At 64.5% G+C, this 57,671-nt stretch carries 44 protein-coding genes (1 of these 44 running past the window's edge); 10 read left to right on the top strand and 34 right to left on the bottom strand.

Going from position 1 to position 57,671, the window contains the following annotated elements:
- From KA354_10740 to KA354_10730, 3 genes are all read right to left on the bottom strand, one after another.
- Positions 1-1,792: the 5' portion of a polysaccharide biosynthesis protein gene (locus KA354_10740; GenBank protein ID MBP7935112.1), read on the bottom strand. Its footprint begins 314 nt before the window's first position; only the first 1,792 of its 2,106 coding nucleotides appear in the window; the start codon lies at positions 1,790-1,792; its stop codon lies beyond the left edge, outside the window.
- A gap of 167 nt (positions 1,793-1,959) precedes the next feature.
- The gene (locus KA354_10735; GenBank protein MBP7935111.1) at positions 1,960-3,366 is read right to left on the bottom strand and encodes a hypothetical protein; all 1,407 of its coding nucleotides are present in this window, start codon (positions 3,364-3,366) and stop codon (positions 1,960-1,962) included.
- Between the two features lie 97 nt (positions 3,367-3,463).
- Positions 3,464-4,561 carry a chemotaxis response regulator protein-glutamate methylesterase gene (locus KA354_10730; protein ID MBP7935110.1) on the bottom strand — a complete coding sequence of 366 codons (1,098 nt, stop codon included), beginning with the start codon at positions 4,559-4,561 and terminating at the stop codon, positions 3,464-3,466.
- Between the two features lie 139 nt (positions 4,562-4,700).
- Between KA354_10730 and KA354_10725 the strand changes: the two genes are divergently transcribed.
- Complete coding sequence (locus KA354_10725; protein MBP7935109.1) at positions 4,701-7,169, top strand: hypothetical protein; 2,469 nt, start codon at positions 4,701-4,703, stop codon at positions 7,167-7,169.
- Positions 7,170-7,275: 106 nt separating this feature from the next.
- Positions 7,276-7,665: a response regulator gene (locus KA354_10720; protein MBP7935108.1), complete on the top strand. Its 390-nt coding sequence runs from the start codon at positions 7,276-7,278 to the stop codon at positions 7,663-7,665.
- Positions 7,666-7,757: 92 nt separating this feature from the next.
- Here KA354_10720 and KA354_10715 read toward each other — a convergent pair whose 3' ends face one another.
- The gene (locus tag KA354_10715; protein ID MBP7935107.1) at positions 7,758-9,302 is read right to left on the bottom strand and encodes a DUF2961 domain-containing protein; all 1,545 of its coding nucleotides are present in this window, start codon (positions 9,300-9,302) and stop codon (positions 7,758-7,760) included.
- A gap of 183 nt (positions 9,303-9,485) precedes the next feature.
- On the bottom strand, positions 9,486-10,658 hold the full coding sequence (gene lpxB / locus KA354_10710) for a lipid-A-disaccharide synthase (protein ID MBP7935106.1): 1,173 nt from the start codon (positions 10,656-10,658) through the stop codon (positions 9,486-9,488).
- A gap of 316 nt (positions 10,659-10,974) precedes the next feature.
- On the opposite strand from lpxB, the gene rpsB reads away from it, so the two are divergent.
- From rpsB to KA354_10680, 6 genes are all read left to right on the top strand, one after another.
- Positions 10,975-11,802, top strand: coding sequence for a 30S ribosomal protein S2 (rpsB, locus tag KA354_10705; protein ID MBP7935105.1), 828 nt, complete (start codon positions 10,975-10,977; stop codon positions 11,800-11,802).
- 80 nt (positions 11,803-11,882) lie between these two features.
- Complete coding sequence (gene tsf, locus KA354_10700; protein ID MBP7935104.1) at positions 11,883-12,713, top strand: translation elongation factor Ts; 831 nt, start codon at positions 11,883-11,885, stop codon at positions 12,711-12,713.
- A gap of 49 nt (positions 12,714-12,762) precedes the next feature.
- Complete coding sequence (locus KA354_10695; protein ID MBP7935103.1) at positions 12,763-13,491, top strand: UMP kinase; 729 nt, start codon at positions 12,763-12,765, stop codon at positions 13,489-13,491.
- A gap of 221 nt (positions 13,492-13,712) precedes the next feature.
- On the top strand, positions 13,713-16,391 hold the full coding sequence (locus KA354_10690; protein MBP7935102.1) for a hypothetical protein: 2,679 nt from the start codon (positions 13,713-13,715) through the stop codon (positions 16,389-16,391).
- An 8-nt stretch (positions 16,392-16,399) separates the two neighbouring features.
- The gene (locus tag KA354_10685) at positions 16,400-17,455 is read left to right on the top strand and encodes a uroporphyrinogen-III decarboxylase-like protein (GenBank protein MBP7935101.1); all 1,056 of its coding nucleotides are present in this window, start codon (positions 16,400-16,402) and stop codon (positions 17,453-17,455) included.
- Positions 17,452-18,741, top strand: a complete 1,290-nt coding sequence (locus KA354_10680; GenBank protein ID MBP7935100.1) for a hypothetical protein — start codon at positions 17,452-17,454, stop codon at positions 18,739-18,741. Before KA354_10685 ends, KA354_10680 begins: the two co-directional genes overlap by 4 nt.
- Before the next feature lie 36 nt (positions 18,742-18,777).
- On the opposite strand, the gene hydF is transcribed toward KA354_10680, so the two are convergent.
- The 12 genes from hydF to KA354_10620 form a co-directional block, all read right to left on the bottom strand.
- Entirely contained in the window at positions 18,778-20,016 is a 1,239-nt protein-coding gene (gene hydF / locus KA354_10675) for a [FeFe] hydrogenase H-cluster maturation GTPase HydF (protein MBP7935099.1), read from the bottom strand.
- A gap of 166 nt (positions 20,017-20,182) precedes the next feature.
- The gene (locus tag KA354_10670; protein ID MBP7935098.1) at positions 20,183-21,595 is read right to left on the bottom strand and encodes an aspartate ammonia-lyase; all 1,413 of its coding nucleotides are present in this window, start codon (positions 21,593-21,595) and stop codon (positions 20,183-20,185) included.
- An 82-nt stretch (positions 21,596-21,677) separates the two neighbouring features.
- Positions 21,678-23,102 (bottom strand): [FeFe] hydrogenase H-cluster radical SAM maturase HydG, encoded by a 1,425-nt coding sequence (hydG, locus tag KA354_10665; GenBank protein ID MBP7935097.1) that lies wholly within the window; start codon positions 23,100-23,102, stop codon positions 21,678-21,680.
- 20 nt (positions 23,103-23,122) lie between these two features.
- Positions 23,123-24,196, bottom strand: a complete 1,074-nt coding sequence (gene hydE, locus KA354_10660; protein MBP7935096.1) for a [FeFe] hydrogenase H-cluster radical SAM maturase HydE — start codon at positions 24,194-24,196, stop codon at positions 23,123-23,125.
- Positions 24,150-25,331: a response regulator gene (locus tag KA354_10655; GenBank protein ID MBP7935095.1), complete on the bottom strand. Its 1,182-nt coding sequence runs from the start codon at positions 25,329-25,331 to the stop codon at positions 24,150-24,152. The genes hydE and KA354_10655 overlap by 47 nt, the downstream gene beginning before the upstream one ends.
- 7 nt (positions 25,332-25,338) lie before the next feature.
- Positions 25,339-25,725 carry a response regulator gene (locus KA354_10650; GenBank protein ID MBP7935094.1) on the bottom strand — a complete coding sequence of 129 codons (387 nt, stop codon included), beginning with the start codon at positions 25,723-25,725 and terminating at the stop codon, positions 25,339-25,341.
- Positions 25,726-25,772: 47 nt separating this feature from the next.
- Entirely contained in the window at positions 25,773-27,761 is a 1,989-nt protein-coding gene (locus KA354_10645; protein ID MBP7935093.1) for a 4Fe-4S binding protein, read from the bottom strand.
- Between the two features lie 28 nt (positions 27,762-27,789).
- Positions 27,790-29,511 (bottom strand): [FeFe] hydrogenase, group A, encoded by a 1,722-nt coding sequence (locus KA354_10640; GenBank protein ID MBP7935092.1) that lies wholly within the window; start codon positions 29,509-29,511, stop codon positions 27,790-27,792.
- 15 nt (positions 29,512-29,526) lie between these two features.
- Entirely contained in the window at positions 29,527-31,341 is a 1,815-nt protein-coding gene (locus KA354_10635) for an NADH-quinone oxidoreductase subunit NuoF (GenBank protein ID MBP7935091.1), read from the bottom strand.
- A 178-nt stretch (positions 31,342-31,519) separates the two neighbouring features.
- Positions 31,520-31,996, bottom strand: coding sequence for an NADH-quinone oxidoreductase subunit NuoE (gene nuoE / locus KA354_10630; GenBank protein ID MBP7935090.1), 477 nt, complete (start codon positions 31,994-31,996; stop codon positions 31,520-31,522).
- Positions 31,993-32,661, bottom strand: a complete 669-nt coding sequence (locus KA354_10625; protein ID MBP7935089.1) for a redox-sensing transcriptional repressor Rex — start codon at positions 32,659-32,661, stop codon at positions 31,993-31,995. Before KA354_10625 ends, nuoE begins: the two co-directional genes overlap by 4 nt.
- Positions 32,662-32,870: 209 nt before the next feature.
- A complete protein-coding gene (locus KA354_10620) occupies positions 32,871-33,464 on the bottom strand; it encodes a sigma-70 family RNA polymerase sigma factor (protein ID MBP7935088.1) in 594 nt (197 codons plus the stop codon).
- 124 nt (positions 33,465-33,588) lie between these two features.
- Here KA354_10620 and KA354_10615 point away from each other — a divergent pair, with 124 nt between their 5' ends.
- Positions 33,589-33,816: a hypothetical protein gene (locus tag KA354_10615; protein ID MBP7935087.1), complete on the top strand. Its 228-nt coding sequence runs from the start codon at positions 33,589-33,591 to the stop codon at positions 33,814-33,816.
- A gap of 97 nt (positions 33,817-33,913) precedes the next feature.
- Here the strand turns inward: KA354_10615 and KA354_10610 are convergent, their stop codons facing one another.
- The 17 genes from KA354_10610 to KA354_10530 all read right to left on the bottom strand — a co-directional run bounded on the left by KA354_10610 (position 33,914) and on the right by KA354_10530 (position 56,850).
- Entirely contained in the window at positions 33,914-37,189 is a 3,276-nt protein-coding gene (locus KA354_10610; GenBank protein ID MBP7935086.1) for a discoidin domain-containing protein, read from the bottom strand.
- Between the two features lie 79 nt (positions 37,190-37,268).
- Positions 37,269-38,198, bottom strand: coding sequence for a DMT family transporter (locus tag KA354_10605; protein MBP7935085.1), 930 nt, complete (start codon positions 38,196-38,198; stop codon positions 37,269-37,271).
- 337 nt (positions 38,199-38,535) lie between these two features.
- Positions 38,536-39,333, bottom strand: coding sequence for a creatininase family protein (locus KA354_10600; protein ID MBP7935084.1), 798 nt, complete (start codon positions 39,331-39,333; stop codon positions 38,536-38,538).
- Positions 39,334-39,457: 124 nt separating this feature from the next.
- A complete protein-coding gene (locus KA354_10595) occupies positions 39,458-39,697 on the bottom strand; it encodes an acyl carrier protein (GenBank protein MBP7935083.1) in 240 nt (79 codons plus the stop codon).
- 23 nt (positions 39,698-39,720) lie between these two features.
- A complete protein-coding gene (locus KA354_10590; protein MBP7935082.1) occupies positions 39,721-41,880 on the bottom strand; it encodes an acetate--CoA ligase family protein in 2,160 nt (719 codons plus the stop codon).
- 80 nt (positions 41,881-41,960) lie between these two features.
- Positions 41,961-42,326, bottom strand: coding sequence for a response regulator (locus KA354_10585; protein MBP7935081.1), 366 nt, complete (start codon positions 42,324-42,326; stop codon positions 41,961-41,963).
- A 106-nt stretch (positions 42,327-42,432) separates the two neighbouring features.
- Positions 42,433-43,194 (bottom strand): hypothetical protein, encoded by a 762-nt coding sequence (locus tag KA354_10580; GenBank protein ID MBP7935080.1) that lies wholly within the window; start codon positions 43,192-43,194, stop codon positions 42,433-42,435.
- A 47-nt stretch (positions 43,195-43,241) separates the two neighbouring features.
- Positions 43,242-44,615 (bottom strand): phenylacetate--CoA ligase family protein, encoded by a 1,374-nt coding sequence (locus KA354_10575; GenBank protein ID MBP7935079.1) that lies wholly within the window; start codon positions 44,613-44,615, stop codon positions 43,242-43,244.
- Entirely contained in the window at positions 44,612-45,883 is a 1,272-nt protein-coding gene (locus KA354_10570; protein MBP7935078.1) for a glycosyltransferase, read from the bottom strand. Before KA354_10570 ends, KA354_10575 begins: the two co-directional genes overlap by 4 nt.
- A 104-nt stretch (positions 45,884-45,987) precedes the next feature.
- On the bottom strand, positions 45,988-47,865 hold the full coding sequence (gene asnB, locus KA354_10565; GenBank protein MBP7935077.1) for an asparagine synthase (glutamine-hydrolyzing): 1,878 nt from the start codon (positions 47,863-47,865) through the stop codon (positions 45,988-45,990).
- A gap of 5 nt (positions 47,866-47,870) precedes the next feature.
- Positions 47,871-49,145, bottom strand: coding sequence for a glycosyltransferase (locus tag KA354_10560; GenBank protein ID MBP7935076.1), 1,275 nt, complete (start codon positions 49,143-49,145; stop codon positions 47,871-47,873).
- A complete protein-coding gene (locus KA354_10555; GenBank protein MBP7935075.1) occupies positions 49,142-50,161 on the bottom strand; it encodes a class I SAM-dependent methyltransferase in 1,020 nt (339 codons plus the stop codon). Before KA354_10555 ends, KA354_10560 begins: the two co-directional genes overlap by 4 nt.
- 47 nt (positions 50,162-50,208) lie before the next feature.
- Positions 50,209-51,585, bottom strand: a complete 1,377-nt coding sequence (locus KA354_10550) for an O-antigen ligase family protein (GenBank protein MBP7935074.1) — start codon at positions 51,583-51,585, stop codon at positions 50,209-50,211.
- Complete coding sequence (locus tag KA354_10545) at positions 51,572-52,711, bottom strand: glycosyltransferase family 9 protein (GenBank protein MBP7935073.1); 1,140 nt, start codon at positions 52,709-52,711, stop codon at positions 51,572-51,574. Before KA354_10545 ends, KA354_10550 begins: the two co-directional genes overlap by 14 nt.
- Positions 52,708-53,946 carry a glycosyltransferase gene (locus KA354_10540; protein ID MBP7935072.1) on the bottom strand — a complete coding sequence of 413 codons (1,239 nt, stop codon included), beginning with the start codon at positions 53,944-53,946 and terminating at the stop codon, positions 52,708-52,710. The genes KA354_10545 and KA354_10540 overlap by 4 nt, the downstream gene beginning before the upstream one ends.
- Positions 53,947-53,982: 36 nt before the next feature.
- Positions 53,983-55,320: a glycosyltransferase family 4 protein gene (locus KA354_10535; protein MBP7935071.1), complete on the bottom strand. Its 1,338-nt coding sequence runs from the start codon at positions 55,318-55,320 to the stop codon at positions 53,983-53,985.
- Entirely contained in the window at positions 55,321-56,850 is a 1,530-nt protein-coding gene (locus KA354_10530; protein MBP7935070.1) for a hypothetical protein, read from the bottom strand.
- Positions 56,851-57,400: 550 nt separating this feature from the next.
- Here KA354_10530 and KA354_10525 point away from each other — a divergent pair.
- Positions 57,401-57,671 (top strand): hypothetical protein (locus KA354_10525; protein ID MBP7935069.1); only part of this gene is annotated, 271 nt, incomplete at its 3' end.

The raw sequence follows: 57,671 nt of genomic DNA, 5'->3' as shown, positions 1-57,671 counted from the left end.
CTCCTGGGCGCATACCGGTCTCAACGATTTCGATGTCGTCCTTGGGGCGAAGGCCACACAGGGTGATGAGGGTCTCGGCCAATTGGAGGATACGGACCGGTTCGCCCATATCCAGGAGGAAGATCTCACCGCCCTTGCCCATGGCTCCGGCCTGGAGCACGAGTTGAGAGGCCTCGGGGATGGTCATGAAGTAGCGGACCATGTCGCGATGGGTGATGGTCACTGGGCCGCCGCGTGCGATCTGTTCCTTGAAGATGGGGACCACGCTTCCGCTGCTGCCGAGGACGTTTCCGAACCGGACGGTGACGAATTCGGTCTTGCCGCCGGTTGCCGCGGACAGTTGCTGGACGTACATCTCCGCCACTCGTTTGGTGCAGCCCATCACGCTGGTGGGGTTGACGGCCTTGTCGGTGGAGATCATCACGAACTTGGCGATCCCGTGCTCGTTGGCGGCATCGGCCAGCACTCGCGTGCCGACGATGTTGTTCTTGATGGCCTCTCCGGGATTCCACTCCATCATAGGCACGTGCTTGTGGGCGGCGGCGTGGAAGATGGCGGTGGGGCGCTCGGTTCGCAGGATCTGCCGGATCCGATCGAAGTCGCCGATGTCGGCCACGCAAGGCACCCGGTCGATGTCCGGGAAGCTGCGGGCCAACTGGCGATTGATCTCGAAGAGTGCGTTTTCCATGCGTTCGAGGAGCAGCAATCGCCGGGGCTTGAACCGGCAGATCTGGCGGCACATTTCGGAGCCGATGGATCCGCCGGCGCCGGTGACCAGCACGACCTTGTCCCGGAGGTAGTCGCCGATGGCATCGCTATCCAGGGTGATGGGGTCTCGGCCGAGCAGGTCCTCGATATCGACGGGCTTGATCTGACTGATCTCGACTCGTCCTGCGATCAGATCGCTGACCGCGGGCACGGTGCGGAAGCGGAGATTCAGGCCCTGCCTGGTGCAGCGATTCACGAGTTCCCGGATACGTTTTTGAGGCGCGTCGGGCATGGCGAAGAGGACTTCCTGGACCTCTTGTTTCTCGGCGATGGTCGGGAGTGCTTCCGGTGGCCCGAGCACATCGACGCCGCGAATTCGTGTTCCGTGTTTGCGGGGATTGTCGTCGAGGAGTCCGATGACGTGGTAGCGGGCGGTGGTGTCGCGGACGACTTCGCGGAGGATGGAGTCCCCCACGTCGCCGGCTCCGACGATGAGCAGGCGCGTTCCCGACGCATCGGTGGGATCGTAGACTTTCTCGTAGTAGAGTCGGTAGCTGATGCGGGCCGAGGCCACCAGGACCATAGTGAAGAACCAGTCCAGCAGCAGGACCCGGTCGGGGACCCACTTGGCGGGGGGCTCGGACAGTACACCGGCGGGGATGAGCACGTAGGTGCCGAGATAGGCCATTGCCACGCAGAGGAAAGCGCTGATGTAGGAGGCGGTGGTGATTCTGAATACGTCGCTCAGGCCGACGTACCGCCATGACTCCCTATAAATCCCAAGAAAACCAAAAACCGCTATTTTAATGACAAGGGCGACGGGGAGGAATGTCAGGAACTCGCGCGAGAACCAGTAGACGAGTTCCTGACCGGTTCCGGTTCCCTTGTCTGCGGCAGGATGGTAGTAGTAGTAGCCTGATCCAAAGTCGAAAACGCTGTTTCGCTCGGGGGGGTAGGGTCCGTAGGCGGCCATGAAGGACAGGAACAAACACAGGGCGAAGACCACTGAGTGGAGGAGGAGCGACCGCCAGATAAACGGGTATGGCCGCCAGGTCAGCCTGCGTATCGCTGATGCGTCGCTCATGGATGGCACTATCGGTTCATGGGGCCGGCAAGTCAATACCCGACGGGCCTCCTGGAGATTCGCCCGGTTTGGTCGTTGGCGTCTTCCTTACGGCGCGGTCTAGGGGACCTGGTTATGGCCCCGGGCGGGCCGGCTGTTCAGGGCCGGCCGGTGGTTTTCTTACGCCATCATGGGCGAGCTGACGGGGTCGCTGCGACCGCTGCAGCGGCCTTGGACATCATCGCCGTGAAATGGATGGGCCACTCGTTCATTTCCTCGTAGAGTCGGGCGCTCTCGTCTGTCGCGCGGGCGGGGGCTTGGGCTTTCTCGGACTTCTTCCTCTCCTCTTCCTGTTGCTTGGCGCGGAACGCTGCCGCGGCCTCCTTACTGAGCGCCAAGGCTCCGGTAGCGTCGCGTTCCGCCCAGGCCATCATGGCCCTGATGGCGATATAGGCGGGCTCTTTTGAGGGGAGGGAAAGACGCACTTTGGTGCTGATGGTGGCGAACTCTGGTTGGTCTCTGAAGAGGGTGCTGCTCAATCCCGCCGGATCTCGAACAGCCTCCTGCAGGGCTTTGAGTCCGCGATACTCGCGGGCGGTGCGATCGAATGTGGCAAGCCATCTGAGGTCAGCGGTTGCCTGGTTGTATTCCTCGGTCGCGATATGGGTATAGAACAAGAGCAGCCTGACTCGGGCGCGTTGCTCGAGGTCGTTCTGGGCGACCGTTTCCGCGAGCATCAACAGGTCTCTGGCTTCCTGGTAGCGGACCTGCTTGAATCGCTCCTTGCCCCTGGCCTCGTAGCTACTCCTTCGCTCCTCGATGAGTTGGCGGTCAGCCTCCAATCGCTGGCGTTCAGCCTCGATGGGCGTGAATTGCCCGGCGCCGGGTGTGATGATCTGGGTTGGCTCGACGGGCGTCTCGCTCCCATCTGGGGCGGGGCCGCTCGTGGTCCTGGGGGTAGTGGTTTTTGCAGTTTGAACCTGGTTTTCAGAAGTGGGCATGTTCATGTTGGTTGCGGAGCTGGGCAGGAAACCGCCTGCGTAGTAGTTGGTGGTGTTCTGCCAACTGATCACCGTCGCGTCGAAGCTCCGGCTTCCCTGGACGACGTCACCGATGGACGGGCCGCGCCGGCTGCCGCCCGGGGTGAGTCTGGTGAGCAAGTTGCCCGGGTTCGCCGGTCGATAGTTGAGGCCCGGGGCGGCTGCGGGGCTTGCGAGGCTGCTTCCGGTGACGGCCAATCTGGTCAATGATGCGCGGCCTTGTTGGCCGAAGGGGGACGACAGGGCGGTGTTGGCCCGCGATCGGGCACCCATTCGCTGCCAAGAGCTCATGGCGTTTGCGTTCTGGATGGTATTGGCTGCCCCGAAGCGCCGAGTGTCCAGGCCGTTGGCCGGCGATTGGCCGGACATCATGGCGAAGCTGTTGGTCAGCGATCTGGACGGGCCGCTGAGTGAAGGCGAGTGAGCGCGGTTGTAGGAGATGCCGCCGGTGAAGCCCTGCCCCCAGGTCGTGGCGGTGCCGAGGAGGAGGGTTGCAGCGGTTGCGATGCAGGCTGCATTCCATGAAGTCCGTGGGGGCGTGATCCGTGTACTCATCCGAGCGGTCCTTTCAGCGAGACTGAAAAGGGGGCGTACCGGGCCTCCTCGCACTGTGGGGTCGCTACCCTACTGTAGACCGGGGTGGGCCTTCAGATCAAGTTATCGACAGTTGGAGAGACTGGGTTTGAGGGCTGGTTGTGGCTTTCTTGGGTCCGCGTGACATCAGTCGGGCAACCGTCAGGGGGATCTTGGGAAGCGGAACGACGCCGTCGGCCGCCCCGATCCTGACGGCTTCTTTGGGCATGCCATAGACGAGGCTGGTTTGTTCATCCTGGGCGATGGTCCAGGCTCCATTCTGCCTCATCTGGCGAAGGCCTTGGGCGCCGTCGGCGCCCATTCCGGTCATGATGATGCCGATCGCGAAGGGGCCGCAGGTGCGGGCCACGGAATCGAAGAGGGTGTCAGCGGAAGGGCGGTGCCCGCTGACTTTGGGGCCGTCGTCGAGTTCGATGACCAGGGAGGCGTTGCGGCGGTTGATGCGGAGATGTCGGTTTCCGGGGGCGACGTAGACGTGTCCGCTTTCAATACGAGCGAGGTGCGTGGCCTGCACAACGGTCATGGAAGAGGCGGCGTTGAGGTACCTGGCGAAGGAGGAGGTGAACGCGGCAGGCATGTGCTGCGTCAGCAAGATGGGGGGGAAGTCGCTGGGGAACGCGGGGAGCATTTCCATGAGTGTCTGCGGGCCGCCGCAACTGATACCGATCGCGACGACCCAGCCTCGGACCTGGCTGGGTGGCAGCGACGGGGCGTTGGTCGGGATTGTCCTGGAGGAGATCACACGTCGCCGGTACTTGTTGCGGGCCGCTGCCAGCACGCGTTCGCAGAGGCGGGTGCGGAAATCGGCGGATCCGGTCATGCGACCCGGGCGCGGCTTGGTGACGAAATCAAACGCTCCCTTGTGCAGGGCTTCCATGGTGATCCGGGCGCCGGACTGGGTCAACGAAGAAACCATGACGAATGCCACGGGTGCCCGGCTGGGCACGCGTTCCAGGACGCCCAGGCCGTTGAGTCTGGGCATCTCCACGTCCAGCGTGACCACATCGGGGCGTAGCGAGTGGATTTTCACCAAGGCGTCTCGGCCGTCGGTTGCAGCCCCGACCACCTCGATTCGCGGATCGCTTCCCAGAGTGGTGGCCAGGATCTTCCTGACCACCGCGCTGTCATCGACGATCAGGACTCGGGTCAGATTCATGGACATGGTTCTGGGACGCAGGGCGGAGCCACTGGGTTATGAATCACATCCAGAAACACGGTCTGGATACTCTCTATTTCGGCATACCCGGGGAGGTGCTTTGGCAGATGGGTGGCGGGGGTCGTGAATGGAGGGGGTCGTGGCGCTGATCGCTCGCGGCGGTTATCGGGAGTATCATGATTCAGGAGCCATGGGTTTCGTCACGTTTGAAGTTGACACTCCGGACCTGGCGGGCTGGTTGTGGGCGGCCGCAGCTGGCCTGTTATTGCTGGAGCTCGGTCGGTACGTTATCCAGGGCAGTCGTCCTACCGGTCGCCGGACCCGATGGCTGGTTTTATCGGTCGTGGTCCTGGTCGTGGTTCTGGCGGTGATGGTTTTCAGGCCTGCGTTCGATTCCTCGATGCCGGTATACGCCTGCCTGGTCACGGGGATCCTGTCGGTTCTGTGGCTGTGGCGGAGTTATCAACGGACGAACCGATCGCTGTCGTTTCCTTGGCGCTGGTTACTGCCGGGAGTCAGGGTGCTGGTTGTGTTCGTGGTTCTGATGGTCGTGATCGGGCCGGTGTTGCAGTGGACCCATGTGGTTCGCGAGCGCGCAGCCATTGGATTCGCCCTGGACAACTCCCGCTCGATGACTGTTCGTGACGCCGTTCCTGTCGGCGACGCAAGCCGGTCATCGTTCATGACCCGCCTGGAAGCCGTGAAGGCGAGCGTGGATCGAGCGGGTGCTTCGCTGGATCGGCTCGGCGAGTCCGTGGACATTCGGTGGTTCGTCTTCGATCGTGAAGCGAAGTCTGGCGGGGCGGCGGATCTGGATGGCGAAGGGGGTTCGACCGCATTGGCGGAAGCGGTTCGGCAGGTGGCTGGTGCCCTGGAACAGACCCGCCGGAAGGTGGCGGGGGTCATCGCCATTTCCGACGGGAGGGACAATGCTTCGGTACTCTCTCGGCCCGAGGAGGTGGGCATTGATCTGGCGGCTCTGGGGATTCCCTTGTACGCAGTGGGGGTGGGCAGCGATCAGCCCGTGGGACAGGTTCGGGGGCTGCAGGGACGGCGACTGGACGCTCCGTCGCAGATTGCCATCGACAACCGGCTGCCGGTCGCGGCCGAGTTTCTGGCCACAGGGCTGGCGAGCCAGCAGGTCGAGGTTTCCCTGCTGATCGACGACGTTCGAGTCGCATCGAAGAGGGTGGAGCCGACCCTGCCTCGCGAGTCGGTGCGGATCGAGTTCTCGCCGGCGATGAGCGACGGGGGGCTGCACCGGGTGACGGTGGAAGCCAAGACGGCGGCCGGGGTCACGGAGCCGGCGGAGCTCTCCCAGTTTGTCCGCGTGAGTCAGGATTCGATATCCGTTTTGTATGTGGATCGCCCGCGCTATGAGCGGGCGGCGATCGTGCGGGCTCTGGCCGCGGCCCGGGAGTTGCGGGTGACCCGCCTGGATGTCGACCAACTGGTTCGCAAGGCCAACCGCGGCGAGGGTGGCGGTCTTGGGTCCGAGTTGGGTCGTCATCGTGTGGTGCTGATCGGGGACATTGAGTCGGGATTTCTGACGCCGGCCATCCAGGCCGAGCTTCGTGATGCCGTGGTGGGGGGCCAATGCGGGCTGGTGCTTGTTGGGTGTGTACGAACGATGGGGGGAGGGTTGGCTGACGGCCCGCTGGCGGAGGTGCTTCCGGTTGGCGGATCGGCCGTTGGCGAGCTGCCCGGGCCGGTGCCTTTCGAGCTGACGGATGCCGGGCGCGTCCATCCGGTCTGCCGGCTGGATCCGGACGTTGCCACGAGCGGGGCGGCGTGGGTGCGGCTGCCGCCGTTCGCGGGATGTGCCCGGCTTGCCCGTCCGGCTCCCTCGGCCGAGGTGCTGCTCAGGAGCATGGATGACAGTCCGCTGATGGTGGTCCAGCAGTCCGGCAGAGGGCGAGTGGGCGTATTAGCCTTCGATTCAACCTGGCAGTGGTCGTTTTCCGACCCGCGGGGCCGCGAGCTGCAGCAGCGATTCTGGAGGCAGTTGGTGCTATGGCTGGCCGACCGTCGGCCGAACGTTTGGGCGAGCACCGATCGTCCGAGATACGACCTGGCGCGTCTTCGGCCGGGGGTAGACTCGGTCCAGCTGCGAGCAGGAGTCATCGATCCCGATACAGGGCAGGAACCGGCCGGAATTCGAGTGACTGGATCGCTGAAGGTGCCCGGCGGTACGGTGCTTCCGGTGCAGTTTGTGCGGGCAAAGGGTGGTTTCGAGGCCAGGCTGACGCCAGACCGCGTTGGCGAATACCACGTTGAAGTCGTCGCCCGCGCGGGTGAGCAGCTCGTGGACAAGGTTCAGGCTGCATTTGTGGTGGCCTTGGTGGATCAGGAACTCGCGGAGCCGCTGGCCGATCTCGAGACCCTGAGGCGCATGGCCGCTCGGACGGAGGTGGTCGGCGGGCAGTACGTGCCCCTGGCGGATCTTCCCCGGCTTCTGGATCGTATTCGGGCGTCTGCCGGTCAGGCGGAGTTCCGACAGAGTGAGCGCATCCGTCTGGTGGGGGATCATCCCTGGATTTGGTACTTGGCCCTCGTGTCGCTGCTCGTCGTCGAATGGACGGTTCGCAGGCGCGTGGGGCTGGTCTGAGAATAGGGCGGGTCATGCCGTTGCTTTGGTCGCCGAATGCAGTTACACTACGGGATTCGTGAGGTTTGATCCCCTGTAGACTGCGCACCCCAGGAGAGAGATCGTCATGGCTGAACCTTTTGACGGGAAGAACATACTCATCGTCGATGACGACCCGGACATTCTGGTTGCGATCGAGGCCGCGTTCAAGGACATCGGGGCCACGATTACTACGGCGACTGACGGTAACACCGCCACCACGAAGGCTCAGGATGCCGGCATTGACCTGATCATTCTGGATGCGATGCTCCCCCAGCGCAGTGGTTTTCTTGTTCTCGAGAAACTCAAGGGCAAGAAGCCTCGCGGCAGCAAGCCCTACGTCATCATGATCACGGCCAATACCGGCAAGCGTCATCAGCAGTGGGCCGAGAGCCTCGGCGCGGATGGCTACATCAACAAGCCGTTCCGCATGGATCGGCTGATCGAATCGGCCAAGAACCTGCTCGCCAAGGGCTGATGCGCGGGGCCCGTGCTTTTCTCCCGGACCCGATGGACCTGAGCAGACGAACCTGATGCGAGTTCCACGGCATTCGCCGGGTGGGATGGCTTTTACCGCGCCCCGATCCACTCGATGACCGACAGCACTGCGTTGGAGCGGGCGCTCAGGTTCTTGATGCGGATCGCCAGTCTGCCGTCCTCCGTTTGCGGCGAGGTCACTCCGGTCTCGATCCACTTGCCCTCCTGGAATCGCTCGAACGTGCCCAGATCCTGGTCGCCGATGAAGACCTGCTGGCGGCGGCCGCCCTCGAAGGTGTCCGGATCCAGGATATACAGCCGCAGCGTTCCGGCCGCGCCTTTCGGGACGGTGAGGTCGATCTTGAGCTCGGTGTTGTCCGCCCGCGTGTGATAGACGGGCAGCGGCCAGCCGGCGAAGGTGTAGCCTGTATGGGGGGTCATGCCGAATCCGGGCTCGGCGAAGAAAACCTCTTTCTTGGGGCGCCCGCACATCACGTGCAGCTTCACATGGCGGTCGCGCAGTGATTGTTCGCTGGGGAGTTGCTCTTTGTCGGGCCAGAAGGGGTCTTCTGGTGCGGGTTCGCGTTCTGCCGCGGCGGGCATGGGCGGGAATGCGGCGTGGGGCTCGGCCTGGTACCAGTAGACCGTGCTGGAGAACTGCATTGTGCTGCCGGGTTTGCTGAACTCGCGGTGGAACATGGGATCCTCTTTTTCGCCGAACCCGATGGCCACGTCGAGTGATTTCTCGAAGGAGATGCTGTCGTGGATGAAGAACCGGTAGGCCATCGCGCCCTGTTTGAACGGCCAGTAGCCGGCCAGCGGAAACACGTTTTCGTTCTCCGGGAAGCCCCAGCTGAAGCCGAACGAGTCTTCGATCCCCTGGAATTCGACTGAGGCCTCCTTCTCGCCGTCCACACGGAACTTCTCGTTCATGTCCACCGGATAGGCGGGGGACCCCGGCCGCCGCATGGTGACGTTCCAGCCGACGAACTTGCCTCTGCCCTTGGCCTCGAGTGCGACGTACTGCTCCTTGCCGATCAGCAGGCCGCGCTGCCGCCAGTGGGCATGGAAGTAGCCTTGGTCGGCCGGCACGGAGTCGAGTGACCGCCACATGACGTACGAGTAGCAGGGCATCATCGCCCAGAGCGTCTCGCCTGCCTCTTGCGGTCCCTCGTAGACCAGGGTGATCCTGGCGGACTGGCGGAATGGCATCGGGAAGTAGGCGTTCCAGCCGCGGCGCTTGTTGACCAGGGCGGTGTTGACTTGTTGGCGGAAGCCGGCCGGATCACAGAAGAAGTCCACGAACGGGCAGTTGACGCTCGGCTCCGCCTCGCCGTCCCACCACATCTTGATGAGCAGTTCGCGGCCGAGGGTGTATTCCTTGGGTTTGCCGACCGACCAGTTCGGCAGAGCGAAGTGGATCATGGTGATGACGCCGGGTCCTTTGACGTCGGCCACGACGACTTCCTTGCCGGACTTGAACTGTCGCTCCAGCGGGGTTTCGATCCAGAGCCCGTTCTCGGCCCGGACCTTGCCGTGATCCAGCTTGGAGAGGCTGGAGAAGTCGGAGCCGGGACTTCGTATAGCGGTGGTCAGTCCAGCACAACAAACGAGCATCCAGGTTGGGGTGGTTCTCATGGCCGGTACCTCCTGGTTTTGATCGCAGCGGTGGATCCGTGCGGGCAGTCTACGCCGGCAGAGGGGCTTGTTCAACGGGGCCCCCGGCTTCGGGATGATGTCCGGGGCACGAGTGCTCGATCCGGGTTCCGCCTTGCTCCTGATGGCCGCGGCTCGGGCAGGGGGTAGCGAAACGCGCAGCCGTCATTGGCGTCGTGTTGCTGCGATCATCTCCAGTGCGATCCGGGCGGTCTGCTCGGCGGCACTGGTTGTGCCCAGGGAGCGGATCACCGCGTCGAGATCCTGGCTCATGGTCGCCGCGCGGGCGGGCCTGCCGAGGATGTCGAGCGCTTCGGCGGCGATGGGCTTGGTGGACGTGTAGTAGGGCATGAACTCGGGCACGATTCGGCGGTCGGCGAGGATATTAACCAGGCACAAATGCGGCGTCTGGATCAGCCATCGCCCCGCCAGCCGGTACCCCCATTTTGAGCCGTTGTACATGACGACCATAGGGACGCGATGCCAGGCGACTTCGAGCGTGGCGGTGCCGGAGGCGCACAGGGCGAAGTCGGCGGCGGAGAGGATTTCCGCGTTGTGGTCCGTCTCCACCCGGTTGTTCAGGCGGGAGGCCGAGAGGCTCGCTTGGATCCGTTGAGCCGCCGTCGGGTTGGCTGCTGCGAAGAGGAAGACCGACTCGGGGTATTGGGCGGCGATGGTGAGGGCGATCTCGATCTGTCCGGGGAGGACCTCCTGGACCACGTGGGCGCGGGAGCCCGGCAGGCAGGCGACGATGGGACGGCCACTTTTCCGGTACTCGGCCACGGTGGCCGCATCGGGTCTCACCTGGGCGAGTTGCTCGATCAGGGGATGTCCCACGAAGGTCGCGTCCACGCCTCGGCTGCGGAAGTAGTTCTCCTCGAAGGGCAGGATGGCCGCCAACCGGTTTACCCGCCGGCGGACCCGGCGGATCCGCCAGGGGGCCCAGGCCCAGAGTTGGGGGGCGATGTAGTAGAGGACGGGGCAGCCGGTGGCCTGGATTCGTTTGGCCATGGGCAGGTGCAAGGCGGGGGAATCGACCAGAATGGCGAGATTGGCGGGCTGCTCGGCCATGAGTCTGCCCACCCGTCCGATAAGCTTGAAGGCCCGGCCGGCGAGTCGGACGGCTCCGACCAGCATGGTTGCCTGGGCGGTCCAGTCCTCGATTGCGGTGCAGCCGGCGGCCTGGGTGAGGGGGCCTGCGACTCCCGTAACCTTCGTATCGGGGGATAGTTGCAGGATTCTGGAGACGAGAGATGCGGCATGGCGATCGGCGCTGGGTTCGGCGGCCGAGATGAAGACGCGGGCCGGCTGACGGGTGTCTGAGGTCGTCAGGGTCATGGGCGGCGGCCTCCCAACTGTGGGCCGGACGAAACGGTCCACGAGCGGGCAAGACTGTATCGCGAGGTGGCGGGCGGGGCAAACCGATCGGGGGGGGCGGGCTGTTGTGCCCGACTGGCATTGACGATCGCCATCCCTTATGATGCGCGATCCTGTATCGCCTGAAGCCGCGACGGCCTTTCGGCGTCCGGCGGAAGGTGAGCCCATGCGCGTGGTGTGGGTGTGGGGGCGTGTGAAGCGCGGATCGGCCGCGCACGCGGTTGGGACTCGGGTCGCCCGCCTGCGGTTTTGAAGGGCCCGCACCTGGAGGTGTCGTTTGGCTTCGGAATTCGTTCAGAGTCTCGTCAGTTCAGGGGTCCACTTTGGACATCGTACCAGCCGCTGGAACCCCAAGATGCGGCCATACATTTTCGGCAAGCGCAACCAGATTCACATCATTGACATTCGTGAGACGGTCAAGGGTGTCCTGCGGGCCAGCAAGTTTCTGGGCAACGTGGCCGCCAATGGGCAAGACGTGCTTTTCGTCGGCACCAAGCGTCAGGCTCGCCCCGCGATTCAGGGTGTTGCCCAGAAGACCGGGATGCACTACGTCATCGAGCGCTGGCTGGGGGGTACGCTGACCAACTTCCGCACGATCCGTTCACGGCTTGCCCGCCTCGAGGAACTCGAGGCCATCGAGGCCGCGGGCATGGCCGACAAGTACAGCAAGAAGATGATCTCGATGCTCACCCGTGAGCGCCGCAAGATCCAGCGCAATCTGGAGGGCATCCGCAAGATGACCAAGCTGCCCGGCGCCCTGGTACTGATTGACGTCAAGCGTGAGCACAACGCGGCCCGCGAGGCCCGCAAGCTTCACATCCCGGTCGTTGCGGTGATTGACACCGACTCGGATCCCGACACGGTGGACATTCCGATTCCGGGCAACGATGACGCGATGCGGGCGATTGAGCTGATCCTGAACCAGTTGGGGGACTCCATCCTCGCCGGGATGAAGGCTCGGCCGGTCAAGGAGAAAGATCAGGAAGAGCGTCCTGGCCGTCGTTCGAGCCGAGCCACGGCCCGGGCCGGCAGCGAGCCGGTTCCCGGTGAAGGTCCTGCCAAGGATGACTCTGATCCCAGCGAATCGGCCATGGCGTCCGCCTGACGCCGGACCCTGCGGAATCGGCATTGACGGGTTGTTTGAGACCTAACACCTGAAGACCCAAGCAGGAGCAACGACAGACAATGGCTGAGATTACTGCGGAAATGGTGAGGCAGCTTCGCGAGCGTAGCGGGCTTCCGATGATGGACTGCAAGAAGGCTCTGGCTCAGACCCACGGTGACGCGGAAGCTGCCTACGAACTGCTCCGCAAGAGCGGGGCCGCTGCCGCCGAGAAGAAGGCCGGCCGTGAGACCGGCGAAGGCCGTGTCGGCGTGTTCATTGACAAGGCCAAGGGGGTTGCCGCTCTGGCCGTGATGCGTTGCGAGACCGCACCGGTAGCCAACAATCCCGACTTCAAGGAGTTGGCCGCCAAGGTTGCCAAGCACGTGGCCCTCACGGGCTGCACGGATGTTGACGCCCTGCTCACCCAGAAGCATGTGGATGGTGGGCCGACGATCCAGGACATGCTCCACGATCTGCTCAACCGCATTCGCGAGAACATGAAGGTTGCCCGAGTCGTTCGGCACACCGGGCGGGTCGCGGCCTACGTGCACCATGACGGCAAGCTGGGCGTTTTGCTGGTGGTGGAGGGTGAAGGCGGCGACGACGCGTTGCTCAACGACGTGTGTATGCACATTGCCGCCATGAGTCCGATGGCGACCAATCGCCAGGAAATTCCCAAGGATGTGGTTGCCAAGGAGGAGGAGATCGCCCGCGAGCAGGTGCGAGCCTCGGGTAAGCCTGAGAACATGCTCGACAAGATCCTGGTCGGCAAGATGAACCGCTGGTTTGGCGACCACGTTCTGACCGAGCAGGCTTTTGTCAAGGACGACAAGAAGACGGTGGGCCAGGTGCTCAAAGCTGCCGGTCTGACCGCCAAGACCTTCGCCCGCATTTCGGTCGGCGGCGCGTAATACGCCCGCCGCTTGTTGGCAGGATGATCCAGGGCCACGGGAGGAAGCGATGATGGCACAGGGGCAGTGCGCCTATCGGCGAGCGGTACTCAAGATCAGCGGAGAGGGGCTGGCCGGTCCCGAAGGCTTCGGAATCGGGCCACAGGCCTTGCAGCACGTGGTGGAGGAGGTTGGTGGTGTTCACGCCCTCGGTTTGCAGATTGCGATTGTCGTCGGAGGGGGGAACATTCTGCGCGGTGGCACCTTCTCCAGGACATGCCACATTGCGGAGGCGACCGCGCATCACATGGGCATGCTGGCCACGGTGATCAACGCCCTGGCCCTTCAGGAGGCGCTGGAGCATCTCGGGATCCAGGCCCGGGTCTTGTCGGCCGTCCCGGTGCACTCGGTCTGCGAGCCGTTCATCCGTCGGCGATGCATCCGGCACCTGGAGAAGGGCCGGGTGGCGGTGCTGGCCGGCGGCACCGGCCGGCCGTTCGTGACCACCGATACGGCCGCGGCCCTCGCCGCCGCCGAGATCAATGCTGAAGCCGTCTTCAAGGCCACGCAGGTGGACGGCGTCTACACCGCCGATCCGAAGAAGGACCCCGCCGCGCGGTTCTGTTCCGAGCTCACTTATGACCAGGTCATCAACGGTCGCCTCGCGGTCATGGATCTCAGTGCGGTCGACATGTGCCAGCGAAACGGCACGCGGATCGTGGTGTTCAACCTACACAAGGCCGGCAACATGAAGCGGATCGTCCAGGGCGAGAAGATCGGGACGGTGATTGGGCGATAGGACCGCCCTGCGAGGGAGGGCCGGGACGGGCAGAGGATCTCGTCCGGATGATCCGGCCGTTCGACCGGTCTGAGCCGTTCGAGAACGGGACTGGAGAGAGACGAGCGGTCCAGGGTCCATCTTGCCGGAGTTGCCGGATCGAAACTGTGCCCGAGCAGCCCGGCCCCCGAGAAGACAGTCGCGTGCATCAAATCGCCAGCCGAGTACCCGAGGAGGCTGCCATGACCCGCTGCCATATAGAAGTTTTAGCTAGTTTCATATGTTTTTCAACACTTTATGGGGTTTCTGCCACCCGGGCTGCCGACCGGTTCGATGGCAGGTTCTACCGCGGAGCCGGTGACGTCGAGTATCTTCAGCTTCTGGACATTGCCCGGCGGATGTTCGAGCCCGACGCCGAGTTTCAGAACCTCCCCATGCTGTACACGCCGGCCTGGAACGGGCTGGTCGAGGGGCCGACCTGGGGCGCGTGGTGGATTCAGAACAGCTACGGCACGACCTACGGTGCCTTACCGTTCTACGGGGAGCCGTTGCTGACATTCCTGACCCATTCGCACGATCTCTGGTTCGACCAGATGGGCGACGGCAAGACCGTGCGCAAGTTCGGGCGGTTCGATTTCGTTCCTCCTGACGGCTGCCTGTGTGATGCCGCCAGCCCGGGCTGGTTCGTGGCCAAGCAAGGTGACTGCCGGGTGGAACTTCACGACTGGGCGATGGAGTTCACTGCGGCGGGCGTGCTGATGCAGGCGGAACTGCTGCTGATCAGTCGCGACGAGGCCGCGATCGCCCACTACCTGCCCAAGCTGGAGCGGTGTGTCAGCTTCATTGAGACGCGTCGCGATCCGAAGAACAACCTCTTCCTGGCCGGGCCGGCGGGCAACCTGTTGGCTCCCAGTTACGCCGGCTGGAAGCGACCGGACGGCACCTACGACATGGCCTACCTGACCGGCCTGTCGATCACTCACATCGCTGCTCTGGACCGGCTCATCGAGGTTGAGAAACTGGCCGGCCGGGCCGACAAGGCCGCGCTCTACGAGGAAAAGCGGAACTTGGCCGGCAAGGGACTGGCCCTGCTGACCACCGAGGAAGGCTACTTCATCAAGTCGCTGGACCCGGATGGCGTCAGGCATGGCGTCTACGGGGCCAAGCAGTATGGTTACTTCGAAGCCTCGCCCAACCACGATGCCATCGCGTTCCGGGTGGTCGACGACGCCCAGGCCGAGCGGATCTACAACAGAATCGCGTCGATCCCCGACCTGCGTCCGCACGCGTTCATCATCGCCAATGCTCCCGGGCTGGACGACATCTACGACCAGCCAACGGGTTTGTGGGAGTACGGCACGTGGGTCAACGGCGGGCACTGGTCGACCTGTGAAGGCCGGATGATGATGGCCTACTACCGCCTGGGCAAGTACGAGGATGCCCGTCGCTCGATGCGGCAACTGCTGACTTTCGCCCGCAAGTTCCGGATGGACAATCCGCTGGTCAAGTTCGGCAGCGATGTCTACCAGCCGGGGGAGCTGATCAACCTGTGCTATGACACGTTCGCGCCGGCCGCCGGGCTGGTACGCGGACTGTTCGAGTACCTCTATGCCGCGGACAAGCTCACGCTCCTTCCGCACATCCCGCCGGGGATCACCGAACTCGAACAGCGATTCCCGATCCGGTTCGGCAGCAAGCGGCTGTTCCTCAGTACCCGAGGACGTGGACCGGTCACCGCCGTTCGGATCAACGGGCAAGAGTGGAAGGACTTCGATGCTCGAGCCGTCCGGTTGCCCTACGCTCACACACCGGACACGGCTCACATTCAGATCGCGCTGGGCGGTGCCGAACTGGCTCCGGTGGCCGAGACCGCGAGAAGCCAGCCTGTGCCGGTGGTGTCGCTTCCTCACGAAGCGTTCTGGTCGAGCGAGTGGGCAACCCGCGCATCCCGACCCAATACCCTGCCGTTGCGGATCGGTGCCGACAGCAACGGAGCCAGCCGGTTCCTGGGCGGCATCGCTCGTCCGCTGGTCTTCGGTCGAGCCTTGTCGGCCGATGAGATTGCCCGCTTAGCCAAGGACGATGGCGGGCTTGCGGCGGATGTGGCCCTGGTTGGCGCCTGGCGTTGGGATCAGGCCAAGGACAAGGCGTTTGACCACGTTCAGCTGGCCGACCTGCCCGCGAGAATCAGCGGCGAGGTGGAGATCGTTGACAGCCCTCACGGCCAGGCCATCCACTTGACCGGCCGGGGGTGGGTGGAGGTTGCCGACCACGCTCGGTTGGCGTTGACCCAGGCCTACACGCTGGCCGCCTGGGTAGCGCCCAAGGCCCTGCCGGGCAGCGGTGGACGAATCCTCGACAAGTCCACGGTGGGCACGTCGGACAACTTTCTGCTGGACACCCACCCCGGCAACTCGCTGCGGCTGATCACCCGTCAGGGCAGCGTGGGTTTTGACGCCAAGTTGCCCCCCGACCAATGGTCGCACGTTGCAGCCACTTTCGAGGCGGCCGGCGAGTTGCGGCTGTACCTCGACGGCAAGTGCGTGGCTTCTGCCGTTGCGGGAGCTCCGTCGGACATGCCCGGTTCGATCGCGGCCCTGCGGCCGCTGCTGGCACGGCTGGCCCGGTTCCGCGAGGCGATGGCCGAGGTGGGTCTGGGCGCGTCTTACGAGGCTGAACACGCCCGGTTGGCGATCGAGATGCTGGCCACGATTGCGAAACGGCAGGAACTGCTGGCCGAGGGGGAGCTCGCCCACCTGCCGGAGCCTCCGCGGGCAGCCGCAGCCGACAAGAGCTACGTGGACGCACTGGCAAGGCTTTGCACCGGGCTGGAGAAGACTTTAGACTCCTATGCCGAGGCCCGGGAACCCTGCAAACGGCGGGCGTACGACGTCTGGGCCGGGACCACGACCAAGAAGTAGGCGCGACCATGCCGATGACGCCCCGCGAGCGATGGCTGGCCCTGCTGGCCGGTGGCGAGAGTGACCGGATCGTAACCGACTACTGGGCAACGGACGAGTTCCACACCCGATTCAAGAGAGAACTCGACTGTCCTGACGACGAGAGTCTGTGGCAGGAATTGGCGATTGACCGGCCGTGCAATGTCTGCCCAGAACCTCGAAGCCGCCACCATCCTGACGACCCGCAAGCCGACGACTGGGGGATCCGGCGCCGGAGAGTGGATTATGGCACCGGTATCTACGATGAGGCGGTGTACCACCCGCTGGCTCGAGCCCAGACCGTGGGCGAGGTTCACGCTTTTCGCTGGCCGCGACCGGAGGATCTCGACTATTCCCCGATTACCCGGGCGATCGACGAGAATGCCGGACGGCGGGTGGTGATGGCCTGGCACTATGAGCCCTTCCTGCTCTATGGTCAACTTCGTGGCCTGGAGCAGGCCTTCATGGACCTGGTGCTCAATCCGGATGTGGCCGAGGCGATCCTGGGTCGCCTTTTCGAGTTTTACTATGAGCGGAACCGGCGGATGCTGGAGATCGGCCGCGGACGAATCGACTTGTTCGTTCTGGCCGAGGATCTGGGAAGCCAGACTGGGCCGCTCATCAGCCTGGATCACTACCGCCGTTTTCTGCTTCCCAATCAGGTCAGAATGGCCAACCTGGCCCGCTCCTTCGGCTGCCACATCTTCTACCACACCGATGGGGCATCGCGCCCCTTTCTGTCGGATCTGATCGACAAGGTCGGAATCGAGATTCTCAATCCGATTCAATGGCGATGTCCGGGCATGGAGCGGGAAGGGCTGGTCCGGGATTTCGGGAAAGCGGTCGTTTTCCACGGGGCGATGGACAACCAGTACACCCTACCTTTCGGCACGGTGGCCGAGGTGGCCGCCGAGGTCAGGGAGAACCGGGCCATTTTCGGTAGAGGCCGATGGATCTGCGCCCCGTGTCACAACATCCAGAGCATTTCGCCGACCGTCAACATCGTCACGCTGTTCAGGACTGCCCAGGAGGAATCGAACCGATGAGTACACAGGCTTCTCGAGTTCTCCGTCACATGGTGGTGTTTGGCCTGGCGTGCCCGGGTCCGGCCCTGCTGGCCAAGGAGGCCATGCTCGCGCCCGAGCAGTTTGCCCTCCTGGCCTGGAACCGGAGTTCCGGGGATCGCGCCACTTTCGAGGAGATGCGTGAATGCGGCTTCAACCTGGCGGGTTTTGTGCAACCCGACCAGTTGGACGAGGTGGCGGCGGCTGGACTCAAGGCCATCGTTCACGATTCGGGCGTGCCCGTGGTGCTTGACGCCACGCTGACCGAGGCCGACGTGAAGAAGCGAGCCGGCGAACTGGCGGACAAGGTGGCCGCTCATCCGGCCGTGTTCGGCTTCTATTTGGCGGACGAGCCGAACGCCAGGAGTTTTGCCGCGCTGGCCCGGTGGGCGGCGGCGTTCAACGCGATCTCACCGGGCAAGATCAGTTATGTGAATCTGTTCCCGACCTACGCCAATGCCGACCAATTGGGCGTCGGCAGCTACGTCCGATACCTGGAGACCTTCATCAACACGGTGAAGCTGCCTTACATCAGCTACGACCACTATGCACTGATGGAAGACGGCTCACTGCGCGATGGCTACTTCCAGAATCTCGAGATTGTGCGCGAGGCGGCCCTGCGGCACAAGATACCCTTCTGGAACGTCGTCATGTCCACCGGCTGTCTGGACTTCGCGGAACCCTCCGACGCGGGCCTGCGCTTCCAGGCCTACACGACGCTGGCCTACGGCGGCCGGGGAATCAGCTGGTTCACCTACTTCTCCGCGCCGGTCGGCAACTTCCGCCTTGCCCCCATTGACCATTTCGGTCAGAAGACCGCCACCTGGTCCATGCTCCGGAGGGTCAACATGGAGGTTCACCGGCTGGGACCGACGTACCTCGCCCTGAAGCACGTCAACGTCTTTCATCACCCGGACGTGCCCAAGGAGTGCAGGGGCATCGACACGGCGGTTCATCTTGGCGGGCTTTCCGGCGGGTCGTTCGTGGTGGGGGAGTTTGTCGGCCCGGAGGATCGGCCGTACGTGCTGGTGGTCAACAAGAGCCTCAAGCGCTCGGTGTGTTTCTCGCTCAAGTTCAAGGCCGGCGGGGCGATCACGCAGATCAACGCCCAGACCGGTCAGCCGCAGCCGTTCGCGGGGGAGCAAGGATGGCTGGCACCGGGGCAAGGCATGCTGCTCACCATCAGGTCGGCGGCGACGTCGCGACCCGCGGTAACCGGCGCGGGCGCGAAAGCGGACGGTGCGACGGCGCCCCGAACGGTCAAGTGAGAGGATCTGCACTCCTCCAGGGATCGTCTCTTGATTCTAGCGGCGTGCAGAACGGTACTGGCGGAACACGTCCATGGCCGCCGGGAACATGTTCAGGGCGCGCTCGAAGATACCCAGCGAATAGGCGATGGCCATGCCGTAATTGGTGACCGGCACCTGGGCTTCGCGGCATCGCAGGATGCGGGTCAGGACTTCGCGGCGGTTGGTCATGCAGGCGCCGCAATGGACGACCAAGCGGTAGGAAGCGAGGTCAGCGGGGAAGTCGTGACCCTGCACATGGGTGATCTCGAGTTTGCCGCCCACGTACTGGGTGAGCCAGCGGGGAATCTTGACCCGGCCGATGTCCTCGCCGATCGGGTGGTGTGAGCAGGATTCGGCGATCAGCACCCGGTCGCCGGGTCGAAGCTGCTCGATGGCCAGTGCCCCGCGGGTGAACTCGGCCAGGTCGCCCTTGTAGCGAGCGAACAGAATGGAGAACGAGGTGAGCGGGACGGTGTTCGGTGTATCCGCGGCCACCTTGAGGAATGCCTGGGAATCGGTGACCACGAGGGCCGGCGGGCGGTTCAGGCGCCCGAGGGCATCGCGTAGTTCGCGTTCCTTGACCACCATGCAACAGGCGTCGTTGTCCAATGTGTCCCGGATGCTCTGGACCTGGGGCAGGATGAGCCGGCCCTTGGGGGCCTCCATATCGATGGGCACGACCAGCACGACCAGTTCTCCGGCCGGTACCAGGTCGCCCAGAATCGAAGGGGTATTGATGAACTCCTCGGGCGCGGCGTTGATCAGGGCCTGGCGGAGATCGAGGACGCCGTTGCCCTTGGCCGCGGCTGTCCGGACAAACGGAACCCGCCGGGTCTGGAGTGCGTCCAGCACGCTCGCTTGGGGCTCGGCCCGATCGACCTTGTTGAAGACGACGAGGGCGGGCACCGATCTGCCGGCCAACTCGTTTAGGATCACCTCCTCGAATTCGCCCCATACGCCGGATTCGCACACGATGATGCCGACGTCGGTGCGGTCGAACACCTCCCGGGTCCGCCGGATGCGCATCTCGCCCAGCGCGCCGACGTCGTCGATCCCGGCCGTGTCGATGAACAGGACGGGGCCGACGGGCAGCAGTTCCATCGGTTTTTCCACAGGGTCGGTGGTGGTGCCGGCCACCTCCGAGACGATGGACACGTACTGCCGGGTGAGGGCGTTGAGCAGCGACGATTTGCCGACATTTCGTCGGCCGAACAAGCCGATGTGAAGACGGATGCCTTTAGGGGTATTGGTCATGGAAGAGGACTTTCAGCATTGAGCGATCAACATTCAGCGGTCAGCAGTCAGCATTGACAGATCAGTAGTCGGCGGTCAGGATTCAGTGAGTATCTATTAATTCCTGGTACCAGCCTTAAACCCAATAGTGGCGGGCTAGGGAGTGTCGCGGCGCCCGTCATCCCGATCACGATTTCTCCGGTTTACGTGGTGAGCCCAACCGGGTCACGGCCTCGGCCGACAACAGCTCATCGTACTCCTCGGCGGTGAGCAAGCCGCGTTCGAGGACGATCTGGCGAATGGTCTTGCCGTCCTTTCCGGTGGCCGCCGCGAGTTCCGATGCGGCCTCGTAACCGAGTCGTTCCACCAGAGCGGTTGCGCTGGCCGTCGTGCCCTCGACATGTCTTCGACAGCGCTGTTCGTCGGCCTCCAGTCCATCGATGCAGTGCCAGCGAAAGGTACTGCAGGCTCTGGCCATCAGCGAGAGGCTACCCAGCAGAGCGTCGGCGATCAACGGCAGGAACGCATTGAGTTCCAAGTTGCCCATCGAGCATGCCTGAGTGATGGTCTGATCGTTGGCCATGACCACGATCGCGGCCTGCGAGACGGCCTCGGGGATGACCGGGTTGACCTTGCTGGGCATGATGGAGGAGCCTGCCTGGCGGGGAGGCAGTCGAAGCTCGCCCAGCCCCGCTTCCGGGCCGGACGACAGGAGTCGCAGATCCGTTGCCACCTTGAGCAGGTTGCTGGCATGGGCCTTGAGAATGCCGCTGACCTCGACGAAGGCGTCGGTGTTCTGCGTGGCCTCGATCAGGTTCTCCGCGCGAGCGAGGCCGAGGCCGGTGATCTCGCGAAGGTGCTCCACCGCCCGGAAGATGTACTGCCGGGGGGCCGAGAGCCCGGTACCGATGGCCGTGCCGCCCAGATTGACCACGCGAAGTCGTTCTTCGCACTTGTAGATCCGCCAGCGGTCGCGGGCGAAGGCCTCGGCGTAGGCGGACATCTCCCGGCCCAAGGTGGTCAGCACTGCGTCCTGAAGTTGCGTTCGCCCCACTTTCACGATATGAGCAAACTGCTTCTCTTTGCACTGAAATGCCTCCATCAGCCCGACCACCTCGCGTTCCAGCAGGCGAAGCTCCCTGATGGCGGCCACCTTGAGGGCGGTCGGGAAGGTATCGTTGGTCGACTGGTGGAGGTTGAGGTCGTCGAGCGGGCTGACGGTGCGGTAATCGCCCAGCGGCCGGTGGAGCAGTTGCAGGGCCCGGTTGGCCAGGACCTCGTTGACGTTCATGTTAGTCGAGGTGCCGGCGCCGCCCTGCAGGGCATCGACCACGATGTGTTCGTCGAGTCGGCCCTCGGTCATTTCGGCACATGCCGCCGCGATGGCCGCGGCCTTGGGGGCATCCCACCGGCCGAGTTCCTGGTTGGCCCGGACACAGGCCAGCTTGACCGCCCCGTAGGCGTGAATTAGCGGCGGGCGAATTGGCCGGCGTGTCAGCGGGAAGTTCTCGAGGGCCCGCTCGGTGTGGATGCCATGCAGGGCGTTTGCGGGCACGTCGCGAGGGCCCAGGAGGTCGTGCTCGGTGCGATACGACGTCATACGTCATCCACGGTCGAACCCGGGTCACACCGGCGAAGCGCCGGTGGCACATCCCGCGGTGTGGACAGCGCGGCCACCCGCGCTAGAAGTAAAGATCGCGTTCGTCGCTCTTGCCGATCCGGCCGATGGCTTCCATCAGCTGCTTCTTCACCTTGCCTTCGGGCATCTTCGCGATCTCGGCGGCGACCGCCTTCTCGCCGGCGGCCCTGGTCTCCGGGGTGGCGTAGTCCACCAGGAACTCCATCAGCGTGGTCAGGGCGTTCGGGGTGCAGAAGCGCTGGATGAAGCCCGGGATGGCGAATTCCATGAAGTGCTCGCCGGTTCGGCCCAGGCGATAGCACGAGGTGCAGAAGCTGGGGAGGTAGCCGTCGAGCAGCAGCTCACGCATGACTTGGTCCAGCGGCCGGATGTCGCCGAGCTCGAATTGCTCGCGTTCCATGCACTGGGTATCGCCCGCCTCGGTATAGCCTCCGAGCTCGATCCGCGATCCGGCGTCGATCTGCGACACGCCGAATCCCAGGGCCTCCTGGCGAAAAGCCGGTGATTCGCGGGCGGTCAGGATCATTCCGGTGTAAGGCACGGACAGGCGCAGGATGGCGATCGCCCGTTTGAAGTCATGGTCGCTGACCAGCCAGGGTGAATCCAGGGCGACGCCGGCGGCCGGGCGGAGACGAGGGAAGCTGATGGTATGCGGCCCGACGCTGTAGGTGTGCTGCAGATGAAGCGCATGAGTGACCAGGCCCATCACTTCGAACCGCCAGTCGTACAGGCCGAACAGGGCCCCGATTCCGACGTCATCGATCCCCGCTTCCATCGCCCGGCTGAGCCCATCGAGGCGGTAGAGGTAGTCGCCCTTGCGGGTCGAGGCCGGATGCAGGCGGGCGTATGTCCCGTGGTGATAGGTCTCCTGGAAGATCTGGTAGGTGCCGATCCCCGAGTTCTTGATGGTGCGAAAACCGGGCACGTCCATCGGGGCGGCGTTGATGTTGACCCGGCGTATCTCGCCGTGGCCCACGCGGATCTCATAGACCAGCCGGACGCACTCGGCGATGAAATCGGCGTTGTAGCGGGGGTGTTCGCCGAAGACCAGAATGAGCCGCTTGTGTCCCTTTCGTTCCAGGGCCTCGACCTGGGCGCGGATCTCGGAGTGATCCAGTGATCGCCGAACGACCTCGCGGTTGGATCGTTTGAATGCACAGTAAGCGCAGTCGTTCACGCAGTCGTTGCCGATGTACAGGGGGGCAAAGAGCACGATGCGGTTGCCGTACACATCGCGTTTGAGTTGCCGTGCGGTCTCGAAGATCTGCTCGGTCAGTTCCGGGTCAGAGGCGTTCAGCAAGACCGCGGTTTCGTCGACGGTCAAGGGCTGTTTGGACAGGCTCTTGGCGATCAGCTCGCGGACGTGCACCGGATCTGGACGACGGGTGTCCAACAGGTAGTGTAGGGTGTCATCGTTGATGAAATCGGTTGCCCGATCGCTCAACGTCATTTCGGCCATCGCGCGCATAGCGCCGTCCTCCGTTTGGATCAGCCCGGATCGGCCGGGGTGGACCGATGCCGGTGACTCGCGGAATCCCCTCGTCCCGAGCCGACCTCCCGGCCGATCGCCGCGATGCGATGGGAGAGGCAATGATGGCAATCCTCGGCTCGTTCCTGGATGCAGGCTTTGGACGGATAGATCTCGTAAAGCCGCCTATATTCTAGGGGGGTGAGATTGGGCATGACCACATTGGCCCCGCGTTGTAGGCCAAGCTCGCGGCCCTCTTCGCTGTTGACGGTGGCCAGTGCGGTGGTGCTTGGAATGTTCGCTTTTGGGCATACCAGGCGAGCGAGGGCAACGACCTTGTAGGTCATCTCCTCGCTGTTGGGAACCTGTTCGCCCGGGGGGGCCGCCAGTCGGTCGCCGAACTGCCCCAGCGGTGTCGCCGGATGGGGCAGGTAAGGTCCGACACCGATCATGTCCAATCGCAGCTGCCGGAACAGCTCGATGTCGTTGGCCAGATCGTCGTAGGTTTGGCCGGGAATGCCGATCATGACCCCGCTGCCGACTTCATAGCTCAACTCCCGCAACTGGTGCAAGATGGCGATGCGGTCGGAGTGCTGGCCGGGCAGCGAGGGGTGGATCTTGTCGAACAGTTCCTGGTTGGAGGTCTCGAAACGCAGCAGATAGCGGTCGGCCCCCGCCTCTCGCCAGCAGGCCAGATCGTCTCTGCTTCGTTCGCCGAGGCTGAGTGTCACTGCCAGGGGGGTCTCACGCTTGATGCGGTGGACGACCGAGGCCATCCACCGGGTGGAGGTCTCTTCGTCCTCCCCGGATTGCAGGACCAGCGTCCCGTAACCGAAGCGAACGGCCTGATGGGCGCTGGCGAGGATGCCGTCCGCAGTCATGCGATACCGGGCGATGACTTCGTTTCCCAGACGCAGGCCGCAATAGCCGCAGGAACGAACGCAGTGGTTCGAGAACTCGACCAGCCCACGGAGGTGGACCTGATCCCCGACGTTGTCGCGGCGTACCTGGTCGGCCTGTTGCCACAGTTGGGCGAGCCGCCGGAGGTCATCCTCCCGCAGCCACCGCAGGATGTGTTGTCGTGTGATTGCCATCGGTTGGTATCGCGGACTGCCGGCTGAGCCGGATGGTGAAAGTGCTGCCGACGTCGGGGGTACTGGCCACCGTGGCCGCACCCCCGTACAGCATCGCTAGCTTCTTCACGATCGACAGCCCCAGGCCGCTGCCGAGAACGTTCTTGGTCTTGCGGTTCTTGATGCGGACGAAGTCGTTGAAGAGCTTGCCCGCCTCCTCCTCGGTCATGCCGATGCCCGTATCGGATACGGTGAGGATCTCGAAGTCGCCCTCCTGGGCAAGGGTAACGTCCACTCGTCCGCCGTCCCGGTTGTACTTCACCGCGTTGGAGACCAGGTTGTTGAGAATAATCTCGATCTCGCCGCGGTCGGCGGACATGATCTGCGTCCCTTCGACATGCAGTTCGATGGTGATCCCCCGGGCCGCGGCGTCCGGGCGGAGTGTCTCGATCGAGGTGCGAGCCACCTGGGCCAGATCGACCTCGACCAGTTCGCGCCTCTTCTGGCCGGACTCGATTCGGGTCAGGTCGAGCAGGTCGTAGATCAGTTTCTTCATTGCCTCGGAGCGCACCAAGCACCGCTGGATCATTCGATCGATCGCGCCCGGGTCGCTTCGGAACTTCGGGTCTCCCAGGATTTTCAGGTAGCCCTCGATTGCCCCCAGGGGTGCCTTCAGCTCGTGGGCCAGCACGGAGATGAACTGGAAGCGGACCTGGCGTTTCTCGCGGGCGAGGGTTCGGGCCTGCCGCTGGGCCATCAGGTGGCTGGCGACCTTGCGAATCGTATCCTTCAACTCGGTCGGAGTGAACGGCTTGGCGATGAAATCGAACGCCCCGCGCTTGGTTGCGGTCACCGCGGTCTCGAGGGAAGCGTAGGCAGTGACCATGACGGTGAGCATGTCGCGCTCCTGGTGGGCGAGTGCGTCCAGCACGTCGAGTCCGGTCATGCCGCCCATCTTGAAATCCAGGAGCAGGATGTCCGGGGGGCTCTGGGTGATCTTCTCCAGGGCCTCCTCGCCGCTGGCGGCCTGTTGCACGACGAAGCCGACCTCACCATCGACCTCGGGAAGCCGCACCCTGTACGCGGACAAGGCGCGTTCAACCGCTCGGCGCATCTCGCGCTCGTCATCCGTTACCAGGAGTTTCAGGTTTTCCATGGCCGGCTCACTTGTGGAGTAGTCGATCAATTTCGCGTTGCAGCTGCTCGAAGCGGATGGGTTTGTCCAGCACCGCGTCGGCCTTGATCCAGGATCGCTCTTCCTGGGTCGAGGCGTCGAAATCGATGCCGGTCTCGCTGGCCACCGCGGTCACCAGGATGACCGGAATGGACGCGTCCGCTTTCTTGATGGCATGGCAGAGCCGGAAGCCGTCGTCGAAGTTCTCCATCATCAGATCGACGACCGCCAGATCCGGTTTCCGCTTGCCGATCAGCTCGCGAGCGGCGTCGACCGTCTCGGCGGTCGTCACCTCGAACCCGGCGGCCTCGAGCTGGGCCTGGGTCTGGGCGAGGTAATCGATGTCATCATCCACCACAAGAATCTTCGTTGCCATCGTCGCATTCCTCGGGCACCGGTTCGCGGGGATCCGGTGCCGTCACTCTAGCCTCTGGCCGCCTGTCGAGGCAGCACCACGGTGAAAGTCGTCCCCGTCGGCCCTTTGGCCGGCTGATCGTTCGATTCCAGGCTGATCTGGCCGCGGTGCATCTTCACGATGCCGTAGGTTACCGCCAGACCCAGTCCGGTGCCCTTGCCCACGCCCTTCGTGGTGAAGAACGGGTCGAAGATCTTGGCTCGGTTCTCCGGGCTGATGCCGACGCCGGCGTCGGCCACCTTGAGCTGGATGTTTTTCTCGTCGCCGCCGGTCTGGATGGTGAGTGTACCCCCCTCGGGCATGGCCGCCTGGGCATTGCTGACCAGATTGGTCAGGATCTGGGCGATCTGGTCCCGATCCACGTCGGCGTTTTCTTCCTCGTGCTCGTGTTCGACCCGCAGGGTGACGTTCTCCGGTACCACCAGCGTTCGAACCACCCGATCGACCAGTTCATGAAGGTCGGTCGGAGCAAGCGTCACCTTGTTCTGGCGGGCGAAGTGCAGTAGGCCGGAGACGATCTTCTTGCAGCGGTCGGCGTTTTCCACGATCGTCTGCAGGTCTTCGCGGCTCTTGCCGTCCTTGCCGATCTCTTCCAGAAGCAGGTGGGCGAACATGATCACCACACCCAGGGGGTTATTGAGCTCGTGGGCGATGCCCGCGGCCAGCTGCCCCATGCTCGCCAGTTTCTCCGAGTGGGTGAGGGCTTCGCGAGCGCTGGCCAGCTCCTGGTGCGAGATGGCCAGCTTGTCCACCACTCTCCGCAGGCGGTCGATGGTGTAGGGCAGACACATCTCGCTTTCGGCGAGGCCCTTGTGGATCGCCACCGCGTGCTCGCGACAGGTTTCATACCCGCAGGCCCCGCAGTTCAGTTCGTCTTCCGGGCGGCGCTTGCCGATCCGCTCCAGGATCGCCTGGAGCTCCACCAGCGAGGGTGACGCCACCCGCTGGTCGTTCAGCTGGTAGACGCGGCTCAAGTCCAGGTTGGCGAACCGGGCCAGCTCGGCCTTCGCCGCCCCCGGATCGAGCGTCTTCAATCGGTGCCGCACGTAGTGGCTCACGCACGACCGACGATTGAACAGCGGTAACTGGCTGCTCATCCCGGCGCCCATGATGCAGCCCTTGCAGCACAGTACCTCGAGCAGCCGGGCGTCCAGATCCCCCGCCTCGAACTCCTTGATCGCGTCCACAAAGCCGTCCCGGCCGTCCGCCGAAACCACTTCTCCGACGGCCAGATCCTCGCTCATGCCGGCGGCCTGGAGCATGCCCCGGCTGATCGCGAACAGGGCTCCGGTCCCCGCGTGAGGCGGATCAAACTCCGATCCGTTCACCGACAGCGGGCTGACCCCGTGCAGGCGGAGCATCGCCCGCAGTTCCACGAAGGTCAGGACGGCATCGACCTCGCCCTCGACCTCCTGCGTCCCGGCCTCGCCCTTCTTGGCGATGCACGGCCCGATAAACACCACCTTCAGCTCGGACCCGTGCAGGTGCCGGAGCGCCCGGGCGGTGGCGATCATCGGCGAGACGATCGGGGCCAATGATCCCACCAGGTTGGGATGGTAGCGCTCCACGTAGCCCACGATCGCCGGGCAACTCGTGGCAATGTACCGCCGGCTGTGGTCTTCCTCAAAGAGCCGCCGGTAGCGATCGGCCACCAGGTCTGCGCCGAAGGCCGTCTCTACGACCAGTTGGAAGCCAAGCGACCGGAGCATGCCGACCAGCCGGCGGTATTCGATGTCGTCGAACTCCGCGGGGAAGCTCGGAGCCAGGCAGGCGGCCACCTTCGCCCCGCTCGCCAGCAGAACGTCGACGGCCGGGATGCTGGTCTGCACCTGCTTGGCATTCTGGCTGCACACCCGTACACAGTTGCCGCACCCGATACACCGTTCGTGGAGCACTTCCGCCTGGCCCTCGCTGATTCGAATGGCCTTGGCGGGACATTCGCGCACGCACGTGTAGCAGACGCGACAGTGCTCCCGAATGGTGGTGACGAGCGGAATGTCATCCGTGTGCCGCAACCCGTTGTCCTCAGGCTACCACCTCGCGTTTGTGATAGTGGGTGTGCAGCAGGTGATGGCTTTTTTCACCCAGCGGCGCGCCCAGATACTCCTTGTAGAGCCGTTTGATGGACTCGTTGGCGTGCGAAGTCCTGATCGGCTCGTTTCGATCGATATTGTACAGTGCCTGCATCCGGGCTCGAACCGCGTCGGTGTCGGTGCTGGTCGGCTGGCCGCCGCCCGCGATGCAGCCGCCGGGGCAGGTCATGACCTCGATGAAGTGCAGATCACGACGGCCGTCGCGGATTTCGTTCAGCAGCCGAGCCGCGTTGCCCAGGCCGCTGACCACCGCGACGCCGATGTCCATGCCATCGACATTGACACGGGCCTCCTTGGTGCCCTTCAAGCCGCGCACCGCCTGGACCTTCAGATCAGCCATTTCCTTGCCGGTGATGAGATGGTACGCCGTACGGATGGCCGCCTCCATCACGCCGCCGGTCGCTCCAAAGAGCTTGCCGGCCGTGCTCCGCTCGCCGAACGGCGTATCCGCCGGCTCAGGTGCCAAGGACTCGAGGTCGATGCCGCGCATGCGGATCATGCGGGCCAGTTCGCGGGTGGTGAGAACCGCGTCGACGTCCGCGATCTCATCCCGGCCCATCTCGGGACGCCGGGCCTCGAACTTCTTGGCCGTGCACGGCATGATCGAGACGCTGAAGATCTTCTTCGGATCGATCCCTTCCCGCTGGGCGAAGAAGGATTTGATGACCGCACCCATCATCTGCTGCGGACTCTTGCAGGTCGAGACGTTCTCGAGTAAGTCCGGGTAGGTCTGCTCGACGAATTTGATCCAGCCGGGTGAGCAGCTGGTCAGCATGGGAAGCTTGCCCCCGTTCTTCACCCGATGCACCAGCTCAGAGGCCTCCTCCATGATGGTCAGGTCGGCGCTGAACGAGGTGTCGAACACCCGTTTGAAGCCGAGCTGCCGGAGAGCGGTGACCATCGCTCCGCAAATGTCCGTGCCGGGCTTCACGCCGAACTCCTCGGCCAGCGAGACCGAGACCGACGGAGCATGCTGGACGACGACGAACATGTTCGGGTCCTTGAGGGCCTCGGTGACCTCCTTGATGCTGCTCTGCTCGCGGAGCGCGCCGGTCGGGCAGATCATGATGCATTGCCCGCAGTTGATGCAGCTCGAGATATTGAGCCCTTGCTCGAACGCCGTGCCGACCCGGGTCTTGCTGCCCCGCCCGACGAAGTCGATGGCCGAGACGGCCTGGACCTCTTCGCAGACCCGCACGCACTTGCCGCACAGGATGCACTTCTCCGGATCGCGGACAATGGAGGGGCTGGACAGGTCGACGTTGGCCTGGCCCCGCTGGCCCTGGTAGCGCCGGTCTCGGACGCCCAGTTCGGCGGCCAGGTCCTGGAGCTGGCAGTTGTTGTTTCGCACACAGTAGAGGCAGTCGTCGGGATGGTTGGCCAGAAGCAGCTCGACGATCGTCTTCCGGGCTCGAACCGCCCGGGGCGAGTGCGTCTGGACCTTCATTCCTTCGACCACCGGGGTCGCGCAGCTGGGTTGCAGGTTGGGCCGGCCTTCGACCTCCACGTCGCACATCCGGCAGGCGCCGCTGGGCGGCAACCCGTCAATATGGCACAGGGTCGGCACCTTGATCCCGGCCCGGCGCAGGGTGGCCAGCAGCATTTCACCAGGTTCGGCCTGGACCTTCTTGTTATTGACTTCGATCGTAATCACCGAATGATCCTCGCCTTACTCCGTCTTGACGGCCTCGAAACGGCAGACATCCTCGCAGGTGCCGCAACCGATACACTTGTCTGGAACGATGTAGTGGGGGCTCTTGGGGGCGCCCATGATGGCCTCGGCCGGGCACTTCTTGGCGCACAGCCCGCAACCCCGGCACAGCTCGGCGTCGATGCGGTAGAGCAGGAGCTCGCGGCAGGCTCCGGCCGGGCAATTGCGTTCGTAGACGTGGGCATCATATTCGTCCCGGAACCACCTCAGCGTGCTCAGCACCGGGTTTGGAGCCGACTGGCCCAGGCCGCACAGGCTCGTGTCCTTGATGACTTCGGCGAGGCGGGTCAGGTACATCACGCTCTTGAATCGTTCGAGGGCCTGGATCTTGGTTTCGTTGCGGCGGGCGCGCGAGATGCTCTGCAGGATCTCGAGCATCCGGCGGGTGCCCTCGCGGCAGGGCACGCACTTGCCGCAGCTCTCGCGCTGGATGAAGTCCATAAAGAACTTGGCGATGTCGACCATGCAGGTTTCTTCATCCATGATGACCAGACCTCCGGAGCCCATCATCGCTCCGAGGGCCTTGAGCGACTCGTAGTCGATCTCAACGTCGACCTGTGAGGCGGGAATGCACCCCCCGGACGGTCCACCCATCTGGGCTGCCTTGTAGGCCTTGCCGTTCGGGATGCCGCCACCAATGTCGAACACGATCTTGCGGACGGTGGTGCCCATCGCCACTTCGATCAGGCCGGTGCGGTTGACCTTGCCCGACAGGGCGAAGACTTTCGTGCCCTTGCTCTTCGAGGTGCCCACCGCGGCGAACTTCTCCCATCCGCCGCTCAGCAGGCTGGGTAGGTTCGCCAGCGTCTCGACGTTGTTGATCACCGTGGGCTTGCCGAACAGGCCCTTGACCGCCGGGAAGGGCGGACGCGGTCGTGGCATGCCCCGCTTGCCTTCGATGCTGTGAATGAGAGCGGTTTCCTCGCCGCACACGAATGCCCCGGCACCCTGCTTGATGATAACCTTCAGACTGAAGCCGCTGCCCAGGATGTCGTCCCCGAGCAGGCCGTACTTCTTGGCCTGCTCGATGGCCTGGACGAGCCGCTGAATGGCCAGGGGGTACTCGGCCCGGATGTACACATACGCCTTGTTCGCTCCGATCGCGTAGGCGGCGATGGCCATGCCCTCGAGCACGCGGTGCGGATCGCCCTCGATCACCGCCCGGTCCATGAACGCCCCAGGGTCGCCCTCGTCCGCGTTGCACACCAGGTACTTTTGATCGCCCTGGGTCTTCAGGGCGAACTTCCACTTCGTGCCGGTGGGGAATCCGCCGCCGCCACGTCCGCGAAGCCCGCTTTTCTCCACCGCCTCGCACACCTCTTCGCGGGTCATCGTGCCGACGACCTGGGCGAACGCCCGGTAGCCGCCGCGGGCGAGGTACTCATCGATCGAGTTGGGATCGATCATGCCGCAGTTGGCCAGCACCCAACGCATCTGCGGGGCAAAGAAAGGGTGCTCGTCGATGAAGGGTACGTCTGCCCAGGGCTTCTGTTGCTCAGAACGGAACTGCCCCAGCGACAGGTCTGCGGGCGCGCGGCCGGCGAACACCGAATCCAGCAGGCCGACCACCTTGTCCTCGCTGATCTTCTGGAAGGACACCCGCGTTCGGCCGGGCAACTGCACGTCCAGCAGCGGTTCGGCGGAGCAGTAGCCGATGCATCCCACCTCGACGATGTCGGCCTCGAGCTTGTGATCGGCCAGGTACTGCTTCACCGCGGCCAGCGTCTTGGCGGCGCCGGCGCCCAGGCCGCAGGTCCCCGCCCCGATGTACATGACCGGCCGGGCGATCGCCTCGCGCCGCAGCTGGGCCAGCCGCTCGCCGCTGAACAACGCACTCTTCTTGCCGTTGCCACTGCCAGGGGGCTGGGTCAGAAAGGCGGCCAGGCCCGGCTGACCGCCGGCCTCCTGCGCGCCAGCATGGCAACCACACGATCCACCCGCACACGTAGGCTCAGCCATTGTCTGTCGCCTTTCTGCGATACGAACTCACGATTTTGGTCGCACCCTCCGGCGTGACGCCGGCGTGAAACTCGCCATTGACGCAAATGACCGGCGCCAGCCCGCAGGCACCCACGCAGGCCACGACTTCGAGGCTGAACATCCCGTCCTTCGTTGTCTGGCCGGGTTCCACCTTGAGGGACTGCTTGATCGCGTCCAGCACCTTGGCCGAGCCCTTCACGTGACAGGCCGTGCCTCGGCACACCTGGATATGGAACTTGCCGCGCGGCTGGAACCGGAACTGGTTGTAGAACGTCGCCACGCCGTAGACCTTGCTGACCGGCAGAGTCAAGTGTCGACCGATCTGTTCCATCGTCTCGCGCGAGAGATACCCGTGACGATCTTGCACCGCCTGCAGGATCGGGATCAGGGCATCGCGCCCGGCATCGCCGAACTCGGCCAAAATGGGTTCAATGTCCGCCTGGATCATCTGACAACTTCCTTGTCCAAAGAACCTTGCCGTGCGAAGAAAGCCACCCTTTCCAACAGCACGGTGATGTCCACGTTTTCTACGTACACGTATTCGGGCACGCGCAGGTGGGTTGGGGCGAAATTCAAGATCCCGCGCACCCCGCCGCGCACCAACTGCAGAGCCGCGTGTTGCGCCGCGTCCCCCGGGACCGCAATAACGCCTACTTCGGCCCCCAGCTGGCGCACACGATCTTCCATGTCATCGACCGGATAGCACCGGCATCCCTGAATAACCCGGTTGACCTTTCCAGGATCGGCGTCGAAGGCTCCGGTAATCGCCAGATGGGGACCGCGTCCGCTAAAGTAGGCCAGCAACGCCTGTCCCACATGTCCGACACCAACCAGCACAACCGATTGCCACTGGGGCGCGTCCAAGTAGTGGCCGATCTTCTCCACCAATCGCGAGACGTCGTAGCCCCGCGACGGGCTGCCGGAGAAGCCGATGGTCATCAGGTCACGCCGGACCTGGGCGGCGGTCACCCCGGCTTGGGCGGCCAAGTCGTGGGAGAACACGTTCTTGGCTCCGGCTTGGCCGATCCGTTCCAGCAGGCGGCGATAGACACTCAGCCTCTTGACGACCTTCCTCGTAGCGAAACCCCCTGTGGAGCGATCCACCAAGTTCATAATCCGACGTCCACCTGTGACATTCATCACGCTGTGAATCTTATCACAGCCTATAAGGAGGCATCGACCATGTCAAGGGCCCTGGTGGCCTTATTTTGCGGAATCTAGATCCGTGCTCCTTTGTCCATAAAATCAAATAAGTAATAATGTTGTGACAAGATGGGTCGATGAGAAACATGGAAAATGGGTGATTCGCCTCCCCTTCCGGTTCAGGCCCGAGCGGAGTCGAGCTCCGCCCTCAGCCAAGCCCGGGCAAAGCCCCAATCTCGCTCGATCGTCGCTCGGCTCACCGCCAGGGCTGCGGCCACCTCCTCAAGGGTCATGCCCCAGATCAACCGCATCCAGGCGACTTCTGCCTTGCGGCCATCCAGTTCGGCCAGACGATCCACGGCCGCAAAGAGAGCCTCGACGTCCAGGCCCTCGTCCTCGACCCTGGTGGCCGGACTGTGCAGCTCGGGGTCAAACGCGATTCTTAGCCCACCGCCGCCTCGCTTCAATGTTTGACGCTCTCGGACGTAGTCGAGCAGCACCCGTTTCATCATGGTGGTGAAGATGGCGAAGAAATGGCCGTCGCTGTCGAACCGGTGCCGCTGCTTGATGATTCGCAGCAGGGTCTCGTTGACGAGCTCCGTGGGCTGCCAGGTGAGGCTCGGGGCGGTGGGGCCAAACCAGCGGCGCAGGTGCTGCTCGGCCATGTTGCGGAGCCGATCGTAGGCCGAGACGCTGAGTTGCTCGATGGTCCGCGCTCCGCCGGCACGGATGTCGGCCAGCAACCCTCTGACTGACTCGGAGTCATCACTCATGAGCGACGCCTGCCCATCAAGAAACTGCTCCCTGAGGGAGTTCCCGGGCTTTTTACGCGTTGAGTACTGACAGGTCAAACGGCGGGTGCCGCGTGCCGAGACGACAGATCGACAGGAGCCCTCGATGGTCCCGTCACAGGTGACCAACCCGGCTTCAGGAGCGACCGATCCGCTCCGGAACGCGCTCAACGAACTGGAGCGACTCGATCCTCGGAAGGCCTGCATCGCTCGTCTGCGATTAGTGGGTAGGCTGACCACGGATCAGATTGCCGCGCTGCTCGGCGCGTCCCGGGCCTCCGTGGGGCACGACTGGTGTTTCGCCCGTGCCTGGCTGGCCCAGCATGCAGGTTGAGGCTTATTGTCGCTCGTCGATGAAGAGGCAGCTGGCTGTGAAACAGGGCTCGACATCCGGGGGAACGTGATCGGGCTTGGTGGCGAGGCGCAGGCGTTCATTCCCCGATCACGCCGAGTTCGGCAACCGAGGCATAGGTCTGGTTGTCGATGCCGGTCAGCGCTACCAGGCGCAGGAAGCGTGCCTTGACGGGCCGGGCGAAGAGAATCTGCTTCTCTTGGCTGCCTCTGCCAAACACACCCTTGGCGACGGGTTGGCCCCAATGGCCTGGATCGCTGCTCGCGAAGACCTCGAAGTCAGTGATCCAGCCGTGGTTCATGTCCTGGCGGGGCAGGCAGCGCAGGCCCCTGACGGTCAACTCGCGAGCAAGCTTGAGCTGGATTTCGTGGGGATAGCCGGGCGCGTCGCCGCTCCAGGCGGTGTGCCAGATCGTATCCGGGTCGCCGTCGACAGCCTTGGCGCCCTCGTAGCCGGGCTCGTGACAATCCACCTTGATCACCTCGATGGCCACGCGATCGATCAGTCTCTGGATCGCCGCGGCCTCGACCGAGACTTGGGGAGCGAAGCGGTCGCTGGCCATATACGTCAGCAGGCTGTGCCGCATCTGGCGGGCGACCGGCCGGCGGTCCAGATCCTTGGTCAAATCGATTCCGCAGACCAGCAGTCTGCCGCCTTCGACCTTGGCTTCAAAGACGAGTCCCAGTCGGCGGTTGGTGACCCAGTCATCGATGACCTGTACGGTTGGCCGCAGTTCATCCGGCAGACCGTTCAGTACCATGATTTGGGAGTGTGTGACCATGTCCCACCACTGCCAGTTGCTGTGATACTCGGTCGGAAAGGCTGCCAGAGCGGGACTATCGGGTTTGCAGAGGATGCCCAGGGTATGCGGGGGCTGACGGCGGGTCCAGGCGGTATTCCAGAAGATACTGGTGAAGCCGGGTGGAACGACGCCGTGCCTGTCGCCGCTGACCGTTCCTGGAGCGGGCAACAGCAAGACCCTGCCGCCGGTTTTCAGTGCAGCCAGGGCGTTGGCGTTCAAATCGTCGACCACGAGAACGCCGTCGGGGGCGGCGGCATTCACGATGGGGGGGTAGACCCAGATATCCCAGTCGTTTGCGTAGGTGGTGCCGGGAAGCGAGACGGTCAGCACGCACTTGGTCGCCTTGGCGACGGCCGCCAGCGGCAGAGCGACTTCGCCAAGGACAGTGCCGTTGCCGACCGGGATGGTCCGGGCAGGCAGGGCGTTCCCACCCAGCTGTTTGCCCGCCGCGTCCGTGATCGTCCAGGCGGGGCGGGCGTTTTCAATTGGTGCGGGGCCGAAATGGGCGATCTCCAGGGCGGCGGTGAAGGTCTCATCCGCGGTCCAGATGCGTTTGGCCATGCGGGCTAGCGGCACGGTTTCGCAGCAGAAGCGGCGGTACTGTTCCGGCGTGACGTAGCCCTTGGATTCCCAGAACGGGTTGAGAACGCCGACCAGGGCGGTGCCTTGGCCCGGGAAGTCATGGAGATCCAGGAGTTGGAAACCCCCGAAGCCCGGCGTTCGCAGCGCGGACTCGATGTCCTCCTTGTAGCAGAGCGTCTGCAGCTTGCCTGAGGCCAGCAGGAAGGAGTCGGCTTGGTCGAGCAGGTGATTGGCGGCCAGCGAGTCGCGGAAGATCTGGAAGTTGAGGGCTCTGAGGACGCCGGTGTACCTGGCGGTCTCCTTGAAGTCCGGATAGACGCACCATTGGCCGATCTCATGGCTGATCACCGGCCGGTCATGTCTGGCCACGAAGGCCCGGTAGTCGGTCATGGTCTCCGGCGGTCTGGCGTTGAGGCGGCAGTTGAGCCCCTCCCCCCAGCGGTAGACGCGAGGATCGGGCGTGCTGTGGTAGTCGCTCTGCGGCAGCAGCGGCCAGCCGGCGGCGGTGGTGTACAGTCGGCGAGGATCCTGCTGCTTCCAGGAGCTGACGAGCTCTCCCAGGAATTGCCTCTGGTTCTTCCCCGACGGCTCATTGCCGTGACCCATCAGGCAGAAGGAGGGGTGATTGCCGTAAGCCTTCAGAATCCGATCGCCTTCCGTCCTGATGAACGCATCGGTCTGCGGATTCTCTCCGACCGTGGTCCAGACGCAGCACTCGATCTGGTACATGAAGCCCACCCGGTCGGCGGCGACGAAGGCGGCCTCGGGCGGGCACCAGGAGTGAAAGCGCAGGTGATTGAGGCCGTGGTCCTTGGCGATCCTGAGGATCCGCGTCCAGGAGTCGACGTCGGTCGGCGGGTACCCGGTCAGGGGGAAGATGCAGCATTCCAGCGTGCCGCGGAGGAAGATCTTGCGTCCGTTGAGGGTGAACTGGGTTCCGTCGACACCGAGCTGTCGCAGGCCGAGATCGACGTGCTGGGTATCGGTGCCGCTCGCCGTGGTTGCCCGGGCGGTGAGGGTGTAGACGTGGGGTGCGAACTCGTCCCAGAGGAGCGCGTCCCTGCCCAGGGCGTAGTCGGTTTCCACGAGGATTCGCTGGCCGTCGCCCCTGAACGGCACCTCCTTGGCTTTTGCCCCTTGCTGGGTGCGGGGATGCGACAGAGCGGCCGTCAGGGTCACGGTGCCCTCAGTCGGTCTGCCCGTGGTGTTGGCCAGGGCGAGGACGACCCTGGCGGTCTTGGTGGTGACTTGCGGGTAGACCTGGAGGTCCTCGATGAATACAGGCGCCCTTGGCACCAGGCGGATGGCGCCGACGATGCCATTCCAGTTCGACTGGGTGTGGTCCGAAACGCTGTGGGCATTCTCGCCGACCTGGATCAGAACGGTGTTGTCTACCCGGAGGGCGAGGGTGTGTTTGCCCGGGGTGAGCCATGTGCTCAGATCGTGTTCATGAGGCGTCGCCAGGCTGTCGGCCATGCCGGCTTCCTGGCCGTCGATCCAGACGCGCGTCTGCCAGTGGCAGCGTTCCAGGGATAGGGTGATTCGTTTCCCCGCCCAGTTGGGGGGGATGATCACCTCTTTCCGATACCAAGCGGCCCCGACGTAGTGCCTGGTCGGCGAGAGCCAGAAGGGGACTCTGACCTGGCCCGGCTCGCGATATGGCGCGTACTCTGGTGCGGTGAACCAGGAACGGTCGATGATCGAGCCGGTCCACCGGGTGTCGATGGTGATGGGGTCGCCGTATCCGGCTTCGGTGGTGCTGCTGGGCAGCCTGATGCTGTCGGGCAAACTGCGGGCGAACCACCGCTCGCCGACGCCGATGTCTCTGGGATCGAGTTGAAAGGACCATGTGCCCGCCAAGTCGATGGCGGCCAAGGGGGCCTCCGCGCGGCTTGCCCCGGGGCAGGTCAGGATGATGAGGTATGCCAGGCCGAAAGCCAGTATCAGGCATCGAGAAAGGCGATCGGACATGATGGCGTCCTTTCAGTTGCGGCAAGCATGGAGACGGTGCGTAGCCGGTGGCTGTAGTGTAGCCGGGATCGCGCTCAGATCAACGCAGGGCAATCAGGGCCACGCCAACCGTGGCCAAGCCGGTTGCAGCGGTGATGCGAAGCCCGATGCGCATTCGATAGCGGATCGCCACCATCGGCAGGATGAAGAGCGGCGACATGGCCACCAGGGTGCTCACCAGCCCGGCTTCCAGGTTCTTGAGGGCGAACAAGTAGCAGAGCATGCCGCAGATGGGTCCGGTGGCGATGCCACCCGCCAGCCGGCCGAGGATGAACCGGTCGCGGAGGTACCCGAGCGTTTGACCGGACGTACCTTGGGCCAGGGGGATCACCCAGAGCAGGACCGCGGCACTGCCTACGCGGATGACGGTAGCGACGACGGCGTCCAGGGGTGGCCCGTCCTTGAAGGCGAGCCGGCCGGTGGCCGCCCCGGCTCCCACGCAGAAGGCTGCACCGACAGCCAGGGCAATGCCGGTCACGGACAACCGGCCGGGCTCACGGGATTCGTCGCCTTGGGGGGGCTTGGCCGCTGTGGCGTACGCCGTGGCAGCCAGGACCAGCACGATGCCACCCAGTGCCTGCTGGTTGAGGTGCTCGCCCAGCAGCCACCAGCCGAGCAGCACGGCTGCCACCGGGGCCAGGGTCAGAATCTGGGTGCATCGGCGGGGTCCCAGCAATACCAGGCCCTCGTAGAGCAGGGCATCGCCGATGACCATGCCGGTAATCGAGGAGAGGACCAGCCACACCATCTGCATCCCGCTTGGCCATACCCACTGCAGGCCGGCGAAGTGGGTGTAGATCGGCAGCATGCCAAGCAGCAGGAAGGCGGCGGCCAGCGATCGCAGAAGCAGGACAGGGAACGAGCCGATCTTCCGCCCGGCGCTGGCGACGCACATCGGCGAAATTGCCCAGCACAGCGCGGTGACCAGCGACAGAACCACACCTCCCGTTGATGCTGCGAGAATCGGCACTCACCCGGTTCCTGGAAAGCGGAGGATGATAGCAGGTTCGGCCGACACAAGCCATGGGCCGCGCGAGTCGATTCCGCATTCTGCCGATGGTGTCCGGCGGCCCGTGACGGGACCTGTATGAGGTGTGATTTCGATCGGGATGCGGACGTCGATCAGAGCGATTTCGGCCTGCTGCAGCGGTGTTACAGCGGTCCGGATCGGGCGCCGCCGCCGGGCTGCGCGGGTTGACGCAGGGGGCAGGTTTCGTGCCAGCCACGTCCAGCAGGGTGCCGGCGCGGGATGGTGGGGAGGAATCCTCGGCTTCGCGACTGCCACCGTCCGGCGAGCGATGCCAGCCTCAAACCCGCAGGCCGTGTGCGTAGTATGCCTTGGGGTTGTCGAGCCGGTCACGAATAGCGGCGATGGCTCGTTGGACGATCAGATCCACCGCTCTCTTGCCGAACTGGGCGTCGGCTTCCTGGATCGGGCGGGTGGTCAGTGTGCCGGTGGGCTTCTCTTTGCCGGGCGGGAGTCGACTCATGTCCACGACTTCCGGGCAAATACCCAGCATCATACTGGTTTCCCAGAAACCGGCGTGGTCGCCGCCGTGGGGGATTTCCTCGGGGATCAGTTCCGGGCCGGTGAAGGTCCAGCCGATCATGCGAGCTCGGATCCCGTTGAACCGCATCTGGTGGAAGATGCCGAGGGCCGCCCGGGCGTGATCGATCAGCGGGTAGTGGCCGGCGACGAGCACCACCACGTTGAAGCCCAGGCTCTGGATCTCGCACAGCATGTGCAGGAGGAGCCGCTGGTAGTTCTCGTACTGTTCCTGCAGGCCATAGCGGAACGCAGCGGCGGTGAATCCGGCCGAGGGGAGCTTCATTTCCGCGTGGATTGCCGTGTAGTCGGGGGCGTGGGCGTCCATGAGCCCTTCGAGTCGGCTCTCGCCCCAGGCCAGCGAAGGCAGGACCAACCCGCCGCCTTCGCGGGCACATCGCGCCGCCAGGCACTCGGCCATCACCGTGTCCGCGCCCAGCGGCATGTGCGGGCCGTGCCACTCGGTCGTGCCCAGGGGGACGTAGGCGACCGGGCACGCCTCACGGGCAGCGACGACCTGCCAGGGAAGCAAACGGTAGTAACGGACTTCCTCAAGCATGGTGCACCTCGCGGCCGCTTCGGTCGTGCCGGTCTGCATTGCCGGGCAGCCGCGACGCCACTTCAGCGCAGGTGCCCGATGCGATCGGCCACGAAGTGTAGCGAAAGCCCCGGCCGAGGTACAGTCACAGATACTTGGCGATGAACGTGGCCGCATCCCCGACCGTCTGGACGGCCAGGGCGGCGTCCTCCTCCATCTCGATGCCGAACTCCTCCTCGAAGGCGGCGACGAGTTCGATGCTCTGGGAGGACTCGGCCCCCAGATCGAAGATGAAGTTCGAGCTCTCGTTGATCGTTCCGGCATCGACTCCCAGGACCCGTGCGGTCACGGCCTTGATGCGATCCAGAATCTCTTTCTGTGACATGCGTTGCTCTCCCAAGGGGTTGACTACGATTGCAGCCTGATGCGTACATCCGCCACGTGGCAGCCTTGGCCGGCCGGGTGGACGATCAGCGGGTTGATGTCCAGCTCGGCAATGCGCGGGAAGTCCTGGGCCAGTTGCGAGAGCCGCTTGAGGGCGTCCTCAATGGCCCCCACATCGCTGGGCTTCTCGCCTCGCAGCCCCCGGAGCACACCCGACGCCCGCAGGCCGTTGACCATGCTTCTGGCCGTGGCCTCACGGATAGGCACCACGCGGAAAGTGACGTCTTTGAAGGCCTCGACGTAGATCCCACCGAGGCCGAACATGATGACGTGCCCGAAGACCGGATCGCGGCTAATGCCGAGAATCACCTCCTTGCCGGCTGGTATCATCTGCCGAACCAGAATGCCCTGGATGTCCTCGGCGGACACGTGCTTGAGCAGGTGCTCCCGCATCCGGATGTAAGCCTCGCGGACCTGCTTGGCATCCTGGAGATCGAGAACGACACCCTTCATCTCGAACTTGTGGACAATCTTGGGGGATACGACCCGGAGCACGACTGGGTAGCCGATCTTCTCGGCCACGGCCACGGCCTCGTCCGCGGTCTGGGTCAGCTTGTAGTCGACCAGCGGGAAGCCATAGGCTTTGAGGACCTTCAGCGCATCCGCCTCGGTCAGATAGCCGTCCGGGGCCTTGGTGATGACGGCATCGGCCGTGGCCATGTCCATCCTGTATTCCTTGAAGCCGGTACGATCTCGATTGAGCCACTGGCGGAAGTGAACAGCCTTGATCATCGCATCGGTCGCCCACTCGGGAAGGATGTAGTGCGGGATGAGGTGCTGCTGGAGGATGTGGATACCCTGGGCGACGTCCTTGGCACCCATGAACGAGCAGGCCAGCGTCTTGCCGCTGGAACGGAATCGATCGTGCACTTCGCAGACCGCCTTGGCGATCGCGGTAATGTTGGTCATGGACTGCGGGGTGAGAATCACCAGCACCTGGTCGACGCCTTCGTCGGTGAAGACGGCTTCCATGGCCGCGACGTAGCGATCGTCGCGGGCGTCGCCGATGACATCGATCGGGTTCTTCATGTTGGCCGCGGCGGGAAGGGCCTTCTTCAGCCTGACGGCGGTTTCGGGCGAGAAGCGGGCCATTTCGAGGCCCTGTTCGATGGCCGCGTCGGTGGCCATGACGCCTGGGCCGCCGGCGTTGGTCACGATGGCCAGGCGCTTACCGCGAGGCAGGGGTTGATAGGCCAGGAGCTGGGCGCTGTTGAAAAGCTCTTCGAGCGAGCTGGAGCGGATGATGCCGGCCTGCTCGAAGACCGCGCTGCAGACCACGTCGGAGGCGGCCAAAGCCCCGGTGTGCGACTGGGCGGCGGCGGCTCCGGCCGCCGTGCGCCCCCCCTTGATGGCCAGAATTGGCTTGGGCTGATCGCCTTCACTGGAGACTCGGCGGGCGACCTCGATGAGTTCCTTACCCCGGCTCATCGATTCGAGGTACATGAGGATCACTGAGGTCTGCGGATCGGCGGCCAGGTACGCCAGCATGTCCACCTCGTCGACATCGGCCTTGTTGCCCAGGCTGACGAATTTCGAGAAGCCGATGCCCTTGCCCTGAGCGTAGTCCAGCACCGCGGTGCACAGGGCCCCGCTCTGAGAGAGAAAGCCGATGTTGCCGGCCGCGGGCATCGCCCGAGCGAAGCTGGCGTTCAGCAGGACGTGGGGCTCGGTGTTGATGACGCCCAGGCAGTTGGGGCCGATGAGTCGCATCCCCGCCTCGGAGGCGATGGCCCGGACTCGCTTCTCACGCTCCAGGCCGGTCGGGCCGATCTCTCGAAAACCGGCGGAGATGATGATCGCCGCCTTGATGCCTTTCTCGATGCACTGTTTCAGAGCTTGTTCGCAGACTGCCCCGGGAAAGACCAGGATGGCCAGGTCGACCGGGTCGGGGATGTCGAGGACGTAGTCGTAAGCTCGAACCCCCGCAATATGTCTCTTGCGCGGCGCGACCGGGTATACCACTCCCTGGAACTTCGCGGACAGGAGGTTCACGAAGATGTCGTGGGGGACTGTGCCCGGCGTGTTGGTGACGCCGAGCACGGCGATGGATTGTGGTTGGAAGATCGCATCCAGGCCGGTGATGGCCGTGGAACGTCCTGGGGTCTGAATGTGCTTCACCGTCATGGCCCTTCTTTCGGTCGAGATGACACCCCGGGCGGCGTGCCCGGGCCAATGCCGGAAGCGTAACCTATGGGGCGGGAAATTCAACAGGCGGCCAGGGCATCATTGACCGCGGAAACGATCGTCTCCAGCCGGAAGGGCTTCTCCACCAGCCTGAAAACCGGCGAGGTGATGCCGGACTTGCTGATCTCGTCCGCGCTGTAGCCGGTGATCATGATCGTGCGCATGCCGGGATGCATGCTCTGAAGCTCCTGAGCGATCTCGGTTCCCCGGCGATCCTCGGCCAGAAGCCAGTCAATGATCAGGACGTCGGGTGCAAAATCTCGGGCGATCTCGCGAGCGGCCGAGCCGGTCGCGGCCGTCTTGACCGTACAACCCTCGATCTCGAGGATCTGGGATAGGTACTTGCGGTACATCTCCTCGTCATCGACGATCAGTACTCTGGTCATGCCCTGCACCACCTTTCCACATGTCGTCAGCGCAGCGCGTCGTGGAACCGAGGTGAACGGGAGTTCCGGCAGCTTATTATGGCGCCCGAATGCCCGGCTGGCAACTTCAGGGGACGGAAACGCCCGGGGCTCGCGGCTCGCGGGCCTGACCTTCGATTGCCAGACGGGCGAAGCTGGCGTGGTGCCCGAAGGAGCCCAGGGCGATCGTCCCCCAGGGGTAGCTGCGGTCCTGGCCCTCCAAGGCCGGTTTCAGGGGGGCAGAGTTAGGGTCGGCGTCCACATAGACCTTGATTGTGCCCGAGTCCACATCGCGAAGAATGTCGACGCGGTGCCAGGCGCGGTCGGTGATCGTCGGCGGACGGGCCGGAGTGGTCGAAAGCAGCGCTTTCCGGGTTGGGCCGTCCACCCGCACCAGAGTGTTACGAAAATCGCCGGAATCTGCCGACAAGTCCAGGTAGTAGTAGTGGCCGGGGTCCTGGCGGCCAAAAAGGACGCAGACGTCGCGGCCTTCGGCGGTGACCTCACGGTCGATTCGCACCCGGCAGGAGAGACTAAACGAGCGAAACTCATACCTGCCGTAGACCGCATATTCCCAGGGGCGGATCGCAGCTACCGGCCGAACTCCTTCCGGCGGAATTGCCATCTGTAGAAAACGGCGTTCCCCTTCGTAGGCGATTCTCCACAGCGATGGTGTGCGGAATCTCCAGGCCGAACTGGGCGCGTCGAACTCGAAGTCGTCCGATAGGGTGACGTCAAACCAGTCGGGTGCGGGGGACTTCCGCGGCGGGTTCGTCTGGCAACCGGGCAGGAAGGCCAGAAAGAGCAAGAGGATCAACGGGCCCGCTGTCGGCGAGAGGAGTCTGTTCATGGCGACCGCGATTGTACCACGGAATGAGGGACAGGAGCGAGCCCGGCTTATTGCACGTGCGAGATGACACAGGCGTGTTTGCCGGAGGCATTGGGCGGGATCCGATCTCGGCGTTGAATGATGATGGTAACGCCTTCGCCCATCCGACGGCGGAGGCCCTGTTCAACGTTCCGCTCCACCAGGGACGTGAACCGATGGTCGGCCACGACCTCGATCTCGAGTCGGTCGATCGATGGCTGGAGCACGCGGAACTGAGCGAGTCCCTCGACCTCGCGAAGCACATAGATCAGAGACAAGGCGTGCATGTGCTTGATTTGCCCGTGTTCGCGGCAGACGATCTGGTCCGTGAGCCGGCCGCGGATTTCCGCCAGAGAGGTGAGGTTCCGCCCGCACCGGCAGGGCAGGGCGGTTTTCGGCGGTCGGCGGGCCAGATCACCGATCGCGTAACGAATCAGCGGCATGGCCAGGGCTTCGAGGTGGGTGAGGGTGATTCTGCCTGCCTCTCCGGCGGCGACCGGCTGCCCATGGTCGTCGAGCAGTTCCACGATCAGGTTCTCGTCGGCGGCGTGCAGATGGCCGGCCCGGCAACTCATCGCGGTGAAGCCGCCGTCCCGGCTGCCGTATTCGACGGCCACGGGGGCGCCGAAGACCGATTCGATGGCTTGCCGATCCTGGTCGAGCAGCACTTCGCCGGTCGCGAAGATGGCTCGAGGTCTGGCGAGCCCTGACGAGATCAGCGGTTGGCCGCTTCTCTGAGCGTGCCGGGCGAGCAGAGCGAGACTGCTTGCGTAGCCGTAGATGCAGACCGGCCGGCGGTCACGAATGGTCGTGAGATAGGCGCTCATCGTCTCGGCCGTCATGTCAAACGCATTGAGGATGGATTGATTGAGCAGGGCATCGCGGCCACGGCGGACCCGGTCATTGGTTTTCAGCTCGGTGGGAGCTCCCCAGAGGAGGATTTCGCGGTCGCCCGGTGCGACTCCCCACCAGGATCGAGCTCGGAGCCGGGCGGCGGCGTCGGCGGCGTTGCGGAAGCGGTCGGCGTGGAATTGGAGTGGTTCTCCGCTCGATCCTCCGGTGTGGTAGAGCAGCGGTCTGCCTGGACAACCTGACCAGGTCATTTCCTCAAGGTGCTCCCGGATTTCCGCTCGGGTCAGCACGGGCAGGCAGCGAAGGTCGTCGGGTCCGAGGTGGGGGTCAGCCGGATTCAGGCCGGCGTCGCGGAACCGTCGGGCGTAGAACGGGCAGTGCTGGGCTGCTGAGCGGAGGATTCGCCGCAGCTTCCGAGCCTGCAGATCGCGGCGCCGCTCGGTTGACCATCCTTCGCTCCGGCACAGATCGTCGAAGCGTCGCATCGTGTCTCGCCCGACCAACCGCTCGGTAAGCGGCCAGAAGAGGTGGCCTGCCAGCCATGGGTTCATGCGGGCACCTCCACGGTGGATGCCCCGCGGCCAGGCGGAGGAGCTGTCTCCACGTCCCGGCCGGCAGCGGCCGTGGATGACGAAGGGCTCGCGAGGATCCGCTTGAATACCGCCAGAACTTCCTCGGCGACGCGATCATGGGTCCGGCGCCTGCCATGGGCCGCGATGACCGCCCGGTTCCACTCCTTGGACAGGGCGTTGACCATCGCCTTCCGGAGCGCGTTCAGATCGCCGCCCGATACCAGAGTTCCCATCTCTTCTGAGCAGATCTGCTCGCGATTGCCGCCAACATCAGTCGCAACGACCGGCGTACCGGCGGCCAGGGCCTCGCTGATCGCGTTGCTCCAGCCTTCGCTCCGCGAGGCAGTAACGAACAGGTCGGCCGCGTTGTACATCAGGTTCAACTGCGTGCCGGACACCGGGCCGGTAAACTGAATGGAGGGGGCGCCACCCTGGGACGCGTTGATGCGGGTGATGGCTCTTTCCAGCCGGGCTCGGAATCGCGGTTCGCCGCGACGGCTGCCCGCCAGGACAAGTCGAACGTCTCCCATGGCCCTCCGCACGCCGGGCAGGACTTCGACGAGCAGATCGAAGCCTTTCACACGCTGCAGATGGCCGACGGCCAGTACGTATCGTACCCTTGCGTCCCATCCCAGCCTTGACTTGGCGTCCGCTTGGTTCATGGGATGAAAGATCGCCTCGTCGATCCCGTTGGGGATGATATTCACCGAGAGATCCGATCCGCCGATCTTGTGTATCCAGGCGGCCAGGCTCGCGCTGACCGCGATGAGCGCGTCAACACCCCGGAGCATGGCCCCGATCTGCATTCGCCGGATCGCCCTGCGTGACAAGGAGACGATTTTGCCTCTGACGGTGACCGCGACAGGGAGTCCCAAGCGTCGGCCGGCGAGCCAGGCACCCACACCGTCGGGATACTCGAAGTGGGCGTCGATCAGATCGAAGTCGTGCCCGCTTCGCTGCCGCTCGACGACGATGGCTCGCTCCAAGGCTCGTGCGTAGGCCAGACCATCGCAGACCCAACTGAGCCCCGGTACGCTGATCATCCGAGGGTATGCCACCGGCAGCGGACCTGCCTGGTCGGGGAACGAGCGGCTGGCTCGCAGGCCGGGGCACCACAGTTGAGGCGCGACAACCCGCACATCGACTCCCGCACATCGGGCCAGGGCCAGCGCTCGTCGCTGGACGAAGATGCCCTGGTCGGGGTCGGCCGGTGTCGGATAGCACATTGTCGTCGTCAAGAAGCGCATGGGAACCATCGATTCGCAGAACTACGAAACAGAGCCGCCAGATGTCTATTCGGTGGTTCAAGGATCTGGAATGGCCCTGCTCAGCTCTCTACTTTCGCCTCCTCTCAAGCGTACGCTCTGGCCCACAGCTCCAGGTTGAGAACGGTCCACAAGGCTCTTCCGTTCGCTCGGATGCCACGATCGTGGTTGCGGAGCAGGCGGTTGACGGCCTTGGCCTCGAGCCACTCGCGAGAGCGGCTGTCAGACCCAGTGAGCAAGTCGTGGGCCATGGCGCGCAACGGGCCTCGGAACCACTTGTCCGTCGGGACGTCGAAACCGTGCTTGGGCCGGTCGGCAACAGCGTTGCCCAGCCAGCGGGAACAGGTGTCGCGGAGAATCACCTTCCCGCGACCGCCAGCCAGCTTCAGGCTGATCGGCAGTCTCGCCGCCAGTTCCACCAGCCGGTAGTCGAGCAGCGGAGCGCGGACCTCGAGTCCGACGGCCATGCTCGTCCGGTCAACCTTGGTCAGAATCTCGTCTGCCATGAAGGTCTTCAGATCGACGTAGAGGAAACGGTTGAGCAGCCGTTTCGCCGGACACCGGTGAAACAGCTCTCGTCCCCGAAGAAAGGGATCGTGGTCGTTTGCCAGACTGCGGACTTCCGGCCGGAGCACCAGCTCCGGCAGGATGCCGCCCATCAGGGCCACGCTTCGCAAGTGGGCGGTGGCGTCATCGCCCGCGAGGTTCTGCAAGGTCCGTCTGGCCCGCAAGGGGCGGGGCAGCCAGTCGGCCTGGGGATACAGCCATCCCGCATATCTCGCGGCTGAACGTCGTAGCCACGCCGGAGTCCGAGCCCGCAAAGCGGACTCGGCCATGTCGAAGCGATAACGCCGGTAGCCGGCCAGCAGTTCGTCCCCGCCGTCCCCGGCCAGGGCAACTTTGACTCGTTCCCGGGCGATCCTCGAGAGGTAGAGCGTCGCTACCGCCGAAGGGTCGGCGAACGGTTCGTCAAAATGGCGGACCAGCGTCTCGGCGGCCCACACCCCGTCGGGTCGCACCATGACCTCGCGGTGATCGGTGCCCAACGCTTGCGCCACCTGGCAGGCGCATGCCCGCTCGTCATGGTCGCCTTCGTCGAATCCGACCGTGTGCGTCAGGACCGTGCCGCCGGCTTGGCGGCACATGGCCGCAGTCACCGATGCCGAGTCGACGCCCCCGCTCAGGAATGCACCGACCGACACATCGGCGACGAGGCGCATTCGGACCGCGTCCTCCAGCAGATCCGCGAACTGATCGGTCCACCGCCGGCTCTCTTCGGCCGTGGCTGGCTCCGGAGGTTCCTCGCCGAAGGGGATATCCCACCAACGGCGCAAGGCGACGCCCGAGGTGCGGCACACCGCCATGTGCCCCGGCTCCAACTTGCGAATGCCCTTGAAGACCGTTCGAGGCGCCGGCACATGACCGAGCGCCAGGAAATCGATCATCGCGGCGGGGTCAATGTCTCGCGGCACGTCGCCGTCAGCCAGCACCGCCTTGAGTTCCGATCCGAATGCGACTCGCTCGCCGTCGGTATACCAGTAGAGCGGCTTGATGCCCAGACGGTCGCGAGCCAGGACCAGTTTCCGTTGGCGGATGTCCCACAGGGCAATCGCGAACATTCCATGGAGGTGCTCGACGAAGGACTCGCCGAAATCCTCGTAGAGGTGCACGAGAACCTCGGTGTCGCTGCGGGTCTTGAACTCGTGTCCGCGAGACTGGAGCATGCCGGAAAGCGGCCGGTAGTTGTAGATCTCGCCGTTGAACACCACCCAGACAGTGCCGTCCTCGTTGGGCAGCGGCTGGCGGCCGTTTTCCAGATCGATGATGCTCAGACGCGAATGGCCCAGGCTGACGAAGCCGTCGCAGAAGAGTCCGCGGTCGTCGGGGCCGCGGTGACGCAGGGTGCCGGCCATCCGCGCCCCGATATCGTGCCGTTCGGGTGGCAGCCCGTCGAAGTGTACCATGCCTGCTATCCCGCACACGACGGCGCCTCCTCCCCTCGAATTGCGATCAGGCTTCGTCCGGCGGCCAGGTCGGTGTAGAGCGATTCGTAGCGATTCAGCCAGACGCGCAGACCGTGATGGTCGACGGCCGCCCGGCGCGCCGCCCGTCCGTACTGCTTGCATGTGCGGGTGTCACTCAGAGCCTCAATGATGGCGGTCGCCAAGTCGCCGGGGCTGTCCGGGGGAACGAGCCAGCCGGTCTCGCCGGGAATGATCTGCTCGCCCAGGCCGCCGACGTTGAAGGCCACCATCGGCAGGCCGGTGGCCATACCCTCAAGCACGGCGTTCGAGCTGGCCTCGTAGCAGCTGGGCACGACCAGGAGATCACCCGCCCTCAGCAGTTCGTGCACATCATGTCGTGTGCCGAGAAAGGAGACACTGGCCGTGCAGCCCAGGCGACACGCAAGCCCCGTCAGTTCGGAACGCAGCGGCCCTTCACCGATCAGAACAAGATGAGCCGCCGGATGTGTCGCGATAATCGTCGGCCAGATGGACATGAGAGCGTCGATCCGCTTGATCTTGACGAGGTTCGCCAGGCATATGACGACCGGGCCTTGTTCGGAGAGCCCCAGCCGGTCCCGGATCGCGGCCCGCTCCGCCGCGTCCTTGAACGGCCGGAACAGATCGGTGTCCACACCGTTGGAGATCGTGTGAATCTTGCCCGCGGGGACTCCCCAGCTGTGGTGCAGCATTCGGGCGGAATCTCTCGACACGGTCAGGAGGGCGTGGGCCCGGCGCGTCGCCCAGGCATGGCTGAATCGCCTTCGCCAGGAGAGTGGTGCGAGGTCAGTGAAACCGTGGAAGCTGAGGATCAGTTTCGGTCCTCGTCCTCGCGGCAGTGCCGCCGCGGCGTCAAACCACGTTCCCGTCGCTCGGGCATGGACCACGTCGGCACCGAAGAGGTCGATGATCTTGGCCAGTCTTGCCCAGAGACCGCGGCGGCCGGTCTCGTCTCCGAGGTTTTGACTGCCCAGGACCCAGGTGCTGGCCAGGCCGCGGCATTGGTCGAGCATCCTCTCCTCCCCATCACGAAGGACGCAGACGCCGTGCAGCCCCCACGTCTCGAGGCCTTTGCGGTGCGACTGCCTGCTCAGTCCGCCCAGCAAACGGAGCAAGGACCATTCCATCCCCCCGCCGGTCAGGTCCGCCACCACGTGGAGAACCCGTGCCGGCCGCGCTTCGGTCGGAACACGGGGGTGGCGATGGGGCTGGGCGCCGAACGTGGCGGGCTGGGCCTTCATGCACCGTGGCCTCCGTCCGGAGAGGGTTTCCGCAACAGCCAGCTGAACAGGGAACCGTGCTCGGGAGCGATCATTCGCAGGGTGGAGTCCACCAGCTGGCGAACCCGCGGCCAACGGCGTCCCGTTTCGCCGAGGTAGTCGGAGGACTCGAACAGGTAGGCGAAGTAGTCGGGCAGAGAGTGACGAATCAGCCCCAGCGGCTGGAATCCGCCACCTTCGTCACCGCCGCGGGCGTGACAATCCACGAGGTCGAGCAGGCCGGCGGGCGACACGGGACCGACAATCAATCCCTCGTTCAGCAGCCGTTCATTCATGAGTTCGGCGAGGACGTCCCCTTCCGGCGGCTCACCGGGACGCAGGCGGGTTCGGTGGGAAACGCCCTTCCCTTGCAGTCCCCAGCGGTCGGTCAGCTGAATCAGTCGCCGGCGGTTCTGCCCGGGGCTCAGGTACCAGCTCACGCGGCTCAAGCCCGTGGAGAAGCCGCGCAGCGGCCGCGAACTGAAGAAAGCTTGATTGGGCTCGAAACCGAGGGCAAAGAAGCCCCCGGGGCGCAGGATGCGGTCCACCTCGCCCAGCACGATCCGGGGAGAAGGCACGTGATGCAGCGAGGCGTTGATGGCGACGAGGTCGGCGCAGTTGTCGGCCAGCGGCAGTCGTTGGGCGTCAGTAGCGACGCGGGTCAACCGGGGACGATCCACCCGTGCCGCGGAATGCTGGCTCCATTTGCGGGCCGTGGTGTTCAAGGGCGCTTCGCTGACGTCCATTGCCATGATGCGGTCGCGGCCGCTCATCTTCCGCCCCAGCGTCTCGGTGACGAAACCTGTTCCGCAGCAGAGGTCGATCACAAGGCGAGCCTCGAGCGGCGCGGTCCCCGTCGGGGCGCGCGGCAAACGGTTTCTCAGGGCGACGTCGCCGACCAGCTCCCAGAAAGGTCGCTCAACGGCGAATCGCTGTTCATGCTCGGTGTCGAACGAGTCCCGGGTCAGCTCGTGGTAGAGCTGGTTGACTCGCCGCACCAGGTGCGGGTCCCTTTGATATTGAGCGGGATGTGGCATTGGGGACCTCATCGTGCCGGCGCTGGTACATGGGGAGGCATGAGCCACCCCGGCGCCGGGTTCATCTCCATGTTCAATCTCGCCTGGAGGACAAAAGCCTCCTCGCGCTCCACCCTGATTTCGTTCTCCACTGCACGCTGCAGGCAGACAGGGAGGGCCACGAACCACCAGAAACCTTCGACGTAGAATCGACTGACGAAGAACCCGGATACGACGTAGACGATCAAGGCCAGCCGATTGGCGAAGATCAGCATCTCGAACAGATCGCCATTCACTACCGTCCGGGGTACCCGCTGTGCCAGCCGGGAGAGAGTGATCCATGACGCGGTCAGAACGGCCGTGTAGGCCAGGAGTCCCGGCACCCCGATTTCGGTGGCACAGATGACGAAGCTGTTATGGGCGTCGCGGTAGGCAAAACTCGGGTCGTCGATGTATCGCCCGATCATGTCGCGGAATCGGCCCACACCCACGCCCCACGGATACTCGCGGACCATCTTCAGAGCACCTTGCCAGATGATCAGACGCGAGGCCGCCGACGCGTCGCGTTCCTCGGCGGAACTGAAGATCGTGACCATGCGCTCCCAGAACCAGTTGTCGCTCAAGATGATGCCGCCGGCCGTACCCAGGAGGAGGACGACCACCACCCATCGGCGGTGCCGTCGGGGGATGTACCAGAGGGCCATGAGGCCGCCAACGATGGCCGCCAGAAACGCCGACCGGGCCCGGCACAGAAGAATCGCGTTCATGCTGTAGCAGGCCGCCAGGAAGGCGAGCCCCTTCAGCCAGAGCTTCCGTGCTTTGAAAACGACCGCGACGAACGGCAGCAGGGCGAACAAGTGAATCGCCAGCCCGGCCGATTCCTGGAAGTCCGGCCCGCCGATACCGTCCAGTCGGCTGCCGGTAAAGGCTCCCGGCGGGGCGGTCTTGGCCTCGTGGCCGAGGTAAAGCGAGACCGCGGTCAGCAGCACCGCGAACTGCCAGAGCTGGTTCCGGGAAACAAGCACGTGGGACATGAGGAAGGTGAACAAGAACACCTTGCTCATCTTGTCCATGTGCTCTTCCGTGCGGGCGTTCCATTCCGGCAGGATCGCCGCGGACAGGAACATGCACCCGAAGAGGGCGAGCAACAGCCATTCCACCGGATGGAAGAAGCGCTGGCCAAACCGTAGCCGGTTCAGGTTCAGCGCGGTCCCGATCAGCAGGCACAAGCCGCAGACAAACGAATAACGAATCCCAAGCGGGCGCAGCGGCTTGCCCCACCAGGCACTCTCCGGATAGAGGTGATACAGGGCCACGTAGAACAGCACGCCCAGCACAGGAACCACGAACGCGGCCGTGCTGCTGCCGATGAAGCTCAACAGAAACGCGATGCTACGAAGCGGCATGGACGGCGCCTCCTTCCGTCACCTTCGTCGTTCGCACGACGGGATCAAGCTGGCGGACTTGTTCCACGACGGCTGCGACCACGCACCCTACCGCAATTCGTTCCATGCAGTTGGTCACCGGACAACCCCTGTCGAACCGGCTCTTGTAGCACGCCAGGCAGCCCAGCGCCGGCTCGAGGATCCGACCGCGACCGTAAAGATGGAATTCGTGCCGGTTGAACACGTTGTTGAAAAGCACGATTCGCTTGCCCAGGCCGATGGCCATGTGCAGGGCCATGGTGACCGCCGTGACCACGACATCGCAGGTCTCGACCAGGCCGAGGAACTGACGAAGCGGTCGTGTCCCGGCGTAAGCGGCCCCGGTGGCTCCGGCCAAACGCAGGTTCTTATGGTGTTCGTCCGGGCCGCCCAGGAACAGCGGTCGCAGCCCCAGCCGCTTCAGTTCGCCAGTCAGCAGGGCGAAGTTCTCTTCCGGCCAGATCCGCGTGGGCCAGGCCGCTCCAGCTCCGGTGTTCAAGCCGATGACCGGCCCTTCCCCAGGAATCTCGATGGCTTCGCCTGCCTCGGGATCAGGCAGGACATAGGTCTCCCCATCGTAGCCCCAGCCGCACAGCTCGAAGATTTCCTGGACATAATGGCGGGTGTTCGCTTTCATGAAGTCATCGAACAGCCCGGTGTGCCATTTGTGGGCGGCGTCCCGGTCGGCCGCGACGATTCGGCCGCGGTCGTCCAGGCTGAATCCCTTGACTCGATCTGCCGCGAGTTGCCGGGTCATGGCACAGGTGAACGGGTCCTTGTCCAGACTCAGCACCAGGCTCCACCGTTGGGCGCGAATCCACTCCGCGTTCTGCCACGTGGGCCGAATGACCCTGTCAACCCAGCCGTCGGGAATCAGATCGGGGAACTCGGTCATCCAGACCAGCCGGGCGCTCGGGTGGTTGCGTCGGAGATAACGGAGAATCGGCGTGCAGCGAATCACCTCGCCGGCAGCGCCCAGCTTGAGGATCAGAATGCTCTCACTTGTCGAGTCGTAACTGGCGCAGTTCTCACAATGGGCCCCGGACCGCTTGTGCGGCGCGCACGGCTTGTAGCCATCGAAATGCCGGCAATCGGTGTGGACGATCATGCTGACGGACACTCCGCTGCCTGGGGGTACGCCCGGTCTAGTCTGCCGCCGAACCGCCGGTCGGCCACAGGATGGGCCAAGTCATCGCAAAGCTGCTCGAGTTGGCGGGCGGCCTGGTCCCAGGAACAGTGTTCGATGGCCGTCGCCCGCGCGGATCGACCGATCTTCAAACGCAGAGCGGGCATGTCCAGCAGCTCGATTAGTCCGTCGGCTAGGTCGCGCGGTGAATCGGCCAGCCAGACGTTCTCGCCATGGGTACCCGGCAGGTTGCCCAGCGCCCGCCGCGTGCACAGCACCGGCTTGCCCATCGCCCAGGCTTCCATGATCTTGTTCTTGATGCCCGTACCGGTCAGCATGGGAACGATCGCCACCGCCGCCCGGGCGATCTCCGGCCGCAAATCCTCGACGAATCCACGGAACTCGACCCCCGGCATCTGTCGAATCCTGGTCAGGTGCGGCGAGTCGCCCCAGCCGATGATCGACCAGCGGGCCTGTGGACGGTGCCGGCGGACGATCGGCCAGACCCGGTCGGCGAAGAACAGAATGGCGTTGATGTTCGGATCGAAAGTCAGTCCGCCCCAGAAGGCGATCAGGTTCTCGTCCACCGGCGCATCGCGCGGAGCATATCGCTCGCAGTCGACTCCATGTGGAATACACACGATTCGTGGATGCCCCGTGTACCAGCGACAGAACCGGCGATCGCCCTCCGAGAGCATGGTGACGGCGGTGATTCCGGCAAGGTGTGCCCGCTGATAGAACAGCGTACTCAGCAGGCCCTTGAGATTCGTCCACCGGCCGGTCGTGCGACCATGGAGACACTCACGGAGAAGGTGTAACACTTCGTCGTCCTGCAGGTCCGCGATCGTCGGGACCCCGCGGATGCGCGACAGGCAGGAGAGTGCCTGGTAGCTCATGCCGATGACCACCTCCGCCCGCCACTCGCGGGCCAGGCGGCTCACGTCACGGACATACGACGCCTCAATGCCGAAGAACCGCTCCGATCGACTGAGGCGGATACCCTCTTCCGCCAAGCCGGGATCGTCGTCAAACAACCGGTGAGCACGGGCCGCTCGGCATGCGAAAGGCAGGGGGGGAACGTCACCCTCGCCGGGGTGTTCGGCCACCACGAGCACGTCGTGGCGGCGAGCCAGCCTTCGGCACAGCTCGTAGGTATGGAGTCTTCCGCCGTGACACAGCGGCCACGGTGGCTCATTGCGGAGCACCATGATTCTCACGGCTGTTTTATCGGAGTTTGCGGGGGACGACTCAAGCTATCGGACGGGAGTCTGACACCTCGGCCGAAGGACCGTGGTTCCGATAATCGACCCGTTGACGGGTCCATCCTCCGAGGTCATGGCCTCGAAGAGAGACTCTCCCATTCCCGGCCAGCGAAGCGAGGATCGCTCCCGGGCGGGGCCACGCAGGGCACGCAGCGTACGCTCCAGCGTCAGGTCGATGCTGAACTGCCGGCGGACACTGTCCCGCCCGGCACGGCCCATGGTCGCGCAGCCGACCGGGTCCTCCGCCAGGTCCGCAATCGCGTCCGCCAGCTCGGCCGGCTCGAACGTCCTCAGCAGCCGCCCGGTCCGGCGGTCCTCGATCTGCCGCGTCGCTCCGGCCGTCGGCGTGCCAATCACCGGCCGCTCGCAGGCCATCGCTTCCGCCAGCGATAGTCCAAAAGACTCCGTCACGCTGCACAGGGCGAAGCCATCCAGGGCGCTGTGAAAGGCGGGCATGTCGGCCACGAATCCGGCGAATGTGACGCGGTCGCTGATGCCACGCCGCTCGGCGAGCTGAACCATGCTCCCTCGATCCTCGCCGTCGCCCGCGACCACCAGCCGGATGGCAATGCCCCGGCGGGAGAGGAGGGCCGTGGCTTCGATCAGCGGTTCCACCCCTTTGCCGGTGACCAGCCTGACGGCCGTGCCCAGCAGGAAAGGGGCGGGGCCCCCGCCAGAGCCGATCTGCCACGCTCGTCGAAGCCGCTCGCGACCTTCGGCCCGGAACGTGAACCGCTCGAGATCGACGCCGTGGGGAACGATCCGGATCTTGGTGTGATCGATTCCCTGCTGCCGCACGACTCGACTACCATCCTCGGCATTCAATACGACCACCGAGGACGCGGCCATCCCCGCGAGTCGATGTCGAACGGCCTGAGGGACACGCCACCAGTGAAAGCCATCCATCGTGCCCCGGAACCTGCTGGGAGGCAGCCGTCGGTAATCACGCCCGTCGACCATCTGGTGCACCCACACGGCGGGAGCGGCGGCCAGACGCGCCAGGCAGGGCAGGATCCAGAACCGCGGGCGTCCGCAGGCGTTGATGATCAGTCCATCCGGTCGCTGTCGGGGGAGCATCGCCCGGAATTCGGAGACCACACCGCCCCAGCCGCGCGTGCGCGGAATGGGCACGCAGGTGACCGCGACGCCCGCCTCCTTCGCTGAATCGAATGCGGCGAGATCACTGCCGGGAATGGGTGTCCAGTAGATGTGCGGTTCGATGCCTCGGCGCTGGGCTGCGTTGGCCATCGCCACGACGTACCGCTCGGCGCCGCCGAAGCCGGGCGCGTCGGTCACGAAGGTTAGCCGCTGGATGGTCCGTCTCGCCATTCACTCGTCTTTCTGGATACCGGCTGAGCGGGTAACGCGGGCCAGGACCTCGGCGAATCGCCCGGCGACCACTCTGCGGTCATAGGTGTCCAGGACCGGCCAGTTTCGCTGGTTCTCGAGTTGCCCGCGGAGGTACGCGCTAATGATGCGCTCCAGTGCGGCCCCCACTTGCTGCGGCTGCTCGAACGGAACCGTGGTGGCGCCGCCCGCGCATCGCGCGATGGCTTCCGTCTCACTGCCCGAAGGCACCAGTCCGAGCAGGTGGGTCGGCAGCGCCAGCAGTTCGAACAGTTTGGCCGGGATGCAGTGCCGGCTGTGGTAGCAGTCCGGGGCCACGAACAGGCAACAGGCCGCCTTCGCCGTCCGTCGGATCGCCGAGGCGTGATCCAGATACCCCTCAATCTCCAGCCAGTCCGGCCGATGCCGATCCCATAGCAGCCGCTGCTGCTTGTCCAGCGTGCCGGCTACGACCAGACGCACTCGCCCGCGCCACTCGGGACGCCTCTCCAGTACCTGGGCCAGTGGAGTCACGAACCCGCTCAGCTCTCGCCGTCCGTAGAACGCTCCCACCGCCGCCAGGACGCACGCATCCGGGTACGCGTCCGTGGAGGCGTGGGCCGGGTCTTGCGTGCCTGAGACAACAGCGCTTTCCTGCTCCGCTCCGTCAACACCGAGGGCGCAGGCCAGATCCTCGCGGTCAAAACCATTGGTGATCGCCAGCGTATTGTCCGGCCGCCGAACCGGGTGGCGCTCCAGGAAGTCGTTGGCCAGAGCCTTGGTGGTCGTCACCACAACCGCCGCTTCATGCATGACCGTCTGTTCGAGTCGGCGCATCGTGTCGAGCTGGGCATCGTCCGGGCGGCCGCGATCGAAATCGCTTACCAGCGGGTCGCGGACGTCGGCCACCCAGGGCAGACCTGTGGCCTGGGCCACCCTCAGGGCGGCAAGGTGCACGAAGGTCGGCGGCCCCGTCGAGATGATTGCGTCGAACCCGCGTTCCCGGTGCCGCTGAATGGCCGCCCGGCTCGCTGGCCCGACCCACCAGGATTCGCCGCTGCCCCGTCCCATCCGCTCGGCCATGCCGAGAAGTCGCCAGTACAATCGGTCCTCGACCCAGCGGCATCGCCGATCGTCGAGCCCCGGCAGATTCCTGAGGGGCGAGACCATCCTGGCCGCCAGGCACGCGGGCTCGTGGCCCACGACCCGGTGAACGCGGCAGTGACGCGGTATGTCCGTGCTCAGGGTGGGATCGTGCCATGGAAACCGATCATGCCCGGCAGCCAACACTTCGACCTGCCAGCCGAACTCGCCCAGGTACTTGCAGAGCTTCGCGGGTCGCTGAACACCGCTCCCGCCGGTAGGGGGGAATGTGTACGAGAAAAGGAGCGCCCGGCCGCCACCACCGCCGCCTGATGTGGTAACGGCCGGGGCATGTCTGATCCAACGCCGCCACATCTCGTTGCCAGGCGGGCGGCTGGCCTTCGTGGCTCGGGCGTGTTCCGTGTTACGGGTCTCCCGCCCGTGGTTCACGGCTACAGCTGGCGTCGGTTCACCGTTCCCTTTCGCCTGGGCGGCCCGGGCCTCCGGCTCGGACCTGACTTGCGCGTCAGACGCAGGCGCAATTTCGGTTTGCGCCCCGCGAAGCCCATGGATTATCGGTATCGGTGTCCGCGAACTCATGTTCAAAATCCGCTATTCCGTGCCGGTCTGCATGTCCTGTGCATCCGATAATCCAAACTCCTGGAGAGTAATATCGGTCGTTGCCGGCCGGAGTTGAGTTATCCCTGGGTAGGCGTGATCTTCGATCGTCGCAGCTTCTCCGGCTTGAGGCGTCCGGAACCCGCTTGGGTGCGGCAAATTGAAGGCGGTAGGGCAGGAGCGGTCGGCAGCCAACCACCCGCGGACTCCCTTGACGAGGGCGGTAGCCTCGGCGATCACGCCCGATCTCACCTTTCAGGCCTTCGGTCCGGCTGACTTCCGCCTGGCCACGGTGTTTGTTACAACTGAACGTCGCTGCCCGGGCGAACTGGGTGAGCAGGGGTCCGGGTATGGGCCTCCTATTCACGGCTGGAGTCTCTAAATGAACCGCGGTCGCGTCTTTCAGGACCCGTCGTGGGGGTGCCTTCTGTGCACGGCTTGGCTGGCTGCGGCCACCGGATGCGGCCCCACCATGCTTCTGAAGAACCCGGACAACTGGCCGCCGACCTGGTGTGACCGGACTCTGCATAACACTCCAGCGGCCTACATCTATGCGACCAGCGGCGCCGCGGCCGGCGAGGCGGACACGGTGATCCGCGATGTGGCCGCGACCTATACACGCGAGGCAGGCGGACCGCCGGCCAAGGGTCTGG

This window comes from Phycisphaerae bacterium (assembly GCA_018003015.1).
Classification (GTDB): Bacteria; Planctomycetota; Phycisphaerae; order UBA1845; family PWPN01; genus JAGNEZ01.
The sequence above is the reverse complement of the archived record's forward strand: the minus strand, read 5'-3'. Positions and strand labels throughout refer to the sequence as shown.

What these genes read in the sequence shown, in the direction of transcription:
- KA354_10735 (MBP7935111.1), bottom strand. Translation starts at nt 3,366, where the DNA reads ATGAGTACACGGATCACGCCCCCACGGACTTCATGGAATGCAGCCTGC.
- KA354_10730 (MBP7935110.1), bottom strand. Translation starts at nt 4,561, where the DNA reads ATGAATCTGACCCGAGTCCTGATCGTCGATGACAGCGCGGTGGTCAGG.
- KA354_10720 (MBP7935108.1), top strand. Translation starts at nt 7,276, where the DNA reads ATGGCTGAACCTTTTGACGGGAAGAACATACTCATCGTCGATGACGAC.
- KA354_10715 (MBP7935107.1), bottom strand. Translation starts at nt 9,302, where the DNA reads ATGAGAACCACCCCAACCTGGATGCTCGTTTGTTGTGCTGGACTGACC.
- lpxB (MBP7935106.1), bottom strand. Translation starts at nt 10,658, where the DNA reads ATGACCCTGACGACCTCAGACACCCGTCAGCCGGCCCGCGTCTTCATC.
- tsf (MBP7935104.1), top strand. Translation starts at nt 11,883, where the DNA reads ATGGCTGAGATTACTGCGGAAATGGTGAGGCAGCTTCGCGAGCGTAGC.
- KA354_10695 (MBP7935103.1), top strand. Translation starts at nt 12,763, where the DNA reads ATGATGGCACAGGGGCAGTGCGCCTATCGGCGAGCGGTACTCAAGATC.
- KA354_10690 (MBP7935102.1), top strand. Translation starts at nt 13,713, where the DNA reads ATGACCCGCTGCCATATAGAAGTTTTAGCTAGTTTCATATGTTTTTCA.
- KA354_10685 (MBP7935101.1), top strand. Translation starts at nt 16,400, where the DNA reads ATGCCGATGACGCCCCGCGAGCGATGGCTGGCCCTGCTGGCCGGTGGC.
- KA354_10680 (MBP7935100.1), top strand. Translation starts at nt 17,452, where the DNA reads ATGAGTACACAGGCTTCTCGAGTTCTCCGTCACATGGTGGTGTTTGGC.
- hydF (MBP7935099.1), bottom strand. Translation starts at nt 20,016, where the DNA reads ATGACCAATACCCCTAAAGGCATCCGTCTTCACATCGGCTTGTTCGGC.
- KA354_10670 (MBP7935098.1), bottom strand. Translation starts at nt 21,595, where the DNA reads ATGACGTCGTATCGCACCGAGCACGACCTCCTGGGCCCTCGCGACGTG.
- hydG (MBP7935097.1), bottom strand. Translation starts at nt 23,102, where the DNA reads ATGCGCGCGATGGCCGAAATGACGTTGAGCGATCGGGCAACCGATTTC.
- hydE (MBP7935096.1), bottom strand. Translation starts at nt 24,196, where the DNA reads ATGGCAATCACACGACAACACATCCTGCGGTGGCTGCGGGAGGATGAC.
- KA354_10655 (MBP7935095.1), bottom strand. Translation starts at nt 25,331, where the DNA reads ATGGAAAACCTGAAACTCCTGGTAACGGATGACGAGCGCGAGATGCGC.
- KA354_10650 (MBP7935094.1), bottom strand. Translation starts at nt 25,725, where the DNA reads ATGGCAACGAAGATTCTTGTGGTGGATGATGACATCGATTACCTCGCC.
- KA354_10635 (MBP7935091.1), bottom strand. Translation starts at nt 31,341, where the DNA reads ATGTACATCGGGGCGGGGACCTGCGGCCTGGGCGCCGGCGCCGCCAAG.
- nuoE (MBP7935090.1), bottom strand. Translation starts at nt 31,996, where the DNA reads ATGATCCAGGCGGACATTGAACCCATTTTGGCCGAGTTCGGCGATGCC.
- KA354_10625 (MBP7935089.1), bottom strand. Translation starts at nt 32,661, where the DNA reads ATGAACTTGGTGGATCGCTCCACAGGGGGTTTCGCTACGAGGAAGGTC.
- KA354_10620 (MBP7935088.1), bottom strand. Translation starts at nt 33,464, where the DNA reads ATGAGTGATGACTCCGAGTCAGTCAGAGGGTTGCTGGCCGACATCCGT.
- KA354_10615 (MBP7935087.1), top strand. Translation starts at nt 33,589, where the DNA reads ATGGTCCCGTCACAGGTGACCAACCCGGCTTCAGGAGCGACCGATCCG.
- KA354_10610 (MBP7935086.1), bottom strand. Translation starts at nt 37,189, where the DNA reads ATGTCCGATCGCCTTTCTCGATGCCTGATACTGGCTTTCGGCCTGGCA.
- KA354_10600 (MBP7935084.1), bottom strand. Translation starts at nt 39,333, where the DNA reads ATGCTTGAGGAAGTCCGTTACTACCGTTTGCTTCCCTGGCAGGTCGTC.
- KA354_10595 (MBP7935083.1), bottom strand. Translation starts at nt 39,697, where the DNA reads ATGTCACAGAAAGAGATTCTGGATCGCATCAAGGCCGTGACCGCACGG.
- KA354_10590 (MBP7935082.1), bottom strand. Translation starts at nt 41,880, where the DNA reads ATGACGGTGAAGCACATTCAGACCCCAGGACGTTCCACGGCCATCACC.
- KA354_10585 (MBP7935081.1), bottom strand. Translation starts at nt 42,326, where the DNA reads ATGACCAGAGTACTGATCGTCGATGACGAGGAGATGTACCGCAAGTAC.
- KA354_10580 (MBP7935080.1), bottom strand. Translation starts at nt 43,194, where the DNA reads ATGAACAGACTCCTCTCGCCGACAGCGGGCCCGTTGATCCTCTTGCTC.
- KA354_10575 (MBP7935079.1), bottom strand. Translation starts at nt 44,615, where the DNA reads ATGAACCCATGGCTGGCAGGCCACCTCTTCTGGCCGCTTACCGAGCGG.
- KA354_10570 (MBP7935078.1), bottom strand. Translation starts at nt 45,883, where the DNA reads ATGCGCTTCTTGACGACGACAATGTGCTATCCGACACCGGCCGACCCC.
- asnB (MBP7935077.1), bottom strand. Translation starts at nt 47,865, where the DNA reads ATGGTACACTTCGACGGGCTGCCACCCGAACGGCACGATATCGGGGCG.
- KA354_10560 (MBP7935076.1), bottom strand. Translation starts at nt 49,145, where the DNA reads ATGAAGGCCCAGCCCGCCACGTTCGGCGCCCAGCCCCATCGCCACCCC.
- KA354_10550 (MBP7935074.1), bottom strand. Translation starts at nt 51,585, where the DNA reads ATGCCGCTTCGTAGCATCGCGTTTCTGTTGAGCTTCATCGGCAGCAGC.
- KA354_10545 (MBP7935073.1), bottom strand. Translation starts at nt 52,711, where the DNA reads ATGATCGTCCACACCGATTGCCGGCATTTCGATGGCTACAAGCCGTGC.
- KA354_10535 (MBP7935071.1), bottom strand. Translation starts at nt 55,320, where the DNA reads ATGGCGAGACGGACCATCCAGCGGCTAACCTTCGTGACCGACGCGCCC.